Origin of the sequence: Trichocoleus sp. FACHB-40 (assembly GCF_014695915.1) — a bacterium.
Classification (GTDB): domain Bacteria; phylum Cyanobacteriota; class Cyanobacteriia; order Cyanobacteriales; family FACHB-T130; genus Funiculus; species Funiculus sociatus.
The window spans coordinates 1-57,671 of the sequence record NZ_JACJPF010000046.1 but is presented as its reverse complement, the minus strand read 5'-3'; the positions used below and the strand labels follow the sequence as shown (position 1 = coordinate 57,671).

General features: G+C 44.7%; 48 protein-coding genes and 2 pseudogenes (1 of these 50 running past the window's edge). 21 read left to right on the top strand and 29 right to left on the bottom strand.

Annotated features, from left to right (window positions below; all coding sequences use genetic code 11):
• The 7 genes from htpG to rpsF all read right to left on the bottom strand — a co-directional run.
• Positions 1-1,172, bottom strand: the 5' portion of a protein-coding gene (gene htpG / locus H6F63_RS09065) for a molecular chaperone HtpG (protein WP_190636707.1). 805 nt of this gene lie to the left of the window's left edge; only the first 1,172 of its 1,977 coding nucleotides appear in the window; the start codon lies at positions 1,170-1,172; the stop codon falls past the left edge of the window.
• Between the two features lie 147 nt (positions 1,173-1,319).
• Positions 1,320-1,961, bottom strand: a complete 642-nt coding sequence (locus tag H6F63_RS09060; protein ID WP_190636705.1) for a methyltransferase domain-containing protein — start codon at positions 1,959-1,961, stop codon at positions 1,320-1,322.
• 27 nt (positions 1,962-1,988) lie between these two features.
• Positions 1,989-3,155, bottom strand: coding sequence for a glycosyltransferase family 4 protein (locus H6F63_RS09055; protein ID WP_190636703.1), 1,167 nt, complete (start codon positions 3,153-3,155; stop codon positions 1,989-1,991).
• 11 nt (positions 3,156-3,166) lie between these two features.
• Complete coding sequence (locus tag H6F63_RS09050) at positions 3,167-4,342, bottom strand: glycosyltransferase (RefSeq protein ID WP_190636701.1); 1,176 nt, start codon at positions 4,340-4,342, stop codon at positions 3,167-3,169.
• 189 nt (positions 4,343-4,531) lie between these two features.
• A complete protein-coding gene (locus H6F63_RS09045; RefSeq protein WP_190636699.1) occupies positions 4,532-5,572 on the bottom strand; it encodes a glycosyltransferase in 1,041 nt (346 codons plus the stop codon).
• 171 nt (positions 5,573-5,743) lie between these two features.
• Positions 5,744-8,437, bottom strand: coding sequence for an ATP-dependent chaperone ClpB (clpB, locus tag H6F63_RS09040; protein WP_190636697.1), 2,694 nt, complete (start codon positions 8,435-8,437; stop codon positions 5,744-5,746).
• Between the two features lie 198 nt (positions 8,438-8,635).
• Positions 8,636-8,968, bottom strand: a complete 333-nt coding sequence (gene rpsF / locus H6F63_RS09035) for a 30S ribosomal protein S6 (RefSeq protein WP_190636694.1) — start codon at positions 8,966-8,968, stop codon at positions 8,636-8,638.
• A gap of 250 nt (positions 8,969-9,218) precedes the next feature.
• Here rpsF and H6F63_RS09030 point away from each other — a divergent pair, with 250 nt between their 5' ends.
• Positions 9,219-10,010, top strand: coding sequence for a fumarylacetoacetate hydrolase family protein (locus H6F63_RS09030; RefSeq protein ID WP_190636692.1), 792 nt, complete (start codon positions 9,219-9,221; stop codon positions 10,008-10,010).
• A gap of 25 nt (positions 10,011-10,035) precedes the next feature.
• Here the strand turns inward: H6F63_RS09030 and H6F63_RS09025 are convergent, their stop codons facing one another.
• Together H6F63_RS09025 and H6F63_RS09020 are read right to left on the bottom strand one after the other, a co-directional pair.
• Complete coding sequence (locus tag H6F63_RS09025) at positions 10,036-10,512, bottom strand: Tic20 family protein (RefSeq protein WP_190636690.1); 477 nt, start codon at positions 10,510-10,512, stop codon at positions 10,036-10,038.
• Positions 10,513-10,648: 136 nt separating this feature from the next.
• Positions 10,649-10,846: a hypothetical protein gene (locus H6F63_RS09020; RefSeq protein WP_190424194.1), complete on the bottom strand. Its 198-nt coding sequence runs from the start codon at positions 10,844-10,846 to the stop codon at positions 10,649-10,651.
• Positions 10,847-11,170: 324 nt separating this feature from the next.
• Here H6F63_RS09020 and glyA point away from each other — a divergent pair, with 324 nt between their 5' ends.
• From glyA to aroQ, 5 genes are all read left to right on the top strand, one after another.
• Positions 11,171-12,454, top strand: coding sequence for a serine hydroxymethyltransferase (glyA, locus tag H6F63_RS09015; protein ID WP_190636687.1), 1,284 nt, complete (start codon positions 11,171-11,173; stop codon positions 12,452-12,454).
• Between the two features lie 211 nt (positions 12,455-12,665).
• Positions 12,666-13,724 carry an MraY family glycosyltransferase gene (locus H6F63_RS09010; protein ID WP_190636685.1) on the top strand — a complete coding sequence of 353 codons (1,059 nt, stop codon included), beginning with the start codon at positions 12,666-12,668 and terminating at the stop codon, positions 13,722-13,724.
• 6 nt (positions 13,725-13,730) lie between these two features.
• Positions 13,731-14,981: a competence/damage-inducible protein A gene (locus H6F63_RS09005; protein ID WP_190636683.1), complete on the top strand. Its 1,251-nt coding sequence runs from the start codon at positions 13,731-13,733 to the stop codon at positions 14,979-14,981.
• 187 nt (positions 14,982-15,168) lie between these two features.
• Positions 15,169-15,309, top strand: coding sequence for a hypothetical protein (locus H6F63_RS09000; protein WP_190636681.1), 141 nt, complete (start codon positions 15,169-15,171; stop codon positions 15,307-15,309).
• Positions 15,310-15,317: 8 nt separating this feature from the next.
• Complete coding sequence (gene aroQ / locus H6F63_RS08995; protein ID WP_347269406.1) at positions 15,318-15,779, top strand: type II 3-dehydroquinate dehydratase; 462 nt, start codon at positions 15,318-15,320, stop codon at positions 15,777-15,779.
• Positions 15,780-15,887: 108 nt separating this feature from the next.
• Here the strand turns inward: aroQ and H6F63_RS08990 are convergent, their stop codons facing one another.
• Entirely contained in the window at positions 15,888-17,246 is a 1,359-nt protein-coding gene (locus tag H6F63_RS08990) for a mechanosensitive ion channel family protein (RefSeq protein ID WP_190636679.1), read from the bottom strand.
• A 271-nt stretch (positions 17,247-17,517) separates the two neighbouring features.
• Between H6F63_RS08990 and H6F63_RS08985 the strand changes: the two genes are divergently transcribed.
• From H6F63_RS08985 to H6F63_RS08970, 4 genes are all read left to right on the top strand, one after another.
• Positions 17,518-17,784 carry a hypothetical protein gene (locus tag H6F63_RS08985; RefSeq protein WP_190636677.1) on the top strand — a complete coding sequence of 89 codons (267 nt, stop codon included), beginning with the start codon at positions 17,518-17,520 and terminating at the stop codon, positions 17,782-17,784.
• Between the two features lie 122 nt (positions 17,785-17,906).
• On the top strand, positions 17,907-18,200 hold the full coding sequence (locus tag H6F63_RS08980; protein ID WP_190636675.1) for a hypothetical protein: 294 nt from the start codon (positions 17,907-17,909) through the stop codon (positions 18,198-18,200).
• Between the two features lie 214 nt (positions 18,201-18,414).
• Positions 18,415-19,308: an ADP-ribosylglycohydrolase family protein gene (locus H6F63_RS08975; RefSeq protein ID WP_190636673.1), complete on the top strand. Its 894-nt coding sequence runs from the start codon at positions 18,415-18,417 to the stop codon at positions 19,306-19,308.
• A gap of 237 nt (positions 19,309-19,545) precedes the next feature.
• A complete protein-coding gene (locus tag H6F63_RS08970; RefSeq protein WP_190636671.1) occupies positions 19,546-22,002 on the top strand; it encodes an HD family phosphohydrolase in 2,457 nt (818 codons plus the stop codon).
• Positions 22,003-22,054: 52 nt separating this feature from the next.
• Here the strand turns inward: H6F63_RS08970 and H6F63_RS08965 are convergent, their stop codons facing one another.
• Positions 22,055-22,978, bottom strand: coding sequence for an alpha/beta hydrolase (locus H6F63_RS08965; protein WP_190636669.1), 924 nt, complete (start codon positions 22,976-22,978; stop codon positions 22,055-22,057).
• A 213-nt stretch (positions 22,979-23,191) separates the two neighbouring features.
• Between H6F63_RS08965 and H6F63_RS08960 the strand changes: the two genes are divergently transcribed.
• Positions 23,192-23,983 carry an Rpn family recombination-promoting nuclease/putative transposase gene (locus H6F63_RS08960; protein WP_190636667.1) on the top strand — a complete coding sequence of 264 codons (792 nt, stop codon included), beginning with the start codon at positions 23,192-23,194 and terminating at the stop codon, positions 23,981-23,983.
• 27 nt (positions 23,984-24,010) lie between these two features.
• Here H6F63_RS08960 and H6F63_RS08955 read toward each other — a convergent pair whose 3' ends face one another.
• Entirely contained in the window at positions 24,011-24,532 is a 522-nt protein-coding gene (locus H6F63_RS08955) for an HAD-IIIA family hydrolase (protein WP_199297892.1), read from the bottom strand.
• Between the two features lie 50 nt (positions 24,533-24,582).
• Here H6F63_RS08955 and H6F63_RS08950 point away from each other — a divergent pair, with 50 nt between their 5' ends.
• The gene (locus H6F63_RS08950; protein WP_190636665.1) at positions 24,583-26,082 is read left to right on the top strand and encodes a CIA30 family protein; all 1,500 of its coding nucleotides are present in this window, start codon (positions 24,583-24,585) and stop codon (positions 26,080-26,082) included.
• 424 nt (positions 26,083-26,506) lie between these two features.
• On the opposite strand, the gene H6F63_RS08945 is transcribed toward H6F63_RS08950, so the two are convergent.
• From H6F63_RS08945 to H6F63_RS08920, 6 genes are all read right to left on the bottom strand, one after another.
• Entirely contained in the window at positions 26,507-27,370 is an 864-nt protein-coding gene (locus H6F63_RS08945) for a carbohydrate ABC transporter permease (RefSeq protein ID WP_190636662.1), read from the bottom strand.
• Between the two features lie 228 nt (positions 27,371-27,598).
• Complete coding sequence (locus H6F63_RS08940) at positions 27,599-28,171, bottom strand: 5-formyltetrahydrofolate cyclo-ligase (protein ID WP_190636660.1); 573 nt, start codon at positions 28,169-28,171, stop codon at positions 27,599-27,601.
• Between the two features lie 165 nt (positions 28,172-28,336).
• Positions 28,337-29,281: a GDP-L-fucose synthase gene (locus H6F63_RS08935; RefSeq protein ID WP_190636658.1), complete on the bottom strand. Its 945-nt coding sequence runs from the start codon at positions 29,279-29,281 to the stop codon at positions 28,337-28,339.
• 102 nt (positions 29,282-29,383) lie between these two features.
• Positions 29,384-30,463: a GDP-mannose 4,6-dehydratase gene (gene gmd, locus H6F63_RS08930; RefSeq protein ID WP_190424162.1), complete on the bottom strand. Its 1,080-nt coding sequence runs from the start codon at positions 30,461-30,463 to the stop codon at positions 29,384-29,386.
• Between the two features lie 635 nt (positions 30,464-31,098).
• Entirely contained in the window at positions 31,099-31,848 is a 750-nt protein-coding gene (locus tag H6F63_RS08925; protein ID WP_190455148.1) for a sugar transferase, read from the bottom strand.
• Positions 31,849-31,998: 150 nt separating this feature from the next.
• A complete protein-coding gene (locus H6F63_RS08920) occupies positions 31,999-33,147 on the bottom strand; it encodes a glycosyltransferase (RefSeq protein WP_190424158.1) in 1,149 nt (382 codons plus the stop codon).
• 384 nt (positions 33,148-33,531) lie between these two features.
• On the opposite strand from H6F63_RS08920, the gene H6F63_RS08915 reads away from it, so the two are divergent.
• Together H6F63_RS08915 and H6F63_RS08910 are read left to right on the top strand one after the other, a co-directional pair.
• Positions 33,532-33,816 carry a hypothetical protein gene (locus H6F63_RS08915; RefSeq protein ID WP_190636655.1) on the top strand — a complete coding sequence of 95 codons (285 nt, stop codon included), beginning with the start codon at positions 33,532-33,534 and terminating at the stop codon, positions 33,814-33,816.
• Positions 33,816-34,640, top strand: coding sequence for a SirB1 family protein (locus tag H6F63_RS08910; RefSeq protein WP_190636653.1), 825 nt, complete (start codon positions 33,816-33,818; stop codon positions 34,638-34,640). The genes H6F63_RS08915 and H6F63_RS08910 overlap by 1 nt, the downstream gene beginning before the upstream one ends.
• A gap of 22 nt (positions 34,641-34,662) precedes the next feature.
• Here H6F63_RS08910 and H6F63_RS08905 read toward each other — a convergent pair whose 3' ends face one another.
• On the bottom strand, positions 34,663-35,112 hold the full coding sequence (locus H6F63_RS08905) for an SRPBCC family protein (protein ID WP_190636651.1): 450 nt from the start codon (positions 35,110-35,112) through the stop codon (positions 34,663-34,665).
• 282 nt (positions 35,113-35,394) lie between these two features.
• On the opposite strand from H6F63_RS08905, the gene H6F63_RS08900 reads away from it, so the two are divergent.
• Entirely contained in the window at positions 35,395-37,161 is a 1,767-nt protein-coding gene (locus H6F63_RS08900; protein ID WP_190636649.1) for a mechanosensitive ion channel, read from the top strand.
• 106 nt (positions 37,162-37,267) lie between these two features.
• Entirely contained in the window at positions 37,268-37,558 is a 291-nt protein-coding gene (locus H6F63_RS08895) for a hypothetical protein (protein ID WP_190636647.1), read from the top strand.
• Positions 37,559-37,942: 384 nt separating this feature from the next.
• Here the strand turns inward: H6F63_RS08895 and H6F63_RS08890 are convergent, their stop codons facing one another.
• Together H6F63_RS08890 and H6F63_RS08885 are read right to left on the bottom strand one after the other, a co-directional pair.
• On the bottom strand, positions 37,943-38,680 hold the full coding sequence (locus H6F63_RS08890; protein ID WP_190636645.1) for a tetratricopeptide repeat protein: 738 nt from the start codon (positions 38,678-38,680) through the stop codon (positions 37,943-37,945).
• Between the two features lie 46 nt (positions 38,681-38,726).
• Positions 38,727-40,226 carry a multicopper oxidase domain-containing protein gene (locus H6F63_RS08885; RefSeq protein ID WP_190636882.1) on the bottom strand — a complete coding sequence of 500 codons (1,500 nt, stop codon included), beginning with the start codon at positions 40,224-40,226 and terminating at the stop codon, positions 38,727-38,729.
• Between the two features lie 308 nt (positions 40,227-40,534).
• On the opposite strand from H6F63_RS08885, the gene H6F63_RS08880 reads away from it, so the two are divergent.
• Positions 40,535-42,922, top strand: a complete 2,388-nt coding sequence (locus H6F63_RS08880) for an NACHT domain-containing NTPase (protein WP_190636643.1) — start codon at positions 40,535-40,537, stop codon at positions 42,920-42,922.
• Between the two features lie 448 nt (positions 42,923-43,370).
• On the top strand, positions 43,371-45,434 hold the full coding sequence (locus H6F63_RS08875; protein WP_242019616.1) for a cytochrome c peroxidase: 2,064 nt from the start codon (positions 43,371-43,373) through the stop codon (positions 45,432-45,434).
• A 622-nt stretch (positions 45,435-46,056) separates the two neighbouring features.
• On the opposite strand, the gene H6F63_RS08870 is transcribed toward H6F63_RS08875, so the two are convergent.
• Entirely contained in the window at positions 46,057-46,773 is a 717-nt protein-coding gene (locus tag H6F63_RS08870) for an SAM-dependent methyltransferase (RefSeq protein WP_190636639.1), read from the bottom strand.
• 395 nt (positions 46,774-47,168) lie between these two features.
• Here H6F63_RS08870 and H6F63_RS08865 point away from each other — a divergent pair, with 395 nt between their 5' ends.
• The 3 genes from H6F63_RS08865 (at position 47,169) to H6F63_RS08855 (ending at position 49,472) form a co-directional block, all read left to right on the top strand.
• Complete coding sequence (locus H6F63_RS08865; RefSeq protein WP_190636637.1) at positions 47,169-47,792, top strand: class I SAM-dependent methyltransferase; 624 nt, start codon at positions 47,169-47,171, stop codon at positions 47,790-47,792.
• 168 nt (positions 47,793-47,960) lie between these two features.
• Positions 47,961-48,974, top strand: a complete 1,014-nt coding sequence (locus H6F63_RS08860; protein ID WP_190636635.1) for an SDR family oxidoreductase — start codon at positions 47,961-47,963, stop codon at positions 48,972-48,974.
• Positions 48,975-49,175: 201 nt separating this feature from the next.
• Positions 49,176-49,472 carry a hypothetical protein gene (locus tag H6F63_RS08855; RefSeq protein ID WP_190636633.1) on the top strand — a complete coding sequence of 99 codons (297 nt, stop codon included), beginning with the start codon at positions 49,176-49,178 and terminating at the stop codon, positions 49,470-49,472.
• A gap of 47 nt (positions 49,473-49,519) precedes the next feature.
• Here the strand turns inward: H6F63_RS08855 and H6F63_RS08850 are convergent, their stop codons facing one another.
• The 7 genes and pseudogenes from H6F63_RS08850 to H6F63_RS08820 all read right to left on the bottom strand — a co-directional run.
• Positions 49,520-50,284, bottom strand: a complete 765-nt coding sequence (locus H6F63_RS08850) for a superoxide dismutase (protein WP_190636630.1) — start codon at positions 50,282-50,284, stop codon at positions 49,520-49,522.
• A 112-nt stretch (positions 50,285-50,396) separates the two neighbouring features.
• The gene (locus tag H6F63_RS08845; RefSeq protein ID WP_199297891.1) at positions 50,397-52,721 is read right to left on the bottom strand and encodes a TonB-dependent receptor; all 2,325 of its coding nucleotides are present in this window, start codon (positions 52,719-52,721) and stop codon (positions 50,397-50,399) included.
• A gap of 181 nt (positions 52,722-52,902) precedes the next feature.
• Positions 52,903-53,235, bottom strand: a complete 333-nt coding sequence (gene petJ, locus H6F63_RS08840) for a cytochrome c6 PetJ (protein ID WP_190636628.1) — start codon at positions 53,233-53,235, stop codon at positions 52,903-52,905.
• Positions 53,236-53,372: 137 nt separating this feature from the next.
• Positions 53,373-55,121 (bottom strand): ABC transporter ATP-binding protein, encoded by a 1,749-nt coding sequence (locus H6F63_RS08835; protein WP_190636878.1) that lies wholly within the window; start codon positions 55,119-55,121, stop codon positions 53,373-53,375.
• Between the two features lie 136 nt (positions 55,122-55,257).
• Positions 55,258-56,304 carry a YdcF family protein gene (locus H6F63_RS08830; RefSeq protein ID WP_190443879.1) on the bottom strand — a complete coding sequence of 349 codons (1,047 nt, stop codon included), beginning with the start codon at positions 56,302-56,304 and terminating at the stop codon, positions 55,258-55,260.
• A 268-nt stretch (positions 56,305-56,572) separates the two neighbouring features.
• Positions 56,573-57,490, bottom strand: a pseudogene (locus H6F63_RS08825) (polyphosphate:AMP phosphotransferase); the annotation flags it as partial.
• A gap of 26 nt (positions 57,491-57,516) precedes the next feature.
• Positions 57,517-57,671 (bottom strand): annotated as a pseudogene (locus H6F63_RS08820) (IS630 family transposase); the annotation flags it as partial.

Sequence of the window (57,671 nt, the reverse complement as noted above, 5' to 3'; positions counted from 1 at the left end):
GTTGCTTGTGTAAGGTTGGCGGTGGTGCGATAGATGATGATGTCTTCGACTTGCTTTTTGAATTTGTCGTCGTTGAGGGAGCCAAATTTGACGAAGGTGCCAACATCTTGCCAGCAACGGATGTATTCTTCGCGCTGTTCACGGTAGAGTTCTTTTAAGCGATCGCCTACTTTCTTGGCGATGTAATCTGCTATTCTCCGGACGGTGCGATCGTTGGTAAGGGCGCTGCGGGAGACGTTGAGGGGGATGTCAGTGCTATCAATGACACCTTGCAGGGGTAGGAGGAATTTGGGGATAACTTCTTCGCAGCGATCGCTCACAAAAACCTGGTTACAGAATAGTTTAATCTGCCCTTTGGTGACATCGACATCCGGCTTCAACTTCGGAAAGTAGAGAATTCCATTGAGAATGAAGGGATAGTCGGTATTTAGATGCACCCACAGCAGCGGCTCTTCTTGGAACGGGTAGAGGTAGCGGTAGAATTCTAGATAATCTTCTTTGGTCAGGTTTTGCGGCGATTCCTTCCACGGTGCCTTTTGACGATTGATTACCTCCCCATCCAGTTTGATAGATACTGGCATGAAATCGCAGTAGGTTTTCACCAACTGACGAATCCGCATCGGTTCCAGATATTCCTGTTCTTCATCCTGAAGCGTGAGGGTAATGGTCGTACCGCGTTCAGTGCGTGGCGACTCTTCTAAAACAAAGGCTGGCGAACCGTCGCAAGACCAGTGTACCGCTTGCGCTCCTGGCTGATATGAGAGGGTATCAATCTCGACTTTTTGCGCCACCATGAAGGAGGAGTAAAACCCTAGCCCGAAGTGACCAATAATTTGCTGTTCGGCGCTGGCTTTATATTTTTGGATAAATTCTTCAGCGCTGGAGAAAGCAACTTGGTTGATGTACTTCTTCACCTCATCGGCTGTCATCCCGATACCGTTATCAGTGATAGATAGGGTCTTTTTGTCTTTGTCAATAGCGATGTTAATTTCTGGTTCGCCTATTTCGCCTGTGACTTCCCCAGCGAAGGAAACCATTTTAAGTTTCTGGATAGCATCGACGGCGTTGGATACCAGTTCCCGCAAGAAGATTTCGTGGTCTGTGTAGAGGGACTTCTTGATAATCGGGAAAATATTCTCGGTATGTATCGTGATTGTGCCTTGTTCCAGCATATATATTTTGTGGTAGTTGTGTAAAAACTTTCTAAAGATTGATTGTGAGCGATCGCAGATGCTTGTGAGAAAGGGATTTTCCGCCCTTGAGGAATTCGGATTTCCCTACTTGCTGGTCTATATTCGCTCAATTAAGCTTGCTGAAGGCTAGCTTTTAGCCTTTTTTTCCAGTACGAAAAAGTAGTGATATGGATTCAATGGATCGATAAATTCTCTTTTAATTGTAAGACCCGCTCTTTCAATCGAGTTTACCAGACGCTGTTTTGGGTAGCCTTTCAATCCCATCTCCCAGTAGTGTTCATCCTCGGTTAAGGGCTTTTGGCTCCAGAAGCGGGGAACGTGGAGAAAAAGATGTCTCGGCCTTTGTTTTAAAGAATATTTAAACTGAATTGACAAAAATAAACTGCGATAGGGAACCGATATTACTAGAAACTTTTTAGTAGCGGTTGCCAGCTTTTCCAGGGCTTTTTCTGACTTATCGTAAGGGATATGTTCTAGCACTTGAAAAAGCGCGATCGCATCAAATTTATCTTCTGGCAGTGTAAAATCACTTGCTAAATCCAGAACTATGTCCGGATTTAGTTCTGGATCAAAATCAGCGGTCGTGACGTTATATCCAAACTTCCTTAACAAATCCGTGAAAAGTGAGTTAAATATTCCAATTTCTAGAATATTATTTACTTGCTTTCCTAATCCTTTGATGATACGCACCTGATTATTGTAGCTGATGAGTCGGTCTTTTGATATGTATTCATCGCTCGGAATTTTAGACGTGTTGATGCTTGTCATAAAATGGCCCAACCAAATAAATTACTATTATCGTAAGCCAGTCATTAGTTGCTTCACCGTTTTAGTAGCAACATTCCAATTTAGCCGAGATTGATACTCTTCAAATGAGGATATAGCCATTTTTTTATATTCACTATAATTTTCCATAATAGACACAATATAGTTACAGTAATCGGATATATTAGCTTCTAACGCAAAAGTTTTTCCATTGAAATCCTCTTTAATAATGGTTGGTATACCGCCAGTATTTGTTGCTAAACAAGGAACACCAAAAGAATTTGCTTCAACTAAAACGTGAGGAGAACAGTCAGCTAGAGTTGGTAAAATCAGAAAATGTGATTCAGCAATGAGCTTATTTAATTGATTCAATCCTTCCTTAGTTGATTTATCAATAAATCCTCGAACTTCAACAAAATTTGGTAGAGGCTCATCAATAATTGGTTTACACCCAACTACCGTAAGTTGAGTATTCAAGCCGATGCGATTTAATTCTCTAGCAACCTTAAAGGCAACATCTCCCCCTTTCCTGTGCCACTCAAGGCCCATAAATAACAATTTACAAGGCTTTGTAGCTTTAGAAGCTATAATACTTTGAATATCATCAATTGTGCGATCGCATTCTATATTTGCTCCCCAAGGAACCACTTTTACTTTGGCTGGCTCAATATTATAAATTTTAATAGCTGCTTGAGCGGCCCAGTCCGATAAAAAAATTACTAACTTGCATCGGTTTAACGCAGCTAGTTCCATTGCATAAATATTATTTCTAGTTTCGCCGCACAAGTTGTTTAAATAAGGATAAAAATCAATTAATCCAGCCAAGGTTGAATCTGTCCACAAAACAATTGGCTGCTTACACTCAAGATAAGCAAGGGGTGCTGCATTTTCAGGACAAAGCACTATATCGGAATTTAACGCAGACAGTTTTTTAGAAATTTGACGAGCATAATTTTTAAGCACTAATGGTTCTGCCCATCGGTAGTAATTTTGATGGAATAAGTTGTGGTAAAAACTCCACTTAGCTCTAGTAAAGAATGAAAAATTTTTCTGCAAAGGTCCAAGATAGTCAAGTTCAATAGACTGACTAGCTAAAGATTGGGCTATATAATAACCTGCTCCACAAAATCCTACTTGATTTTTAGACCAAGTAGAACTATTATAAACATCGTAAGTGGTAACATATGCTACTTTCATAAATTACCTCCTTATATTAAATTCATAAATAAAGTTTTAGCTGTTTGAGTAGCAACTGCCCAATTTAGACGAGTTTGATATTCATTAAATGAAGATAATGCGAGTTCTTTATAATTGTAGTAGTTAGAGAACACACTATAGATATAGCTACAAGCTTCTGTAATAATTGCATTTATTGAATAAACTTTTCCATTTAAATTATCTTTAATAATTGTCGGTATACCGCCGCTATTTGTAGATATACAAGGAACGCCAAAAGAATTTGCTTCACAAAAAACATTGCCATAAGCTTCTGCTCTTGAAGGCACTATTATGAAGTGAGATTCAGCTATCAATTTATTTATTTTCTTTAATCCTTCTTCTGTAGATTTATTAATAAAACCAGGATTAACAACAAAATCAGGGCATGAATCGTTCTGGAAAGGCTGGCACCCAACTATTGTTAATTCAACATTTAGCCCTGTCTTTTGTAACTTGCTTGCTACTTCCAGGGCTATGTCGCCACCTTTCCTATACCAATCTACACCTAAAAAGAGTAACTTACATTGGTTTGACGGTCTGGCATCCACAATCTCTTTGATGTCTTCCAAGGTTCTGTTACACTCAACGTTAGCACCGGAAGGAATAACTTTTACTTTAGAAGGGTCAACTTGATAAAAATCAATTACCTTTTGTGCAGCCCAGTCAGACGAAAATATAGCATAACTGCATTTATCATAGGTAAGTTTATCCATTGCAGTTAATTGCTCAGTCGTCTCGTTACAGAGGTTGCTAAACTCAGGGTAAAAGTTGATTAATCCAGCATAAGAAGCGTCTGTCCATACAATCACTGGTTGCTTGCATTCCAAGTAAGAAGCTAAATTAATATCCGGGCATAAAACAATGTGGGGATTTATATCTAATACTTTTTGATGAATTTGGGAAGCGTAGCTTTTGTTAACAAATTTTTCTGCCCAAGGTTGATAAACCTGCTTAGTAAAATGCTTATGCCAGCGATTTTTTGTTTTGGATATATATTTATATATAGGTGAGTAATTTTCTTTTAAAGGCCCGATATATTCCAATGATTCGCACTGCCTAGCAAGGGCAATGGCTTTGTAGTAATTAGTCCCACAATGACCGATCATTTTTCGGTGCCAAGTATGCCTATTTAAAATATCGTAGTGGGTAGCGAAGGCTATTTTCATAACGAATTACACAGGCACCAAAAAAGAATAATTTACTAAAATGAAATAGTTTTGGCTAGTTATAGCGATTCTATCTAGTTTTTAGAGACGTATGAAACGTCTCTACATTTTTAACGAACCGCAGAGGGCGCAGAGGAAGAGAAAAGAGAGAGTTTCATAAATGAATTAGGATTAATATATTGCTTTCTACTACTGACAAACTGCACGGTAGAGCTGTACTGTTTTTTCGCTTAATACAGACCAGTCTAGCATCTCTAAGGGAGCCTGCTCTGGGCGTGGAGTATGCACCGCCCAATCTAGTCCTTCGCGGAGGATATCTGAGGTTAGCTCATCTGAGTAGGTTTTAACCCACGCTTCTCCTACTAATGCCTGTAGTTCACCCAGCGCACCCTTGTGCGGTACTAATATTGGGCAATCGAAGGAAAGAGCAAGTATTGCGCTGCCGGAGTTTAAAATTTCTTGAAATGGCAAGACTACTAAATCTGCTGATTTGAGATAAAACTGCACGTTTTCTGGCGGCACATATTGCATGGATAATCTGACGCGAAAATCACCATCTGCTGCCTCAAATACTTCTGTTTTAAGTTCTGGTAAATCGGGAGTACCTGCTACCACTAAAACTAAATCAACATCATCTAACTCACAAAATGTGCGGATTAAGTGGGGAACATTTTTATAGGGGGATATATGTCCTAGAAAAACTATGGTTCTAGCTTTTTCTGGTATATCTAAGGTTTTTCTAGCACTGATTTTATCAACTTGATTTGGATATTCTCCACGATAATGTCCGTGGGGTACGACCGAGTTTAAGCGTTGTTTAAGGGAAGGGAAAGTTTCTTCAGCTAGAGTTTTTCCTGCCTCGCACATACTAATATATGCGTCTACACGAGATACGAATTCTGACTGAAACCAATCCGCTATCTGGGGATGCAAAACGATGTGGGGGATTTTGTCGTGAAAAGTCCAGATGATGCGCGTCCCTTTGTGCCGCACTCTGTCTATAAGAGCAAGCATCGCTTTTGCTCTTATAAAAGCTAACGTTGGGTTGGGATGGCGTACTATCGTTTCGGCTGCCCAGTGTAGATGAAAAATATCGTAGTGTTGGCGTAACAATTTGAGGGGCGAAAATTCTTCAACTGTCACCCCTTGTTGGCCCATCTGGGAATACAACAACCAGTTATAAGGGTTTTTGTATCTGGTTTTGAACGCAGGCCAAGCAATGACTTTCATGTTTGATGTTACTTTCGCCTAAGTTTTTGGATGTTGTATTTACATCAAAATAGCACGAGATAATTTTATACGTAGATGCACTGTAGGTTTAGAAATAAATCGGAGGCGGTCGCCTTCGGAATACGTTCCCAGGCTGAGACTGGGAACGCGATGGATGTAAGCAGTGGAAGTTTATGGAATGACTTTTGTAGGAGAGACTGGAAGACTCGTCTCTACAATAGATTCGGAAATCTTGAGCGGTTGTTTTTTCCTGAAGGTGAGGGCATCATCTACGCAATCAACTACGATGGTGTCACCGCTGACAAAAGTGTTTTCTAGAAGGGCGGTTGCTAGAGTATTCTGCAATTCTCTCTGAATCGCCCGTTTCAGGGGACGCGCACCATAAACTGGATCGTAACCAGCCTCCGCTATATGGTCTTGGGCTGCTGACGACAGTTGTATAGTAATTTTCTGATCCGCCAGCATGCGCTCAATCTGCTTAATTTGAATTCCCACAATTTGTCGCAGTTCTTTGCGGTTGAGCGTGTGGAAGAGAATTATGTCGTCCACCCGGTTAAGGAATTCCGGACGGAAATGCGATCGCAGCGCATCTGTCACCTTCTTCCGCATCAACTCATATTGTGCATCATTCCCAGCTACATCCAGAATATGCTCGCTGCCAATGTTGCTGGTCATCACAATTACCGTATTCCGAAAGTCTACCGTCCGACCTTGGGAATCCGTTATCCTACCATCATCCAGCACCTGTAGCAAAATGTTGAAAACATCCCGGTGCGCCTTTTCCACCTCATCCAGCAACACCACCGAGTAGGGACGACGACGAATTGCCTCTGAAAGTTGCCCCCCCTCCTCGTAGCCTACATACCCTGGAGGCGCACCTACAAGGCGCGAGACGGCGTGTTTCTCCATGTACTCGGACATATCAATCCGCACCAGGGCATCATCGCTGTCAAACAGAAACTGAGCTAAGGCACGCGCTAACTCAGTTTTGCCCACACCAGTTGGCCCCATGAACAGGAACGAACCAATCGGACGACCGGGATCTTTCATCCCCGCACGGGCGCGACGAATTGCCGCCGCCACAGCCGAAACCGCTTCTGATTGACCGATAACGCGCTCGTGCAAGTGCGATTCCAAATGTAGCAACTTTTGACGTTCCGACTCTAAAAGTCGGTTCACGGGGATGCCAGTCCACTTAGCGACGATTTCTGCGATGTCTCCCTCGCGTACTTCTTCGCGCAATAAAGCCGAACCGCGAGATTGCATTTCCAAGAGCTGGGCTTCTTTGGCTTCCTTGTCGCGTCCTAACACCTCCAACCGCCCATACTTAAGCTGGGCCGCCTTGTTCAAGTCATAGGCGCGTTCCGCCTGCTCTATCTGCACCCGCAGGTGATCCTCCTCCTCCTTGACAGCATTAATTTCTTCCAACAGTTGCTTTTCAGATTGCCACTGAGAGCTTAGTTGACGTTGTTTTTCACTCAAAGACTCAATTTCTTGCTCAATCCGCTCCAAACGCTCTTGGGAAGAACGGAAAGCACCGACAACAGTTAAACCCAGCCGTTGACCTTCCCCTTGCAAAGATAGCTTTTCCATCTCTAGCTGCATCAGTCGGCGGTCAATCGCTTCTAATTCTACTGGCTTGGAGGTAATCTCCATTTTCAGCTTAGCTGCTGCCTCGTCCACCAAGTCTATCGCCTTATCTGGCAAAAACCGTTCTGTGATGTAGCGATCGCTCAAAGTAGCAGCAGCCACTAAAGCGGAATCCGTAATCTTCACGCCGTGATGAACTTCGTAGCGTTCTTTCAATCCCCGCAAAATCGAAATCGTATCTTCTACTGAAGGCTGATTTACATAAACCTGCTGAAATCGACGTTCTAGCGCCGCATCTTTCTCGATATGCTTACGATACTCATCCAGCGTACTCGCCCCTATACAGCGCAATTCCCCCCGCGCCAACATTGGTTTGAGTAAATTACTCGCATCCATCGCGCCTTGAGTGGCACCAGCGCCGACGACGGTATGTAACTCGTCAATGAACAGGACAATTTGACCGTCAGAAGAGGTAACTTCGCGCAATACCGCCCGCAGCCTGTCTTCAAATTCTCCCCGATATTTGGCACCCGCAATCAGACTACCCATATCCAAGGCGATCAACTGGCGCTTTTTCAGAGATTCCGGAACATCCCCGTTAACAATCCGCTGCGCCAGACCTTCTGCGATCGCTGTCTTCCCTACGCCCGGTTCCCCAATCAACACCGGATTATTCTTACTCCGCCGAGATAGCACCTGCACCACCCGACGAATTTCCTCGTCTCTCCCAATTACAGGGTCGAGCTGACCAGATTTTGCCTTTTCTGTCAAGTCTTGTCCGTATTTTGCCAACGCCTCATAGCGTGCCTCTGGATTTTGGTCTTGTACTTTCTGAGCGCCCCGGACATCCTTGATTACCGCTTCTAGTTTCTGTCTGTCAACGTTGAAGCTTTTAAGCAAGCGCCGCCCGACGCGGTCATCTTCCGCAAAACCAAGCAATATATGCTCTATGGCAATAAATTCATCTTGTAAGGCACTTTTTGCTGCGTCAGCCTTGTCTAGCATGACATCTAAGGCTCTGCCCAGGTACAACTGGTCAATTACGGTGACTTTTGGCTGGCGCTGGCTGAAGGCTTCCAGTTGCGCTTTTAATGCTGTGGTGTCTACCGCTGCTCGACTCAAAACCCGACTCGCCAACCCGTCTTGTTCTATCAGGGCAATGGTTAAATGCTCTACCTCTAGCTGCTGATTTTTGAAGCGACGCGCCACATCTTGGGATTTGACGATGCCTTCCCAGGCTTTTTCAGTAAACTTGGTAGAGTCAGTAGGCTGCATTTTATAAAATATATCTCAGTCAAATAGCGTGTCCCACACGCTAGTATAACAATCTGTTATTGGTCATTGGCCATTAGTTATTAACTAAAGTGCGCCAGAGAATTTTATGGCGCTACACAAACAAAGCCGTAGCCAGCTTATAGACCGCTTTGGCGGTCTTTGTTTGTGTAGCGCCGACGAGTAAAGTCGGGGTTTAGCTTACGCCTCTTGCTCAACAGGTTCAGCTTCCGGCTTCGCCTCGCGGACTTCCTGCTTGACGGTCAGGTAACGGATCACGTCCTCGGAAAGACGCATTGCCCGTTCTAGAAGCGCAATCTGGCTGCCATTGCACTTATAGTTCATCTGGACGTATACACCTTCCCGCTGCTTGCCAATTTCCTGAGCCAAACGCCGCCTGCCGCGATGCTGAGTTTCAATCTCCTCAGCTCCATTTTCGGTGAGGATGTTCTGGTATTTGGCGATCGCTAGGTTGGTTGGTTCCTCTCCTAAGTCGGGACGGAGGATGTACATAGTTTCGTAAACGATCTGCATTTTGGTAATCTCCTTATGGACAATGAGGCTTCTTGGGGGGCTAGGAACTAGGGAGGAGGTGACTAGGTAGTGATTCCTCGCCTAGTGGTTTTCTACCCTCATAACTCTTCCCTAACGCCTAACAACATGAAGAAGCAAGGACTTAAAATCTTACTACCAGTTCACAAATTCTACAAATTAACCAGGCTAAATTTGCATCTGTGACATTTGAAGCACACTCTTAAAGCATAATCAAACATTACTCAACCATATGGCGCAGCGCTACGTCCGAGTTCGCACTGAAAAAGGACAGACTTACTACGGTTTACTGCAACTGAGCCGAAGTGTTCAGGTGCTTGATGCGCCTCCCTGGTTGCATGGGCAACCTACAGATTTGCAGTTAGAACCAGACACTTACCAAATTTTGGCTCCTTGTGCGCCGTCTAAAATTATTGCCGTGGGCAAGAATTATGCTAACCATGCGGCGGAAATGGGAACCCAAGTGCCAAAAGAGCCGCTGCTATTTCTCAAACCGCCGACTTCTGTCACCGCAGTGGGTACAGAAATTCATTATCCGCCGCAATCGCAGCAGGTGGACTATGAGGGCGAGTTAGCTTTAGTGATTGGCGATCGCGCTTGCGATTGTACGCCAGAAGAGGCCCAAGAAAAAATCTGGGGCTACACTATTGCCAATGATGTTACTGCCCGCGATCTGCAAAAATCAGATGGTCAGTGGACGCGGGCAAAAGGGTTTAATACCTTTTGCCCACTCGGCCCGTGGATTGTCCGCGAATTAAGTCCTGCTGCTCGGTTGCAAACTTTTCTTAATGACAATAAACAGCCAGTGCAGTCTGCCTTAATTAATCAGATGGTGTTTTCGCCAGATTTTCTGGTGTCTTACATCTCTGGGGTGATGACACTGCTGCCTGGGGACGTGGTGCTTACCGGAACACCGCAGGGAGTGGGACCGATGCAAGTGGGCGATCGCGTCCGCATCGAAATTGAGGGTATCGGTCAGATGGAAAATACCGTTGTGGTACGCCCTGCACCGACAGCACCCTAAACAAAGAAATGCCTGCGGTTTATAACTAGCGCAATTGGGTGTAAGCTGCCTCGGAAATGGCGGGTATTTCTCCGTAACGTCCCAGTATTGACTGGACAACTGAATAGCCGCAGGCTACCAGCGTTCCTAAAAAGACTACATTGAACAGCGTTTGTGTGATTAAGTTTGCGCCGCCTAGCGCTGGAACTAAAATCTGCAAAAGCATACTGCACAGAAACAGCAGGATATCTAAAAGTATTGCCTGCATGGTGTTGAAACGAATAAAATGGTTAATGTTTTCGTTTCTAACTACTCCTAAGAACAAGGCAAAGAAAATTATTAAGCTGGCAAAAGGTATATTGTAAATTGCTAAAAAAGGTGACAGCGGCGTGTAAATAAGGCCAAATACAGGAAACTGTCTAACCAGAAACAGACTAAAAGGATACGCCGAAAGTAAAGGCAGTATATAAGGAAGGCAAGAAAAAATCCGGTCTTTGGTTGTTGTTGAACCACGCCAAGCCATCGTGCGTTCTCCTGTTGTAATGTTATTAATCGCTAGTTCTTACTAAGTTCAGGATAACGCACAGCAGCAGGTCAACCATGTTGGGGCTGCTTGAGGCGGATCTTTCCCCCAGATGGTTCCGGGGTAGCGATCGCGCTCATTTAATATTGGCAATCCGGAAGCCCATGAGACACTCGTATTGCTCCGGTTGATTTTCCGTCAGCTTGTGAATCGATTGACCACAGCCGAGTTGTCCTTTGCGCCAGCGGGGTTGACCGCTAGAGTCTGCTAGTAAACAGTTCTGACAAACTTGCTTGGGAGAGAGAATTTGTTCATCCGTAAGAATGACTAACATTTGACACCTCCCTTAAGAGGCTTATCCGCTTTCCTCAATTTTAAGCCAGGTTTTCGGGAATATATGGTAAATTAACATACACCTTAATGTCTTTAACCCTTATAGTCTTGAAGTTTTAATATGTCTGTTGTCAGGCAAGGTATTTTTAGGAGAGACGGAACTCCGTAGAATCACTGATAGAGTGTTAACAGAAAGGTCAGGACGGACGCGACTCCAACAGCATTAAAATAAAAGACTCAGGAAAATACAGGCGCAAGCCAGAAAAGAAAGCATCCGAACTAAAGTAGGAAGCGATCGCTAACAGTATCTCTAGGGGTTTACTCCGTGACAAAAACTAACTTAGACTTTCTCGCCCAAACCGATCCCGTCGTTGCCGAGTTTATTGGGCAGGAACTCCAGCGTCAACGCGACCACCTGGAACTGATTGCCAGTGAAAACTTTGCCTCAGCAGCGGTTCTGGCAGCACAAGGTTCCGTCCTGACGAATAAGTACGCCGAAGGCTTGCCTGGAAAGCGTTATTACGGCGGCTGCGAATTTGTAGATAAAATTGAGCAACTGGCAATTGACCGCATTAAACAACTATTTGGGGCGGCTCATGCCAACGTACAACCCCATTCCGGGGCGCAGGCGAATTTTGCCGTTTTCCTGTCGCTGTTGCAGCCTGGAGACACGATTATGGGAATGGATTTGTCCCACGGGGGACACTTAACCCACGGTTCGCCAGTGAATGTATCGGGAAAGTGGTTCAAAGTTTGTCACTACGGTGTCAGTAAGGAAACAGAGCAGCTAGACTATGACCAAATTCGGGATTTGGCGCTGCAACATCGTCCTAAGCTACTAATTTGCGGTTACTCAGCTTATCCGCGAGTGATAGAGTTTGAGAAATTCCGCGCGATCGCAGACGAAATTGGGGCATACCTGTTAGCCGATATTGCCCACATTGCCGGGTTAGTCGCCACCGGGCATCACCCCAACCCCCTCCCCCACTGTCACGTCGTCACCACGACCACTCACAAGACCCTGCGCGGTCCCAGAGGTGGTTTAATTATGACCAATGACCCGGAATTGGGTAAGCAGCTAGATAAAGCCGTCTTCCCCGGCACACAAGGCGGGCCTTTGGAACACGTTATTGCTGCTAAGGCAGTTGCTTTCGGGGAAGCACTGACACCAGCCTTTAAAACGTATTCAGGGCAAGTGATTGAAAATGCCCGTGCCTTAGCCGCCCAGTTGCAAAAACGCGGCTTTAAGATTGTTTCTGGCGGCACTGACAATCACCTGATGCTAGTAGATTTGCGTTCCATCGGTATGACTGGGAAGCAAGCCGATCATCTGGTGAGTGGCGTAAATATTACCGCCAACAAAAATACCGTTCCCTTCGATCCAGAGTCGCCTTTTGTAACGAGTGGCTTGCGGCTAGGAACGCCCGCAATGACAACTCGCGGTATGGGAACAGCGGAATTTACCGAAATTGGCGATATTATTGCCGAACGGTTGCTGAATCCAGAAGACGAAGCAGTAGCGGCTGCTTGTCGCCGTCGAGTTGGGGCATTATGCGAAGTCTTCCCCCTATACCCCCATCTAACAATTCCCGTTCCAGCCCTAGCTTAGTTACCAGCCATTTGTCAGCGGTCAGTAGCAACGGACAACTGACCGCTGACAACCGACAAATGACGACTAACTACTGACGTTTACCGTCCCAAATGTAGTAGACTCTGCCTGACGCCTTTTTTAAAGGATGAAAGATCAATAGCGATTAGTTAACAGCTAACAGCTTTTTTGAATTATCCTTTGTGATGTCTCGCACCCTACTAAATTTCAGATGCCTCCCCAGCTATACCATCTGGTTGCCTTTCTCGTCTCTGCCTTTGTTGTCCTCTGGACGACACCCGTTGTCAACAAAATTGGCTTGCAAAAGGGATTGGTTGATTTACCCGGTGAACGCAAAGTCCACAAGCACCCGATAGTGCGAGTGGGAGGTATCTCTATCTTTGCAGGTACCATAATCGCCCTGCTGATTGTTTGGGGAACCGGGGGATTTGGCACTCTCAGCGCAGATAAATCCTCCGAGATTTGGGGAGTCACGGTTGGTGGTCTAGGCTTTTTCCTGATTGGGTTAGCCGATGACTTGTTCAGTCTCTCGCCCTTCACGCGGCTGTTTATGCAAATAATCATTGCTAGCTGGGCGTGGCACTTCGGTGTCCAAATTGACTTTCTCACAGTTCCCTTCGCTGGGCTTGTAACTTTGCCAGACACCATCAGCTGGCCGATCACAGTCATTTGGCTGGTAGGTATGACCAATGCTATCAACTGGATCGATGGTTTAGACGGTCTAGCTGCTGGCGTTTCTGGTATCGGTGCCGTGGTGATGCTAATTGTAAGTTTGTTTATGAACCAACCAGCAGCAGCCCTAATTGCGGCAGCGCTTGCTGGCGGCGCACTAGGATTTCTGCGATATAATTTCAACCCCGCCCAGATTTTTATGGGAGATGGGGGAGCCTATTTTATGGGCTTTACTTTGGCTGGTGTCGGGGTGATTGGCTTGGTGAAAAGCACCGCTGTCACCGCTGTGCTATTGCCCTACTTAATTTTAGCTGTGCCGATTGTGGATATGTCAGCCGTGATTGTGCAACGGCTGTTACGCGGCAGTTCCCCTTTCATTGGCGATAAATTCCATCTACATCATCGGTTACTGCAAGCTGGTCTGCCACAACGCTTGATAGTTTTGTTTATCTACGCTTTAACTCTGTGGGTGGGAAGTCTGGCGCTGGCTCTGGCTAAGGTACCCAGCGGACTAGCTTATGCTTTTGGCGCAACTTTGCTGCTGGGTTATACCAGTTGGCAAGTTTGGCGATCCTCCCGTGTCAGAGGCGAAGAGTAAAAAGTTATGAGTGCTGAAATTATTTGTGTTGGTACCGAACTGCTACTAGGCGATATCCTCAACAGCAATGCTTATTTTTTGGCGCAGCAATTAGCATCTCTGGGAATCCCCCACTATTATCAAACGGTGGTGGGAGATAATCCAGAACGTCTCAAGCAGGTCATAGAAATTGCCCTGCAAAGATCGCAAATCTTAATTTTTACTGGTGGGCTTGGCCCGACTCCGGATGACCTGACAACGGAAGCGATCGCTGATTTTTTTGGCGTTCCCTTGCTGGAAAACCCGGAAATTATCGAAGATATTGCTCGGAAATATGCCCAGCGGGGGCGGCAAATGACACCCAGCAACCGCAAACAAGCCCTGATGCCAAACGGTGCCTCAATTTTACCCAATCCAGGCGGTACAGCCCCTGGCATTATCTGGCAACCGCGCCCAGGATTGACGATTCTCACTTTCCCTGGTGTCCCCAGCGAAATGCAGCGGATGTGGCAAGAAACCGCTGTACCCTATCTCAAAAGTCAAGGCTGGGGCAAAGAAATTATCAAAAGCCGGATGTTAAGATTTTGGGGAATTGCTGAGTCGGCTTTGGCTGAAAAAGTTGCCCCTTTTCTCAATTTGCCCAATCCCACGGTTGCTCCTTATGCTGAGTTTGGAGAGGTACGCTTGAGGATTTCCGCGAGGGCGGAATCGGACTCCCAAGCGCTGGGATTAATTGAGCCTGTGGCGCAGCAATTGCACCAGATTGCAGGGCTGGATTATTATGGCAGCGACACTGACACTCTTGCCTCTGTGGTGGGGCAGTTGTTGCAAGCAGAGGGTGAGACGCTTTCAGTTGCGGAATCTTGCACTGGAGGAGGCTTGGGGCAGATGATCACGTCTATCGCCGGAAGTTCTAGTTACTTTCTGGGCGGTGTCATTTCTTACGACAACTCGGTGAAAATTTCCGTTTTGGGTGTCAATCCAGAAGATTTATCCCAATTCGGTGCGGTAAGCGATGTAGTTGCAACAGCGATGGCGGTTGGGGTGCGATCGCGTCTCTCCACTACCTGGGGGCTTAGTATAACTGGTATTGCAGGACCCGGTGGAGGTACGGATGCTAAGCCAGTTGGCCTTGTCTACATTGGATTAGCAGGGCCAAATCACATTGGGTCAAGTTTTAAGTACCAGTTGGGTCAAACTCGAGAACGTGACTCAATTCGCTACGCCAGCGCTTGTAATGCCCTTGACTTGCTGCGGCGAAAATTGCTGACCCGCTGAGCCTCTATCAGTCAAAAGACTGATAGAGGATACTAAAACACTCTTCTATGGTGGGAGAGAGATGCTATTTCCTAATGTGCTAGGGTTAAAATAATAAATCTTATTAGTACAATAGGATTTAAGAACTGTCAATTTTGCCCAGTTGTAAACTATTTATCCTGGTTGTATTGCAGGAGCCGTCAGTACAATGGACTACATAGAAACCGTGTTGGAAAAGCTTAAAGAATGGGCGCGGAAGCTCATCGAAACGCTGCTAGGGCCGGAGGCTGAGCCGGAACCGGAACCAATTCCAATACCCGTAAACGAGCGATCGCGCCAAAGACGTTAGTGTAATACGTGACTCATAAAACTTTGGGCGCTGTAAGTGTTTTGGTACTGCACGGGCCAAACCTGAACCTGCTGGGGCTGCGAGAACCAGGGATTTATGGATCTTTAACGTTGGATGAAATTAACCACCTGTTAGAGCAAGAAGGGCAAACGCTACAGGCGAAACTTTCTATCATCCAGTCGAATCACGAAGGTGTCTTAGTTGATGCCATCCAGAACGCTCTGGGGCAGCACCAAGGCATTTTGATTAACGCAGGGGCGTATACTCATACAAGCGTAGCCATACGAGATGCGATCGCAGCTGTGAACCTTCCCACAGTTGAAGTGCATCTGAGTAACATTTATCGCCGTGAAGCTTTCCGGCATCATTCCTATATTGCACCAGTGGCAATTGGGCAAATCAGCGGCTTTGGTTCACAAAGTTATCTGCTTGGACTACAGGCGTTGATTCACTATCTGAAAGAAAATTAAAAATTAAAAGTCTAAAACTTTATTATTTTTTGATTTTCCATTGTATAAGGACACGGCACAGCCTTGTCCTTATTTTTGCAGGCAAGATATCTGAGCTACAGATGAGATTTATCGCATCGGGTTGCCATTAGGAAATAACCGCTGAGAATCGCGATCGCCAGCAGCGTCATTTTGGGGATTGCGAACCAGCACCGTATAAATTTCCGTTGGAATCTCAATTCCAGCCTTGTGCAACGCCTCCTTAATTGCCTGATTGGCGCTAGAAGTAGTCTTGAGAAACTCTAACCGTCGGGAATTTACCCAAAAGCGTATTTCCATACCCACACTGCCAGCAGCTAGTTCTCGAACCAAGACTTCTGGCGGCGGGTTCGACTGCACCCCTTCAACTTGGACAACAGCATCGGTTATGACTTGCGTAGCCGTATTGATATCTGCCTTATAAGTAATGCCCACCGTTACCGAACTGCGCCGATAGGAGTAAGCAGTGTTATTAGTAATACTCGCTTGAAAAACCTCTTGATTAGGAATATAAACCTTTCGCCCGTCATAGGTATTAAGGGTTGTAGCCCTCAGTTGAATTTGGGTGATGGTTCCCTCGAATTCCTTAATCACGACCTGATCGCCTAAGCGAAAAGGTCTGCCTGCAAGTAAAATCATTCCAGAAATGTAATTACTAAAAATTTCTTTAAGACCAAAACCGATAGCAACGCTAGTTAGTCCCACCGCTCCTAGTAAGGCTCCAAAGTTGAGTCCTAAGACACCCAGAGCAACTACTGAGCCAAATACCCAAACACCACCGTATCCCACTCGTCCCAAGAGAATTTCAGCACTGCGATCGCCTTCTGTCTTTTGCGCCCATTTCAAAGTGACGTAACGCATTCCCTTGGCAAATCCCCAAGTGATGCCTATCACCAGCAGCGCCCCTAAAATTGACGGCAACTTGCTTATCGTGTCGCGCAGCAAATCCCGCACAGTAATATATAGGCGCTGTCCGACATCAATGGCTAGAGACGGTTTCTCAAAAGCCCCATTCAATTGCCTCGCCCACCTCTCGGCAAGCACTTCTACAGGCAAACCGAAGTCGCGGGCATCCTGTTGAGTCACTGTCATCAAAACGCGGTTATTCACCTGTAAGGTGGCGATTTTCTTGGGATCATCGGGTTTGACGGTGACTTGCTCCAAAGCTTCCGGTTGTGCCAGCACGCTAGCAATACGCCGACTGATAATTTGCGATCGCTCCTTAGCGCTGAGTCCCGCCAAACTTCCGACTTGAAAAACTGGGTATCCTCTGACTATGACATCAGCAAAATAAAGTTCTTCCCCGTAAACCTTTACAGGCGTAGGTTTTGGCGTAGGCATCTGTTGGGTTCCAGCTGGAGTTGCTGTAAACAAAACGCCAGTGATGACGATTAAAATCTGGAAGTGATGTATTTTATTGCGAGTGGAACGATGAAAAAGGTTTTTCATGTCAATTCCAAAAGAGAACCCACATTACAATAAATTAAGTTGTTGGCATCTGACTTCTGACGCGAGACAGGTTTTATAGCGATCGCATCTAAAAATTGAGTAATTGATTGATAGCTAAGTGTAGCTCATGCAGTAAATCCACACCTTTTGATAGATGGAAAAACTCTGCTTTTGGCTAATTTACCATTATTTTTAATAAAGTGTAATAAGTTACAGGCATTAAGCAATTATGGCAGTTTAATTTAACTAGAAACATTTCAAGATGAAAAATATGCTTACTGCCAATAAAGGATTTATTCCAGAAGATTTATTTAAAGCTCCAGAATATGAATTAGCTAAAAATCATAATAAAGAATTACCTGATGTTGAAAAAATCGCTACCAGAGCCAGATATTTAGATTCCTTGGCACCGATTAGCGCTATTCAAGTTTTTGAAGAAATACCTGGCATCAAAAAATCTACTATTTTACTTAATAAGAAACTTTCTTTGAGGTTTGGAATGTTATTCCAGATCGGGTATTACTTCCTGAAGATTTAGAGTTTCTCAAACAAGACGCTAATCGCGTTGAGTCAATAGCTAAAAACCTGCTTTGGTTAGGTGAATCTTGGATAAGTTCACAAATCTTTGAGAAAAAGCTAAAAGTTGGAACTTGGGAAGATGTGCAAAAAGTAGTTAATAAATACGAATATAAGTATGAGTTTATAGATATTGTTGAGGTTCCGTATAAAGTTAGTTTAGAACCCCATAAAAATAAATTTGGGGAAGTTAATGAATATTGGGGCGTGTATCCTACTTGCTGGAATATATCTTTAAATAGAACTCGCGGCTTTAATGGATGTTACATCATAAATGACTACAATTCATCTTACAGCTTTAATATAGAAGTTTGGGCGGGAATCCCGTTTCTTAGGAACCTAAAAACTGGAGAAGTAGTAACGCTAGAAAATTTATAGAGAAAATGCGATCGCCTTCTCTCTACTTAGATGAATCCAGACTAAGAATCATCAGATCCTCACCCATCCGACTTTCTGGGATAGCGAGAACTGGGCGCTAGATACCTTATTTGCGGGAAAGGCTGGGAAAAGATAAATCCAGCCGCCGCGTTCCATGAGTAAGCGGCAAGCTTTAGGCTTTTATGGATCGGCTGTGTAGTCTACCATAGAAATCATGCGCTACTCACTTTTAAGTCGATTTCGCGGCACCTTATTGGGGGCTGCAATTGGGGAAAATTACGCCTATAAAGGCAAAAAACAGTCGCAGCATTCTTCTGGCTGGGACAAAATCGCGGTTTTGGGTGCAGAAAGCTTAATTAAACAATCTAGATTAGATTTAGAAGATTGGTATCGCCTCAAAAGGGAATTATTGGAACCAGAGGGGATGAATCCCGTCTCTACAGAAGCAATTATTTCGACGTTAACTGTGGTGTTATTTTCCCACGAGTATAAAGCGAAACTGCGGCAAAACTTGCAACAAGTTGCCAGCGTTTTTTCAGACGAGCCAGAATTGCAGGATGCGGTGTTGGCGGTGGGATATGCGATCGCCCAATCTCTCAGAGAAAAGTTGAATCCCGCCACATTAATTCCCAAAACCCTCGCCTTTCTAGAAAATTCCCAGACACCTCTGGTGGAACAACTGGGTGCAGTTCAAATATTATTAGAGCAGGGCGCTGGCTTAGAGATGGCTGTAACCCAACTGTGTCGGGATGCTCAGCCAAATAGTACCCCAATTGCCTTAGCCTTTTACTGCTTCCTTAGCACCTTAGAAGATTTTCGACTCAGTGTCGCCCGTGCGGCTCGTAGCGGCTACCAAACCCAGATTACCTGCGGTTTAGTCGGTGCCATGTCTGGAGCGTATAACACTACAGCGGGCATTCCTGTGGGATGGCGGCTACCTTGTAAACAGCATTGGGGAATGACGTCAATAGCCCAATTGCTGCAACTATCCGACCGCCTCTTTGGCGTTTGGTCTGGTGTTTATGATCCTTCTACAGATGTAGAGACACAAAATTTTGCGTCTCTAAGTAGCGCTGTGGCAGCTCCGCGCGTAATTCAGCCACGTTAACTTTTTTTAGTCCCAAGAATAGATGCCAAGATTATAGTTGGTAAAAGGAAATCAAATCTGATAAGATTATTTCCCCACAGGGGGCTAGGCATTCCCATCGGAGTTCTGTAAGGTAGGAAGAAGCCAACAATCGGGTGCCGCCTAGAGGTAAAGATTGCTGTTAGATGCCTTGAACCCAAGCAAAGTTAGCTCCCTCTCACCACGCCTGTCGCCTGAAACGGCAGTCATAACCATACTATGAAGACGCTTCAGTCATTGACACATCAGCTTGATCAATGGCGGCGAACGAACCAGCCTATTCGCAATCTTTTTCCATCCCGCTCATCTCGTCGAGCAACAGATGGATCGGCGCGAGGCTTGCGGCTAGGTATTGATTCTACACTTCGTAGGCGAGGAAACCGTCCCAAGTTCGTTTGGATGCTGGCAGTGGTGTCTCTCACGGGGACCATGGGACAACGCTTTTACAATGCTCCGAAGCTGGATGTCGGTAAGACAGCTCCTCAAACCATCCGCGCTCCCTATGATGCCAGCATTGAGGATTTCAAAACTACGGAAGAAAAACGCAAAGCTGCTCGCACAGGTGCTGTACCAATCTTGATGGTAAATCAAGATGTCACTCAACAAGTGTACGAGGATCTGGAGCGATCGCTTCGCACCGCCGACGACCTTCGACAAATTGCCGGGTTTTTTCCTTTAGTGCCAGCTAATGTATTGTCATATCCCACGCAGATTGCCCTCCGTAAATGTCCGGAATGGGAGTGGCGGGCTGTGCTGGCAGCAGTTAACACCGATATGGATGTTAACCAATCTCAGTTGGGGTCATTGCCTGATGCCGATAAGCAATTAAATGCTTCTACAGCACCAGCTGCGGTTGAACTCCGAGCCTACTATAAGACGGCTAGCCCGGAACAGTTTTCCATCCTGATTAATACAATTACCCAAGCACGCGATCGCTACGACAGGGCTTTAGCTGCGCTCTCAGAAACAGACAAAGCCAGAAGTCGCTACGATGTTTCCCTGCTTGACTTATCGAATGATGTCTGGCAAAAAACCCAAACAGGAATCCTGCAAGCTGCCGAACGCATTCTTACCCAAGGCATTCCTCCAGGCTTACCTGACAGTATCTTACAGGAGGCGCTGAAAGTCCATCTGCCTTCGTTGGTTCCTATCGAAGCTGAGCCTGTAGCCAACCAGTTGTTGCTTTGGGCGCTGCGACCTAACTTAACCGAAGATCAAGAACAAACGAAATTATTCGCAGAACAAGCAGCACAAGCTGTAAAGCCGCAAATGGTGATGGTGCACAAAGGCGAGGCGATTGTCCGAGCTGGTGAGGTAATTTCTCAAGCAGATTTTGTGCTGTTAGATTATTTCAAATTGAGTCGCCGGGGCATCAGTTTGCCTGGTGTGCTGGGGTTTGGGATTCTCATCTCTGGTGCTGTTGGTACTTTCTGGCTGGTGGAACGCCGATTTCACCGGAAAATGCGGCAACGAGATCACCTGCTGGTGTTGCTGCTAACTTTGAGTACGCCAGTGCTGGTGAGTTTGGGTGTTCGCTACACGAACTTGGCAGCTGTTGGGTTACTGGTGGGCAGCTTTTACGGTTCGGCCTTGGGCATCACGGTTGTGGGGCTGCTGAGTGCCGTGTTACCAATTAGCCTGAAAATCGGCTGGGATTATTTGCTGGCTGGTATTGGGGGTGGGATAGTAGTAAGCCTGTTGGCTGGGAGAATGCGATCGCGCGAAGAATTGGCTTTTGTAGGTGTTGGCGTAGGATTAACTCAAAGCACTGTCTACCTAGTGGTAAATCTTATCTTCAGTGCAGCTGCTGGTTCAATTTGGTACACCGTCCTCCAAGAAGCTGCTTTATGTGGTCTTTCCGGTTTAGCTTGGAGTATTGTAGCCCTTGGTCTTAGTCCCTATCTTGAACACGTCTTTGACCTGGTTACACCGATTCGTCTGGCAGAACTTGCTAACCCCAACCGTCCCCTGCTGAAACGATTAGCTGCTGAAGCTCCCGGAACCTTTCAACATACCCTGTTCGTGGCTACGCTGGCAGAAGCGGCAGCCCGGAAACTCGGTTGTAACGTGGAACTCGTCAGAGCGGGTACACTCTACCACGATATCGGCAAAATGCACGACTCATTAGGATTTATTGAGAATCAGATGGGTGGGCCAAATAAGCACGATGAGATTAACGACCCCTGGAAAAGTGCAGCAATTATCAAAAAGCACGTTACCGAAGGTGAGGTGATGGCGCGGCGGTGTCGTTTACCAAAAGCGATTCGGGCGTTTATCCCGGAGCATCAGGGAACAATGCTGATTGCCTATTTTTATCACCAAGCGCAGCAAATCGCCGAAAAAGACCCCAGTAAAGTTGTGCGGGAGGAGGATTTCCGCTATGACGGCCCAATTCCCCAGTCGCGGGAAACTGGGGTGATGATGTTGGCGGATTCCTGCGAAGCGGCGTTGCGAAGTCTCAAAGAAGCCACACCGGAACAAGCGCTAGCGATGATTAACAAAATCCTCCGCGCCCGTTGGCAAGATAACCAGTTAGTAGATTCTGGGCTAACGCGAGAAGATTTAACCTGCATTGCCCAAGTCTTCGTGCAAGTCTGGCAACAGTACAATCACCAACGCATTGCTTATCCTAAATTAGTAGTTAATTCAGAGAAAAGTTGTCAGGCATCAGTTTGAAATAGCTAATAGCTAAGACTATTGGCTCATTCCTAGAAAAGCTTATTTACTATTAGCCATTAGTTGCTGACAGATAATGTTGTAATAATCCAATTACTAACTCTGGCTGCTCTAAATGCGGTAGAACTCCTGTTCCCGGAACTGGTTGAAACACGGAAATTGCTTGTTTATTTAGCCCAGCTAAACGCCGCCCCAGTCGAAGCTTAGTAAATTGCGCTTCCTCTCCCCAAAGAACGTAAGTGGGAACTGTCAGTTGTTGAATATATAGCGACAGGTCAAAATAAAGGTCGCCCCGCAAAAATGCTAATGCCGCATATTCTGCATTCGGCTGTTGCGCTGATGCCAAAAAAGCCTCTACCATATCTTGAGAAACTCGCTCTGGCTTGGCAAAGAGAAACCGTTCCAAAAAGTTCCTCACCGACACTTCATTCGTCGCCCCAAGCGTATAAATCAACTTATCTAATATGGGAGTACCAATTACCTGAAGCGGTAGTCTGCGCCCCGCATCTTGCCCAAAGTCGGCAAACCCAGACGGACAAACCAAAAACAGTGTCTTAAATAAATCCGGGCGTTGAATAGCAAGGCGAATAGTAATAGCAGCCGTCAGAGAAGAAGCTACCACCTGTAGCGGCGCAAAGCCTTGCTCTCCCGTCGAGATAGAAATCTTTTCCAGAAATTCAGTTAGCGTCTTGAGATAGTCTGCAACTTGGTAATCTCGAACTGGATGAGCCGACTGACCCCAGCCTATCAAATCCGGAGCTAACACGCGGTAAGTGGTAGCAAAAGCTGGGTACACCTTCGACCACTCATAAGCAGACGATCCTCCGCCAAAGCCATGCAGGAAGATTAACGGCGGCAAATCTGCACCTTGTCGGGGTAATGACCAAGGTTGGTCTAGTGCGCTGTAGTAAACCATTGACCCCAGCGAGGTTTCGATAACTTTTTGTTCAAAGCCGAGAGGTTGAAACTGAAGCATGGTTTGGAACGAATGATCTTACTGACATTTTGCCTCAGTAAGATAGCGATCGCTACCCCCGGAGTGCCAATTACACTTTTCTGTAACTACTATCAAGTGCCGCGATGCAATTTTAAAATTAATATGGTGCTGAACCAAAAATGAAAAGAATTATATTTTATACTTAACTGGTAAAATTAAATAATTCCTAGCGATTATTTAATAATTTAACTTGTGCGAACTGATAAAATATTTTATAGCCTATTTCAGGAATTTCCCAGCATCTTTTTTGAACTGATTGGTGTAACAAGTGCGGATGTCGATGCCTATCAATTCACCTCAGTTGAACTCAAAGAAACAGCTTTTAGGATTGATGGGGTGTTCGTCTCGAATCTAGAATATCCTGTTCAACCAGTTTACTTTGTAGAAGTCCAGTTTCAACAAGATTCAACTTTCTACAGACGCTTCTTTGCAGAAATATTCCTTTACCTGCGTCAAAATGAATCTGTTAACTTTTGGCGTGCCGTCGTTATCTATCCTACTCGAAGTATAGAGACAGGCGACGAAGAACCGTATCGGTTGTTACTAGAGAGTACGCAAGTGCAGCGCCTGTATTTGAATGAGTTGGGGGACGCAGCAGAAAACTCTCTGGAAATTGCAGTTGTGCAGTTAATTGTGGAAAGCGAAGCTACAGCGATTAACCGAGGCAGAGAGTTGATTTTGCAAGCGCGTGAGGAACTTGCGGATGAAGCAACCAGGCGAAAAATTTTAGAATTAATAGAGACTATTTTGTTGTACAAATTTACCCGGCTAAGCCGCAAGGAGTTGGCGCAGATGTTGGAAATAGACGACGAATTCAGGCAGACAAGGATGTATCAATCCATCAAGCAGGAAGGCAAAATAGAGGGTAAGCTAGAATCCGTGCCAGGGTTGTTGGCATTGGGGTTGACTGTAGAACAAATAGCAGGCGTATTAGGTTTGACTGTGGAGCAAGTACAGCAAGCATCCGATGATCAGTCTAGCTGATAGCGATCGCATCCATAGCTAGCCGGTTCAAACATCAGCATCGCCATAGGTTTGTCGCCAGCTTTCGGCTTGCTGAAATTTTACGCCTGCTTTTGCAGCTGCTTCTCTGTCGTCACGGCGATCGCCTACCATTAAAACTGAGACAGGTGAATATTTTTGGATAACCAAATTTAGCATTCCTGGGTTGGGCTTGCGAAAATTTCCAGACTCTGAATGCTTGCAGTAATTATGCCACTTTCTACCATCAAAATCTGGACAAAAATAAATTTCTTCGATTTCTGGCAATAACTCCAGCGTGTACTGCTGTTCTTTGATGCAACTTTGGAGAGATTTTTTGCCACTGGCGACACCAGCTTGATTTGTCACGCCAACAATTTTCCAACCAGTAGCGGCGAAATATGCGATCGCATTCTCAACACCTTCGATAATCTGTTGATCGCGCGGACGCTGGATAAACTTATTACCTGAGAGCGGTTGCCTCACAGTACCATCCATGTCCAATATTAATAGGTTTATATCTGCGGTTATTTCTCGATCTTCCTGCTCCATGCCTCAATCTTATCTGTTATCAAAAAGATATATGTGCATTTGAGAATAAAATGTCAAATCAAAACAATCGCTCTAAATGGGATTTTGGCAGATTTTTGCAAACCCTTGCCTATTTCGAGGTTATCCCTTTCCTCAGTTGTCTACAGCGGTTATTCCAAGGTCGTGCCAAGGATAATAAGGACAGACCTACTGGAGAAAAGCGCGTGGGAGTGATACTGGTAGCAGGGGCGACAGGCGGAGTCGGTAAGCGAGTAGTGCGACGATTGGTTGAGCGGGGTTATAGAGTGCGATCACTTGTCAGAGATACCCATAGAGCAAAGGAAATACTTGGCGACAACGTGGAACTGTTCGAGGGAGACATCACCATCCCAGAAACTCTCACTTCCGCAATGATGCAAAACGTAACAGCCATTGTCTGTTGCACGGGTGTCAAAGTGCAGCCAGTCGAAGGCGACACGCCAGATCGAGCTAAGTATTATCAAGGTATTAAATTTTATATGCCTGAAGTCGTGGACAAGCCCGAAATTGTAGACTATCAAGGCATTAAAAACCTAGTACAAGCCGCCTCTGAGCAATTTTCCTCCAATAATAAAGGAGGAGCTGACGAAAAACGGATATTTGATTTTACCAACCCATCGGATGACATCAAAAATACTTGGGGTGCAGTGGATGATGTTGTTATGGGTGGCGTGAGTCAGAGTGGTATCCAACTGGTTGAAAACACTGTACTATTTGCTGGAAACGTGTCAACCGAAAACTCCGGCGGCTTTGCTTCAATTCGCACGAAAAACTTCGAGTCACCGATTGATTTAGCTGGTTACGAAGGTATAGAGTTGCGCGTCAGAGGCGACGGAAAACGATATAAATTCTTTCTTCGTACAGAAGCTAAATGGGATGGAGTTGCCTACAGCCATTCCTTCGATACCGTAGCAAATACTTGGATTAATGTTCGCGTACCTTTTGCCGACTTAATTCCTGTATTCCGTGCCAAAACTTTGACAGATGGAGAGCCAATCAATCCCAGTAAAATTTGCTCGTTTCAATTCATGTTGAGCAAGTTTGAATACGATGGTGGGCTAAATCCCAAATTTTCTCCCGGTGGCTTTGCCTTACAAGTAGAATCCATCAAAGCTTACGGTGGTGAAACTTTACCTCAATTTATCATGATCAGTTCAGCAGGTGTAACTCGTCCTGGCCGCCCTGGAATTAATTTAGAAGAAGAACCGCCAGCGGTGAGAATGAACGAGCAACTCGGAGGAATTTTAACTTGGAAATTGCGTGGAGAAGATAGCGTTAGAGAAAGTGGAATCCCTTACACAATTATCAGACCTTGTGCGCTGACTGAAGAACCAGGAGGTAAGCAATTAATTTTCGAGCAAGGCGACAACATCCGGGGTAAAGTGAGCCGGGAAGATATTGCCGAGTTGTGCATACAAGCCTTAGAACAACCCAAAGCGTGTAACGTAACTTTTGAGGTGAAAGAGGGAGAAAATAGCGCTGACTCCCTAAACTGGCAAAATCTTTTTTCCCGCTTGCAACCTGACAGGTAGGAGAGTATGACAAAATCCTCACAGGACTATTTCCTTCTATAGTTTCCTGTCTTTACCCTGCGTTTTCAGCGCCTGCGATGGCTCGTTTTTCTTGTAATCTAAGCCTACCCACCCACAAAATCTCAACCCTCAAAAAGAAAACCCCAGGCTTATCGCCTGGGGCAAACATCAGGGTGCATCTACTAATCTTTGTTTCCATTAGCAAAGTAGTCTCCTCCGGAAAACTCTAGATTTATTTTTTGCCGATGGTTCACCGGATGCAGCAAATGGTTGCGCCTGCGGCTGAATATAGCGGTAGTCTTATCCTCTGCGTTTAAAGGGCTAGAATCAACCGCAGAGGATTAGGAGAGACTGGAGTTATCCGTTTCTGTCTTGGAGTTGAGTCCATATAAATCCAAAAATACTCCTTGCTTCTAAAAAGGCGTTAACCTTTAACGCCACTGCCAGTATCTGTTGCCACAATGTAACGCTGCAAGAATAGAAAAACTAGCAGTACTGGCGCAATTGAAATAACACTCCCAGCGGCAATTAATCGCCAATCTAGAGAAAATGTCCCGGCAAGATTAGCAACACCCAAAGGAAGAGTGTAATATTCTGGCCTATCAAGGACAATCAAAGGCCAAAGAAAGTCACTCCAAGAACCAATAAAAACAAAAAGAGCCAAGCAAACCAATGCTGGACGAATTGCTGGAAGCATTACGTGCCACCACAAGCCTAACTCAGAACAGCCATCCATCCGGGCAGCTTCTTCGAGTTCTTTGGGGACTCCTTGAAAAGCTTGGCGCAGTAGAAAAATTCCAAAGGCAGATGCAACGCTTGGCAAAATAACACCCAAATAAGTGTTTCTTAAACCGAGTTGCACCGTCAAAATATACAGGGGAATCATCACTATCTGGAACGGAATCATGATAGTAGAGACAACTCCGGCAAAAATCATGTCGCGTCCCCGAAAATTTAGCCGCGCTAACGGGTAAGCGGCGAGGGAGCAAAACAGCAAATTTAAGCCTACTGTTAGGACTGCAATTAGGGTACTGTTAAACAAATACTGCCCAAAGGGATTTGTTTGCCAAACTTGCACAAAGTTCTGGAATGTCGGTTGGCTTGGCACCAGCTGGGGCGGAAATTGAAAGATGTTTTCTGATGGGGATTTTAGGGATGTGCTGATAAGCCAAATCAGAGGGAAAAGCATAATCAGCGCGATCGCACCCAATATCCCATACATCCACACAGTTTTTATTTGTGAGTTCTTCGCTTGGTTATTTGGTTTTTTAGCCTGGTAATTATTCATCTACAATTACACTTTATATTTCCAATTAATGGTCATCCCTAAATTATCAACTATTGCGCCTTTACTGCCAAAAATTTGCTAATGATTTTCCTACAAATACTTGTAATTAACATTATCATGTCATATTATGTGAATGTATTGGTCTAACCAAATGCTTGCTAAAGGTAGGTGGTTAGAGCGCAGAGGACAATGTCCTCTGCGCGGAAATCAGAAATTTGGAGATTTGATTCATCGCATCATCCTCAAACCCGTTTCTGTACAAACGCCATGCAAGGGTTTATCCCATTCATCAATAGGTAATTCGGGCGAAAGAGCAAATTCAAACGCAATCCCTATAGTCGGTTTGTCCGCCCACGGAAATGAACTTAGCAAGCGATCGTAATAACCACCACCGTAACCTAAGCGATATCCGCGAACATCACAAGCCACAGAAGGTAGAAGAATTAAATCAACTTCATCTGGTTGCAAGATGGGAGCATCTGGGTGCGGTTCAAGAATACCATAAGCTCCCTGGCTCGTCGATTCTCCAGATGTGCAGATATGCCACATCAGGGAATCGCCAATACATCGGGGAAATCCCCATCTGCGATTATCTACAAATAAAGGGCTGAGGTCTGGTTCCTGTCGAAAGCTGAAGTAAGCGAGGACAGTTTTAGCCTGAGTAAATAGAGGCGAGGATTGCAGGTAAGTGCAGATGCGATCACTATTTTCTCTCCATTTTCTCACAGGCATAAATTGCCGTGTTTTGAGAAGCGATCGCCGTAATTCTACTTTATCTCGTTGATTATCAACTTTGTTCACAAGTTCTATGGATAGGCTGGTTGTGAGATTATACTAGCTTCCATCTTAGTGTCTCCCTATACCAGGAGCCTTGCTGGGCGCTTGGTAAGAAGATTTTGGATACTGACAACAAAAAAACCCGCTTTGTTTAACAAAACGGGTTTTTCACACTCAGATTTTTTCGACTTACTCTGCGTGTTGTCGATACCACTCAATGGTATTTTTTAGACCTTGCTTGAAGTCAACTTTGGCGGTGAAGCCAAATTCTCGGCAAGCCCGTTCGGTATCTAAACAGCGGCGTGGTTGACCATTCGGCTTATCTGTTTCCCAAACAATTTCGCCCTCATAGCCCATAAGTTCGCAAATCAGTTCTACCAACTCTTTGATGGAAATCTCATAACCTGTTCCCAGGTTCACGGGTTCTGTACCATCGTAGTCCTGCGTACCCATGACGATACCCAAAGCAGCATCAGTTGAGTACAGAAACTCGCGGGTAGGACTACCATCGCCCCATACAGGTAGATGCTTATCTCCCCTAATTTGGGCTTCGTGTACCTTGCGAATCAAAGCTGGGATAACATGGGAACTCTTGGGGTCAAAGTTGTCTTCTGGGCCATACAAGTTTACGGGCAACAGGTAAATACCATTAAAGCCGTACTGCTGTCGGTAAGATTGGAGTTGAACTAATAAAGCTTTCTTAGCAACGCCGTAGGGGGCGTTGGTTTCTTCCGGGTAGCCATTCCAAAGGTCATCTTCTTTGAATGGCACTGGCGTAAACTTGGGATAAGCGCAGATGGTGCCAACACAGGTAAACTTTTGGACACCAGCTTGATAGGCGGCATGAATCAGCTGAGCGCCCATCATCAAGTTGTCATAGAATAATTCAGCAGGTTTTACCAGATTCAAGCCAATGCCGCCGACGTGGGCTGCGAGGTGAATCACGACATCCTGGTGTTCGACAGCGCGTTGGCAAGCTTCGAGTGATCGCAAATCATAATCGCGCGATCGCGGTATTGTAATCTTCTCTAGGTCTGCCCCTGCTAACCTCAGCTGTTCCACCACCTGACGCCCCAAAAAACCAGCCCCACCCGTAACTAGAATCCGTTTATTGCTCAAATCTAAAGTAGCCATATTTTCTGACCATCCTTCCCTAAATTTTTGGATATCTGCTAAAAATTATGAGTTATGAATAAACTCATAACTCATAATTCATAACTCCTAACTTTTAACTTTCTAGTCGTGCATACTACCGGCAGCCTGGCGAATCGTAGCCATATCCAGAGGGGAGTGGGAACCGTTACCGTTAGGTGAAGTTAAGCCTAAAGCTTGCATATCCCCTTCCACCATCAAATGAACTAATTCTTCAAAAGTAACAGAAGGTTTCCAGCCTAGTTTCTCTAGAGCCTTAGTCGGATCGCCGATGAGTAACTCCACTTCTGCTGGACGCAGGTAGCGTTCGTCAAACTCTACATAGTCATGCCAATCCAAATTGACGTAATTAAAAGCAACATCTAGGAATTGGCGAATTGAGTAAGTTTCTCCGGTTGCTACTACGTAATCATCCGGCTCCTCTTGCTGGAGCATCAGCCACATTGCTTTTACGTAGTCTTTAGCATAGCCCCAGTCCCGCTTGGAATCGAGATTACCTAAGTAGATTTTTTTCTGTTTTCCGGCAATGATGCGAGCGATCGCTCTGGTAATCTTTCGCGTTACAAACGTTTCGCCCCGGCGCGGACTCTCGTGGTTAAATAATATCCCGTTACAGGCAAATAAGCCGTAAGATTCCCGATAATTTACCGTTTGCCAGTGAGCATAAACCTTGGCACAAGCATAAGGACTGCGGGGGTAAAAGGGTGTCGTTTCCTTCTGAGGCACCTCCTGCACCTTACCAAACATCTCAGAAGAACCCGCCTGATAGAAACGTACCTCAATCCCGGTACGCTGTTGGTAGTCTCTAATTGCTTCCAACAAGCGCAGCGTCCCCATTCCCACCGCATCGACAGTATATTCCGGCGAGTCAAAGCTGACCCTTACGTGAGATTGAGCGCCCAAATTGTAAATTTCTACTGGCTTGACTTCCTCTAAAATCCGGCGCAGGGTGGTGCCATCAGTTAAGTCGCCATAGTGCAGAAACAACCGCACGCCCTCTTTGTGAGGGTCTTCGTACATATGGTCTATGCGGTCTGTGTTAAACGTAGAAGTCCGGCGGATGATACCGTGAACCTCATAACCTTGCTCAAGCAATAACTCACTTAAGTAGGAACCGTCTTGTCCAGTAATACCTGTGATTAGTGCGATCTTGCGTTGCGTCATACTTAATCTTCCCTATAGCCTCTGACCAAATAATTGTCTTGACAACAGCTCTAAATTCTCTTTTGATTTTCTCTCGCCATCTACGAGAGCTAACAGCACCCAATTTTGTGAAAAATCCCTCTATCAGTAGAGGAAATCCCTAAGTCACTACTTAAGTTAACTCAAAATTTCTCGGAGAACATCAGGAATATACGTAGAGTATGCCCAGAATCAAAATAAAACTTACGTATTTCGACGGTAGACTGAGAATTTTCCAGGTCTAGGGTGGAGAAGAGATCAGCACAGAGGAGAAAACTTTAGTTATAAGAATGCAACTTGGTATATAAATGCCCACACTAAAATCTACAGCCCTTCTGCGGCAGGGAGAAAAGCTGTAGCGGTCAAAAGCAAGCACCACCAGCAAATTAATAAATTGCTGATCATCAGTTAATGCCATGTGCAACTAGGATAAGCCCCCCTTTCTTGCCCGAAGATTTGGGGAAAGCGATCGCTTTCCCTACACCCTGTCTTTCGGACGCTTTTTAAGCTCTTTTGGGGAAGCAACACATGAGTTGGTCTGTTCTTTCGATTTCCCCTAGCCCCCCATAAATTGGGGGGGTATGAGCTGTAAAGTTGCACATCGGGTCAGCTATTTTTCAGTAGGCACCATTGTCTTTGGGGGATATGACAATGCCAATCGTTTTTATCACCACGCACAGATCGAGCCAGAAATTCCTGGCATTGACGTAATAGACATCTATCTGCACTCGGCGGGGATAGGGGATATCGTTGCGTCCAGAAACTTGCCACAATCCGGTAATTCCAGGGCGAATCATCAACACTTTATCAATTTGATTCCCGTATTTTGACAGTTCCTCTGGAACTAGAGGTCTTGGCCCGACAACGCTCATGTCCCCTGTGAGGACGTTCCAGAACTGGGGAAACTCATCCAGGCTAGTCACCCTTAGGAATTTACCAATCCAGGTGATCCGAGGGTCATCTTTGAGCTTGAAATTGTCCTCAAATTCCTCACGCAGATCCGGTGATGTTGCAATCATTTGCTCCAACAGCTCGTCTGCATTCACCACCATCGTTCTGAATTTGATACACCTAAAAGGCTTATAGTCTTTCCCCACGCGTTCCTGAATATAAAAAATCGGCCCTTGCGAGCTGAGGGCAATCAGCAAGGCCAACAGCAGGTAAACCGGAGAAAACAAAATCAAAACCGATAGCGAAAACACAACATCAAAACATCGTTTAACGGAATCTCGGTCTAGACGTTGTAGAGAGAGGTCGCGGTGTTTGCTCAAACCTCTTTGTCTACCTATCGGCGTCAGTGGGTGAAACCCTCGTTTCACCAGCGCCAATAACGTCTTGCCGGAGATAAGTTGGCTCTCGGCAGTCATCTTACTCCTTCACATCACACCACACAGTCCCGATCATAAAGCCACAAGACACCGGAAGACAGCGAATTGTGTTCTAAGAAGTGGAATTTAAGTCACCAGCCACCAATTATTAGTCATTAGTCCTTAGCAATAGAGTAACTAACTTAAAGACTAATAACTGCGAACTAAGGATGATTGAAATTCCTGTAAACAGCGCTCCACAAAGGCTAGGTATAACGCCTGAAAGGCCGGAACAGCAAACTGGGCAGCGTTTAACCGAGCCTTCTGAGGATTAAAGGACTTCTGGGAGGCCTCGAAAGTTTCTACTGCTTCTATCAAAGCTGCTTCTGTTTGGGAGGGAAAAAATAAGCCAGTTCCCTTTGTCGGGTGTTGCCGAATATCCAAGACAGTTTCTAGCGCCCCGCCAGCACCGTAGGCAATTATTGGAGTGCCGCAGGCTTGAGCTTCTACCAACGCTATGCCAAAATCTTCACAGGCTGCATACACAAACGCTTTTGCTTGCGCCATATACCTCTCAACAACGTCATCTGGCTGCGGCCCTAACACTTTTACATTTGGTTGCGCTAGCTGGCGCATCTTGTCAAGTTCGGGTCCAGTACCAATCACTACTAGCGGGTGCCCTAGTTGGTTAAACGATCGGATGATTAAAGATACTTGCTTGTAGCTCACCAGCCGGGAAACGGTAAGGTAAAAATCTTCTTTTTGCGGCTGAAAGGAAAATCGCTCGATATTGACTGGTGGATAAATTACTTCCGCAGGTCGGCGGTAGCAGCGCCAGATGCGACGAGCTGTGTGTTTGGAGTTGGCAATAAAGTAGTCAACTCGGTTGGCTGAAACTACGTCCCACTGACGGAGCTGGTGGAGCAGATACCGCGTCAGGATGCCAGGAACGCCGCCTCCCAGTCGGCTACTATTCAGGTAGTCAAAGGTCAAATCCCATGCGTAGCGCATGGGCGTGTGGCAGTAGCAGATGTGCATCTGTTGCGGGCTGGTGAGGACTCCTTTGGCGACGGCGTGGGATGAGGATAAGATTACGTCATAATTGCGTAAGTCGAGTTGTTCAATGGCTAGGGGCAGCAAAGGAAGATATTTTTGTACGCCACTACTAGCCTGTGGAAGGTGTTGCAGGAAGGTTGTACCTATGGGGCGCTTGAATAAATAACTTTCCGGATTGGTAGATTCAAAGTCTATTAGGGCGTAGAGGTCGGCATCTAGTGAAGAGAGGATTTCTCTGACAACGAGTTCCGATCCTCCGGTGGCTTTAGGGGTCAACCACTCATGGACGACGGCATATTTCATAAGTTTTTACTTTTGAATTTTGAATTTTGAATCTTAACTCAAAACTCATAACTCAAATTCACGGCTAGGGCCATAAAAGATATTGACTTTATACTCATTTTGTGAAGCGAACAAGCGATCGCTACCTGAGTTAAAGCATCGCTCTTGATTTCGGCAGTATAAACCGATGCAATTACATAAGTGCCAATGTTAATACCTGGAATGGCGAAGAAAGACCAGAGGTGAGTCCACTCTTGCCACTACCAATCAGGGAAATGGGGTCAGGTAGTGCTGGAAGCTGAAGCGATTGCCAAAATTCCCCCAGCAACACCTCTATAGTAGTTAAAGCTTAAAGCTCGCGTTTTCCCGGAGGATATTGGTATTGCGGTTGGTCAACAGGTCTAGATGCGAGTTTCTGCCTATCCTTATCCAGATTACGGTACGCTCAAAGGGAAAGTGAGTGCGATCACTCCCGATGCCACGGCTCCTCAAAGCAACGAAACTACTATATCTGGGGCCGTTTTGCCTTTTTACGAAGTGACCATTCAGCCTCTAAAAACAGAATTAAACAAAGGCGCTCGCCAATATACCCTCCAACCAGGGATGGAGATGACAGCAGATATTATTTCTAGAGAAGAAACTGTACTTACATTTATCCTGAGAAAAGCAAGGTTAATCACAGATTTATAATGAATTTTTCATCAGCACGTCAATCTTTTTACCAGGAAATCAATCAGCCAGATGAGCAAATCAATCTGGCAAAAGCCGCTTTAGACATTGCACAGGAAGAGTATGTAGACCTCGATCTAGAGGAATATCTTAATGCTCTGGATACTATGGCAGCTGAGGTACTAGAACGCCTACCTGCCGAACGGTATCCGATGCGAACGATCCAAACTATCAACCGATATCTTTACGATGACTTAGGTTTTATTGGTAATACAGATGATTACTACGATCCGCGCAACAGCTTTTTAAATGATGTCATCGATCGACGCACCGGCATCCCACTTACTCTAGCGCTAGTTTATCTGGAGATTGCACGGCGGATAGATTTTCCGATGGTGGGTGTGGGAATGCCGGGACATTTCTTAATTCGCCCAGAATTTGAGGATGTAGGAATTTTCGTGGATGCTTTTAATCGCGGAGAGATTCTATTTGAGCAGGATTGCAAAGAGCGACTTGCCCAAATTTATCAGCAACCAGTGGAGCTACAAGGGAATTTTATCGCACCAGTGAGTTCTCGGCGCTTTTTGACGCGGATGCTGACGAATCTGAAAATGATTTACATGAACCGCCAGGATTTGCCAAAAGCGCTTTCTACAGTCGAGCGAATTTTGCTTTTGTTTCCAGATGCACCAGTGGAATTGCGCGATCGCGGTCTTTTATACTATCAATTGGGGCGTTGGGCAGAGGCATCCCAGGATTTGAACATTTATTTGGCAATCCTTCCAAATGCTGAGGATGCGCCTTTGATTCGCCAGCTGCTGAAACATTTGGGCGGTGATGGGTAATAGCTAATAGCTATTAGCTAATTTAATTTTTAATTCCCTCTGCAACTCGTTTAAGGCGTTGCAGTTGAGCTTGCATATCTTTTTGAGTCCAGGTAGTAGCAAAGGTATTAAAGCCAAAGCGTACTAAGGGGTTGGGAATTTCAAACTCGAAGCGATTTAGCAAGACGGTTTTCTGGGAGACGGGTTGACATTCCCAGCGATCGCGTCCTTTAAAATATCCTTCAAATCCCCAGACTATCAGCCCCGGTTTCCGCTCCACAATTGTACAATTTAAGCCTAACCGCAACACCGGAATTTGAATAATAAAGCGACATTTACTTCCTAAATCCGTTCGCCACTCACCCACTGGTTCGCAACGCAAAACTGGATTCAACCATTGGTGCATCAGGGTGTTGTCAGTAATGCACTGTTCAACCACAGTTGCACTAGCATTAATTTCGATAGATTGCTCGAATACTTGGGGATGTGTCATATTATACAGCTTACTCTTTGATGAGTATAGCGATCGCGCTTTAGTATACAGCAATCGAAAAAAAGCGGAAAATTTGCCTATTTTTAAGCATTAATTATCTATAAAGATAGATTCATAACATCTGGTGGTAACTTATATCTATCTCATCCTGTGTTAAATGGTTCTTTACGAACCAAGCAGCAATCAGAGAATTTACCAGTGTATCGGGTAATTCTCAGCTATTCCTGCTAAACGTAGTAAATTATCGTACATTTGCCTGATCCGAGGTTAACCAAAGACACCATGAATGGAACTTGGCAAGGAATTACACAAACTCTTTGGCTCGATCTGCCAGTCAAGTTAAATGGATTGTTGGCACAGGTTACACCAGTACCTGTGGATGAACCAGCACCAGCCAGAGGGTTTTCGTTTGATAGTATTTTCGCCAATCTTGGACTGAATCTGGGCAGTTCGCTAGTGGATCTGCTCAAGGCGATCCTGACGCTAGTGGTTGGCTTGATCGTGGCTTCACTGGTGGCGGCGGCGGTAAGAGGACTTTTGAACCGCACCAACATCGACAATCGCATCGCCAGTTGGATAACTGGTCGTCAAGGGGCTGACGCACCACCAGTGGAGAAATGGGTCTCTAGTCTGGTGTTTTGGCTAATTATGCTCTTTGCCATAGTTGCCTTCTTACAGACTTTGAGGCTGACAGCGGTTGCAGGCCCCCTCAACACTTTGTTAGAACAAGTAACCCAGTTCCTGCCCAAGTTGGTAAGTGCAGCGATTCTGGTGGGGGTAGCTTGGTTGCTGGCAACTCTGGTAAAGCTAGTAGTGACGCGAGGGCTGCGGGCGCTGCGAATAGATGAACGTTTGGGCGAGCAAGTGGGGGGAACGAGCAGGGGAAATCTGGGTGATCCCGCAGTGGAGACTCCCAGAACAAATCCGTATGCTCTCAGCGACACCCTGGCCAACGCTTTGTACTGGTTCATCTTCTTGCTGTTTCTGCCGCTGGTTCTGGATGCCCTACAGCTACAGCAGGCACTCGGCCCAGTTAACAATCTGCTAAATCAGATTCTGGGGGCAATACCAAATATCCTGACGGCTGTAATTATTGGTGCAGCGGGATGGTTGTTGGCTCAGGTGGTGCGGCGGATTGTGACAAATTTGTTGGCAGCAACTGGAACAGACAGGTTGGGTGCTAGGTTTGGGATTTCGCGGGCTACTGGTGGGCAGTCGCTTTCCTGGCTAATTGGGACAGTTGTCTTCGTTTTAATTTTAATTCCGACAGCGATCGCAGCCCTAAATGCTTTGGGAATTGCGGCGATTTCAGTTCCAGCGATCGCGATGTTGACGCAGATTCTCAACGCGATCCCGTTAATTTTTACCGCTGGGTTGATTTTAGCGATCGCTTACGTAATTGGACACTTTGTCTCCGAGTTAGTTACCAATATCCTCACCAGTATTGGTTTCAACAACATTTTCTACTGGCTGGGAATACAACCGAGACCCGCAACCCGTAGATCAACCGGGGTTCTGCCTCCCGCAGTTGAGGGACAAACGCCTCCAACTGGACAAGCAACTGTACTTCAGCAACCAACAACGACTACTACCACCCGCACACCGTCGGAAATCGTCGGTATTGTGGCGCTGGTTGGTATCATGCTGTTTGCTACTCTTGCTGCTGTCCAGGTCTTGAATATTCCGGCGCTGACAGCACTGGTGGGTGGCATTATCGTAATTTTGGGGCGCATTCTGGCTGGATTGGTGGTATTTGCCATTGGTTTGTATTTGGCAAATCTAGCCTTTAACCTAATTAACAGTTCCGGCAATCCCCAAGCACGGATACTGGCACAGGCTGCTCGGATTGCGATTATCGCTCTTGTTTCAGCGATGGCGCTGCAACAGATGGGAATTGCTAGCGATATTGTCAATTTAGCTTTTGGTTTGTTGCTAGGAGCTATTGCAGTAGCGATCGCGCTTGCCTTTGGTTTAGGCGGTCGCGAGATTGCTGCTGGGCAAGTTCGAGAATGGTTGGGCACGTTTAAAGATAAACAACCGCCCAGGTAGATTCTAACTACACTTAGAGACGCGATATATCGCGTCTCTATAATGCACTATTCAAAATAATAGATTGACTTATAATATAAATAATACATTTTTCTAAAACAACTTTATGTTAAAAACATTTGTTATGACAACATCTCTAGCTTTTAGCTTAATTTTATTGACAAACAAAGCCACCTTTAGTAATCCACAACCTCAAAGAACTCCATCCTCAAACCTAATTAAGCATGATGTTAATGAGCCAGTGTGCTACCTAAGAACTTCCGATGGTAGAACTCTGGATCTTAGTAGCTTATGTGGGACAAGACCTGAAAATATAGCTATTCGTAAATATCCCACCCCGTACAACACTACAGCTATCAAAAAATTTGACGATGACCTTTATGGCAAAGGAAATTAAAAGGAAAAACAATAGCAGAGCTGGCAACTCGCTAGTTATATCCAACTGGGAGTATCCCGTTTTTGCCAATATAAGACCACAGGCTAGAAGCTTGGAGCCTACCAACGCAAACGCTAATATAAAGCGTTTGCGTTGGTAGGCTTTGTTTGTTTAGCCGCGACTTTAGTCGTCGGACATTTTTACTCAAACAAACCCATTCAAATGGGTTTGAGCTTTGAGCCGGAACTTTAGTTCACGGCAAGTGCGTAAGTTCTGTCCCTATCAAATTCCGTTGATTACTCATAATAAAAGAACCCTACCGCGCAAGCCAACCGGGAAGCCATAGCTGTAAGGATTGGTGGGGTGAGGTTCCGGGAAATAGCGGGTAATTAACCGGATTTGATATTACTGATTAGTTGCTGTCTGTTGGCTATCAACATTTGCTGGGTTAGCAGAGAGTTGGGCTGCTGTTTGATAGTCTTGATTTGCACCGCTGCTATCTCCTAGCTTGGCACGGACATCACCCCGATAAGTGTAGGCGCTGCCATAATTGGGATTCCACCGAATCGCTTGAGTAAAGTCCTCAACCGCTCCTTGATGGTCGCCAAGTTTGTAGCGGATTTCCCCCCGATTAAAGTAGCCAATCCATTCTTCAGGATAAATTTCAATTGCTTGAGTAAAGTCCTCAATGGCTCCCTGAAGATCGCCTAGATGAGCGCGAACTGCTCCGCGGCTATTATAGAGGTGAGTAAAGGTGGGATTTAACCGAATTGCCTGGTTAAAGTCCTCAATCGCTGCCTGATGGTCGTGTATTTGATTGCGACTATGAGCGCGATTGATATATGCCGTTTCATGAGTAGGATCTAACCGAATCGCCTCCGTAAAGTCCGCGATCGCGCCTTGATAGTCCTTTGCTTGAACCTTCTCCAGACCCCGATTATAAAATTTCTCAGCAGCGATCTCGGTTGCCGATTTTTCCGGCAGCGGCAATCTAGTTTTTGGTGATGACGAATGGTCGTGCGATCCCTCTGGTGATGACGAATGGTCGTGCGATCCCCCAGGCATTGCATAACTAGGAGGAACTAACCCTCCCAATGCAGTAGCTATAACTATGGTAGCGATCGCTTTTTCAAACAAGTGCATTGCTTCTATTTTGAGTTCTTTGATTGGTTTATTCAGGTATTGAATGCTACAGCGCCGGTGCTGGGAGATTCTTCGGTGGTGCTGTAGTAATGGGGTCTGGGCCACCTTGACCTACTTGAAACTGACCCATCATGTCGTGGTCTTCGTGAACCGAATTATGGCAGTGAGTCATATACTTACCCGTGTGGGGGCCAAATTTCCCAATTACACGAACTGACTCGTTTTCGCCAACATAAAAGACATCCTTCCAGCCTTTCTCATAGGCGAAAGGCGGCTTACCGTTACGGTCAAGGATTTGGGCATCAATAAGATGAAGGTGTATCGGATGAAACCAGCCCCCACTATTGTTGTATAGACGCCAAATTTCGACATCGCCTATTTGTGGATTAGCATCGACTCGGTTTCTATTCCAAGTCTTGCCATTTATCACCCACAACCCATTAGTACGCTCATACCTAAATTCGCGGGTTCGTACAGCCGAAGATGCGGACATGGGCTGTACATACCGCAGCGTGCTGGGAATAGAGCTATCATCGTTCTCTCGACGCACCACATCAAAACGCATGATTTGGTCGGTTCCGTCGTAGTCGTCGTTATTGGGAAGTCCGAGATTTTGCAGAACTACTTTGGTTCCTACGGGGTACTCGGAAAAGTCGATAATAACTTCGTAGCGTTCTGCATTGCCAAGCCGCATATTTTTAACCCTAGCAGGCGCACTCATCAGCCCAGCATCAGTACCAATTACAACCAAATCATCGCCCGTGCTAAGTGCGAGTTTGTAAGAACGTGAAATCGACCCATTTAAAATTCGGAAGCGATACTTGCGGTTTGCCACCTCCATACGCGGCCAAGGCACACCATTGACTACGATAATGTCGCCCATTTGACTGTCCTCGCCTTGGTCGTCAAATATCAACCTGCCATCACTCCCAAACTGCTTATCCTGAATGATTAGCGGCACATCGTAGTCGCCCTTAGGTAGAGGCAAACCAAGTTCATAGTCATCTTGAACTATATACAGTCCCGCCAATCCCATGTATACGTTCCGAGCAGTTTCGTGAACTGCATGGTCGTGATACCAAAGTGTAGCGGCGCGGTTATTAGGATAGATATAGTCCTTATATTGTCCCGGATAAGTCAAATCCTCAGCATACCCATCGTACTGCGGTAGGGATGCCATCCCGTGTAAATGTACTGAGGTTTCCGTACCGACATCATTGATAAAGCGAACAACAGATTGCCTATCTTTGCGTTGTTTGATCGTCGGGCCAGGACTTATACCGTTATAACCCCAGACCTGGGTTGATTTCCCAGGTAAAATTCCTGCCTGTCCCTTTCGCATCGTGATTTGGTAGTAATCTGTAGTCGAGTCACTGCGTACAGGATTAAGAACCGGAGGAACGCGGAAGGGAAGCGAAAAAGGCGTTACCCTCGGACTACCGGCATCTCCCGCGAAGCTACGACCTTGGAGTCCTATGGGCAGTAAGAGGGAGCCTCCTGCTAGCGCTCCCAGTTTTAACATCTCTCGTCTACTGATTCTTTTCATCATGTTCTTTTGGTAGTGTTCTCCTGACTGAAGCAAACGTGGTAAATATACTGACTATGAAGGTGAGTAAAACTACCTATATCAGCTAAGTTATGCCAGCATTTGCTTGGCAAACCTAGTAATCTCACGGAAACGCAAATCTCTTATTCGTGGAACTTACTAAGTAATTTCACAGTCTTATTCCAGCTTTGCAGTGGGATGTTAAAGAACAGGTATAAGTAGAGGTACGAGAGGCTGTATAAGTTGTGTAAACTTATGTAAAAGTTATATAAACTCATGTAAGTGGCGTATAAATACGGGTTTATGGGATGACGGGAAGAGTAGGGCGATCGCTTCAGGCATCGACCCAAGGTCTTGAAAAAGCAAAAAAAGCTTTAATTCGCGATTCCTTATCGCAGAATGCTTTAGCAAAAGAGTTACTAATAACTCGTCAGACAGTTAGCAAATTTTTTAAAGGTGAGCGAGTTGATCGGCAGTATTTTGTGCAGATTTGCGAAAAGCTAGGGCTAGAGTGGGAAGACATAGTGGCTAAGCCAAGCGTCGCGCTTGAACCTCAGACAGATAAGCTTGAGCAAAATGCTTCTCCTATTGACCTTATAGTGCAGGATTTGCGCCAAAAGGGAAGCGCCAACATTCAACAAAAATGCGGGACGATGCGAGTGTTAGATATGTCCCAACCGATTAATTTGAATAACATTTACACTAGCGTCAACGTCTTAGAAAAAATCTCTGGGCGCAGACGGCTAGAAATTGCTAATCTAATAAAGATTTGTGTCCCAGAAGACTTTGATCGTCCAGGCTTTGGCAAAGTTTGCGAAGAACGAGTTTCAGGTATAAAAGCTGTCGAAAAATATTCAAAACTGCTGCTTCTGGGCAAACCCGGAGCCGGAAAAACCACATTTTTGAAGCACCTAGCAATTCAGTGCAACTTAGGGATAATTCAAGCTGATAAAATCCCAATCTTTATCAACCTAAAAAACTTTGCCGAAGCGAAAAATAAACCTAGTTTATTGGAAAGCATAACTCAACAAGTTTCCGGTTTTTTAATTAATGACGAGGAACTAATTGAAAAATTATTAATTCAAGGTAGATTTTTTATTTTACTCGATGGACTGGATGAAGTTAGAGAAAAGGACAGTAATAGAATTTTTAAAGAAATTTTTTATTTGTCCGGACATTTCTATGCAAATAGTTTTGTTGTCACCTGTAGGGTGGCGGCGAAAGAATATACATTTGAACAGTTTACAGAAGTAGAAATTGCTGATTTTGACGACAAACAAATTTTTACATTCGCCAAACATTGGTTTCAGCATACATCTCTATCAAAAGCTGAATTATTTATCGAAAATATCAAAGCAAACCAGGCAATTAAAGAACTAGCTACAAATCCCTTGCTTTTAACAATGTTATGCTTGGTTTTTGAAGAATTAGACAAATTCCCCTCAAATTACTTAGAGCTGTACAAAGAAGGAGTAGATGTTCTGCTGAAACACTGGGATGCTAAGCGAAATATTGAACGAGATAAAGTATACAAAAATTTATCATTACAGTCCAAGGAAGATTTACTATGTAAAATCGCCCTAATTACTTTTAAGCGTGGAGAATACTTTTTTAAACCAAAAGAGATAAAGCAACACATAACGGATTACATTCGGAATTTACCCGGAGCCAATACTGATCCTGAAGCATTACAACTCGACAGCGAAGCAGTTTTGAAATCTATGGAAGTGCAACACGGGCTACTGGTAGAACGTGCTAAAGGAATTTACTCTTTTTCTCACCTAACATTTCACGAATATTTTACTGCTAGAGCGATCGCTGATAATTTGGAAAAACTAAATTTAGAAAATACTTGGAAGTTTTTAGGGGAAAAAATCACTTATAAAAGTTGGCGGGAAGTTTTTTTGCTAACAGTCGGGATGTTGTCAAGTGCAGACAAGCTATTGCTGTTCATGAAACAAAATATTGATGCACTCATCGCTCAAGATCAGGACTTGCAAAAATTCCTAGCTTGGGTAAACAAAAAGTCTTGTGCAGTCTCTTCAAACTTCAAACCAGTAATTGTTCGAGCATTTTATCTTGACCTTGACCTTGCTCGCGCTCATGGCGTTATTTGTGGTAGCCTTGACCTTGCTCGTGGCTTCGACAAGACCCTTACGCGCGCCCTTAGTCCTGACCTTACCCTTGACCTAGCTCTTGACCGCGTTCTTGCTCTTAACTTTACGCTTGACCTAGCTCTTGATCCTGCCCGCGTCCATGCTGATGTGTTTAAGCGTGCAATTAATCATGCTAGTGCTATTGATTTTGGACGTGAAGGAAGCAAAGATTCTGATAAAGTAGTTTCGCTAACATCATTAAGTGAATCGCTAGAGCAACTAAACAAGCAATTACCTCACTTTGATAAAGATAGAGAAAAATTTAGAGCTTGGTGGAAAGCTAACGGTGGGGCTTGGATTGAAAAATTAAGAGCTGTGATAGTTGATTATGGCGACATAGGACATCATTGGCAGTTTAGTAATCAGCAAAAAGAAATGCTGAAGAAATACTATGAGGCTAATCAGTTGCTAGTGCATTGCCTAAACCGTGATTGTTATGTAACTCAGAGAGTGCGGCAGGAAATTGAAGAGACAATGTTGCTGCCGATTGTAGAAATTGAGCAATATAAAACTTCTTTTTTGGAGCAGCGACTTCATTGAAGATTAGTATAAACATGATAATAGGGCATTCCTTGGGTAAGTAAACAATTCTTTTATGGGTAATAGAGCTTGCTCAAAATAGCATATATAAAAACGAATTTAAAAATTATAATATTTTTTTAAGATTAAAGATTAAATTTATACAGATACATGGGATTTTTAGCCGTAAGTCTTAATAAGGCTCAAGTAGCGCGATAAAAAAATGTCATTGGGTTGTATTTAATGACAATATACTGAGAATTTGGCAAAAAGGTATATATATTATATAGGTAAAGAAAATCCCATCTTGAAAACAGAGAGAAGCATTACTGCGCTGGGGTTATTATCTGAATTATGACAGTTGAGGAAAATGAAAAGGAGAATAAAAAACCTAGCGTTTTTTGGGATCGCGTTTATAGCCGGACTTAACCGACTCGGATCGAGGTTGTCAAAGAGAATTAAAAAAAGCATGGTAATGGTAGCGATCGCTGCCGTTATCGTCCTAGCTGGACATAACGTAGCGGCGCAGGTATCGCCACCTGAACAGTCCCTAGCTTCGCTCAAAAGTGTACCGATCCCAGAGCCGGACAATCTGGGACAATTTGTTAAGGATAAAACAGCTGCGATCGCACTCGGAAAAACTCTTTTTTGGGATATGCAGGTAGGAAGCGATGGACTCCAGTCCTGTGCTAGCTGCCACTTCCATGCGGGAGCTGACAACAGAGCAAAAAATCAGCTTCACCCAGGGCCCTCGACAAATTTCACTTCCGGAACAGGGCCTAATTACACGCTGAAGCCGGAAGATTACCCATTCCACAAGCTGCAAAACCCAAATGATCGTTCCTCGACCATTCTAGCCGACAATAACGATATTACTGGTTCTCAGGGTGTCGATCTTACCAAATTCAACGACATCATTCCCGGTAGTGCGGTAGACAATGTAACCGTGCAGCCAGATCCAGTTTTCAATGTCAACGGCATCAATGTCCGTCAGGTAACAGGTCGCAACACACCCAGTACAATTAATGCGGTGTTCAACTTCCGCAACTTCTGGGATGGAAGGGCGCAGAATGACTTTAACGGCGTCAATCCCTTCGGGTCGAGAGACAAAAATGCCTTTCTTTATAAAGTAGCCACAAAACAGTCTTCGCTACAGCAAGTGAAAGTCAGCCTTAAGAATTCCTCTCTAGCATCGCAGGCGGTAGGCCCGCCACTCAGCGATGTTGAGGAATCTGGTACTGGTCGTGTTTTCCCCGATGTCGGTCAGAAGTTTAATAGAGTCAAGACCAAGAAGCTTCCTAGAGAAACTGGTAAAAAGCTAAAGTTCTTACCTCCCCTGGCAAAGCAACTTGTGCATCCTGAAGACAGCGTTCTCGGTAAATATAGCAACTGGCCGAAACCAGGTTTGAAGCAGAAGACCTACAAAACTATGGTTAAAGAAGCCTTTAAGCCAGAGTGGTGGGACTCTCAGCAGATTATCAAAGTTGGTACTGACGGTAGCCGGATGTTCAAACAACCGCAGGGAGCTTTAGCTACCGACGAGTTCACGTTGATGGATTACAACTTCTCGCTGTTTATGGGACTTTCCATTCAGCTGTATGAGTCAACTCTAGTTTCCGATAATACGCCTTTCGACCAATACATGGAAGGAAATAGCAATGCTTTAACTTCCCAGCAGAAACTAGGGAAACAGCTGTTTGAGGGTAAAGCTAAGTGCGTTAATTGTCACGGTGGAGCCGAATTCACCAACGCTTCTGTAAGAAACGTGCGAAACGAACGACTCGAACGTATGGTGATGGGCGATAACGGTGTTGCTGTTTATGACAACGGCTTTTACAACATTGGTGTTAGACCTACCCAGGAAGATTTAGGCGTGGGCGGTAAAGATCCGTTTGGCAATCCGCTTTCAGAATCGCGACTGGCGCAGAATGGAAAGTTCAACGATCCCAATCTGAGTCCGCCTATTAGTGCGACTGAAAGAGTGGCTGTCGATGGAGCTTTTAAAACACCAGGACTGCGGAATGTGGCACTTACTGCTCCTTACCTCCATAATGGTGGGCAACTGACTCTGCGGCAGGTAGTGGATTTTTACAATCGGGGTGGAGATTTCCACGAAACTAATATCCAAAACTTAGACCCAGACATCGAAAACTTGGGGCTGAGCGAATCGGAAAAAGATGCGCTAGTGGCTTTCATGAACGGTCTAACTGATGCGAGAGTTCGCAATCAGAGCGCACCTTTTGACCATCCACAGTTGTTTATTCCTAACGGTCATCCGGGGGATCAAAACTCTGTTACTAATGACGGTTCTGGGAAAGCAACGACTGCTTTGTTGGAACTCCCAGCTGTTGGGCGTAATGGTGGTAGTCCTCTAGCAAGTTTTCTGGAAAATTCTGCTCCCGCTGCTGCCCAAAGTCCGACTCCCGTTCAACCAACTTCTAATCCGCTTGAGGGGAGTATAACTCAGCAGAACTGTCCTCCGGACTCTACTCTGCAATTTGTAGCTGGAGGGTATGTTTGCATGAGTAATTAAACTATCTGTGAGGATTCCTGTTAAAGGTGCAGGGGTTAAGGCAGTAGATGCCCAGTTTCTCAACGAAACTGGGTTTTGTGTTTAATAATGTGATAAGTAGGTAGGCGGGAAAAACTATCGCTATTTAACGAAACATTAAATAAGGTGATTAAAGTAAAATTTAACACCTTGTGTACGGTAGTTTTCTCTTTATCCTCTAGTTTCTACTTCATAAATTACGGCGTAGGCAAATTATAACTCATGTCAAACATTTGCCTTCCTAATTCATCTTTTTTAATGTGCTGAACTCTAATTAAATAGATGTATTCTCTGTATTTACTTACTTTAATATAGTTTTATTGTTAGCGCAGACTTACTTAATAACCCGCTTAACCCAATCAGTTATAAATAATTCATAGTTTTTAGTTCTAGCTTAGTGATATTCCTCAACCCAACAAATCGTAAATTTTATATTTTTAACTCTAAGTGAACCCGATTGCAACATATTGCAACATAAACTTACTGGTTACAAAATATAGCAGTTCCTTTATTAACTGTAAAATTTTCTGCTGCCGAGACGTTATATAAACGTCTCGGAGCAACCGCAGACTCGCCAGAACCTCTCTCTACAAGAATTGCTAGTTCACAAGGCTGTTAATAACTGAAGTAACTCAGTAGATAAATCTACCGCATTCTTCTGCTGCTTTGTAAATAGAACTCCAGCCAAAAGATAGATATTTGACGAGTAAAAAGCTAGATTACTTTTTTGCATCTCAGCAATCCAATTTTTTACCTTTGGTTCAGAACTGTAATAGCCAAACTTTAGGGGAGAAACAATGAAATTAGAAACTGAGTAATCTATTGATCTGGCATAATTAATCAAACCTATTGGATTTGAATAACTAGAAGCCATGACTAATACATTTGTGTAACCAAGCTCTAAAAGCTTTTTAGTTACAGTTATTCCATCAATCCCTCCATGTAACAGAGGTTGATAAATGTTGTTATCTAATGCAGGTAAGTAGGGCGGATTGGATATTAAAAATTCCGCTTTTGGTTGGGAAGCATCAAACAAGCATTTATTGTGTATTTTGTAGTGTTGGCTAACTTTATATTTATCAATTTTTGCTTGCGCCGCTTCACTAGCCAACCTATTTAGTTCAAATCCGTGTATGACTCCCTCAAAGTTTGTTCTCAGCAATGCTTGAATAACTGGGCTTCCGTCTCCTGAACCAAATTCAACAATTGACTCTGACCCAAGACAATTATTTAAAACTAATGTTTCTATCGAGTGTGCATAAAAGTTAGATTCTTCTGGGCAGAAGAAGATATCTTTCAACGGCTTGGATGAGAGGAGCATTTAAGTATTTATTAAGTAAACAACTATTACAAAATCTAAGATGTTAAGAGTTCTACTGCCATCTATCGTTCGGATTATACCCAAAGGTATTACCATTACTTATACTTTTAATGTAAATTCGTTATTAGGCTATAAATTAAAATTGAGCTAATATAAACTTTAAAGTGTATTTTAAATAAAAAATTATTCTAATAAAATTTGCCGATTCTTGGATAATATTCCAGCAGTTTAGTATTTTAGCAAATCAGCAAAATTTATTTTTTTAATATAAATTAAATACTTTTTGTTTAGGTTTCAGTGGGTATTCTGATGAAAATCTTCTATACCTACTGCCTAAATTACGCCCAGAAATGCAATAATACCAGCATAATTACCCTAACTAAAAAGGTGTTTTCATGGGCAATAAGGACAGAAATCAAGAAATTGCGGAAGTTTATCGTAGCCTTTTCATTCAACACGGAGCCTCAGCGCATGGGGTTCGTTGGGATGACGAATTCCAGCAGATGTTAAGGCTGAAAATATTGCTGGGAATTGCGGATATATCAAATACAAAAATTCTTGACTTTGGCTGCGGCTATGGTCAGATGCTCAATTATCTAAAGCAGCAGAACATCAATGTGGACTACACGGGAATAGACCTAGTTGATGAATATCTGGAATTTGGTCGGCAAAACTATCCTGAAGCGAGATTTTGCCAGCAGCAAGACATCGAAAACGAAACTTTTGATTACATTTTTTTGAGCGGTTTGTTTACAGCCGACAGAGGCGACGATTGCCGAAAATTTTGGCAAGATACAATTCGCTGGTGCTTTTCAAGAGCCAGCAAGGGAATTGCCTTTAATATGTGGTCTAAATATGCCGAGTTCCATATGGAAAAACGTTATTACGAAGATCCGGGTGAAGTCTTCCGGTTTGTCAAGCAAATGGATATTCGCTGCAACCTGACGATTCGCAACGACTACATTACCCCGCAAGATCGTTTCTCGCCCCACGATTTTACAGTGTATTTACAAAAGTGAGTAATTGCCTAGTGCTATTGGTATAGATTCCTACCTGTCAACCTTAAGACTGATGTAGCTGGGTTTGTGCTGAATTAATTTACTTAATAAAAGTACACATTTCAGAAAAATGTAATTCACCTGTAGAGGTGAAAGGTTTTTCATGAGCAAACTTAAGGAGTAGCAGCAATGCAATTGAAGCGAATAAGTGAGCAAGTTGTCGCCGTAGTTGGGGCGAGCAGCGGTATCGGGCGGGAAACAGCTTTGCAATTTGCTAAACGGGGCGCAAAACTGGTAGTCTCGGCTCGCAGTGAGTCTGGGCTAAAGTCTTTGGTGGAAGAGATTAAGAGCTTTGGTGGTGACGCAACATTTGTAATTGCCGATGTCAGCGATTTTGAGCAGGTAAAAGCGATCGCAGACTATACCGTCTCACATTATGGGCGACTCGATACTTGGGTGCATTGTCCCGCCACCGCCGTCTTTGCCACCTTCGACAACACAACACCGGAAGAGTTTAAGCGTGTCATCGATGTTAGCCTGATGGGGCAAGTATACGGCGCAATGGCTGCACTACCTCACCTGAAACGCGAGGGAAGAGGAGCGCTGATCCACATTTCCTCAGTGGAGGGCAGGCGAGCTTTACCATACCAGAGTTCCTACTCCTCTGCAAAGCACGGTGTTGAGGGCTTTCTGGAAGCGTTGCGCGTTGAGCTGGAACATGAAAAATACCCTATCAGCGTCACAAGTATCAAGCCATCAGTCATCAACACGCCTTTCTACAACAACGGTCGTACCAAGTTAGGCGTGAAGCCAACGGGCATACCGCCCTACTACGATGCTAGTATTGTCGCCGATGCCATCCTCTACACTGCCGAAAACCCAACTCGTGACTTCATCGTGGGCGATGTCGGCAAGATATTAGATGTGCTTCAGCGTCTCTCGCCCGGATTAGTGGATCAAATTTTGCTGCTCGTCGGCTTCCAGTTTCAGAAAACCAACGAGCCAAAGTCTGAAGACGCGCCTGATAATCTCTACGAACCTATCCCAGCTCACGACAAAGTGGAGGGAGATTTTGGCAACCTAGAGATACCAACCTTCACAGACTGGCTGGATAAAAATCCGCCGCTCAAGTGGGGCGCTTTGGCAGCAGCGGCTTTAGGAGTCGCAGCAGTATTAGGGTGGCATCCAGGGAATGATGTTTAAAGAAAGTCGCCGTAGCAGTCACTAAATTTCTCCCCAGACACATAGCAATTTAATACCCGCGAAAGAGTAAACCTCGATACTAACTGGGCTACTGTCATAAAAAGAAACATCACAATTTGACGAAAAAACAGTTTGTAGCCGCAACATATTCTTTGCCTACAGACTGCCCTCAAATTTAAAAAAAAGTAGGAGCAAAAATCCATGAGCGACGGACAAAATCCAGTGCTACCAGAAGAGCCAAAAGAAGCTGAACCTGGAAGAGGTGCGCCGGGAGATAATCATGTTGGCGTTCAAATGGCACAAAACCCATTTGTTAATGCCCCGGATGCCATAATTCCTTCTAATAATGACGTCGAACTCAATAAACATCAAATTGAGGCTTTCCACGAGCAAGAAGAAGGTACCGGCTTAGATACTACTGGTGGCTATGTTATTGATGAGGCAGGTAAAATTGACAACTTTGCAATTGAACCTCCGATGTATATAGAAGAAAAGTAGAATTATCTAACAATAGGGTGCGTTAAACGCTTAACGCACCCTAGGGATTAAGCCGAAGCTCTCTCAAAGCGTTTATTCACTTCATTCCAATTAACTACATTCCACCAAGCATTTAAATAATCAGCCCGCTTGTTTTGATATTTCAAATAATAAGCGTGTTCCCAAACATCATTACCCATAATGGGATACATTCCTTCCATCAAAGGACTATCCTGATTCGCCGTACTTACAACTTGCAATTTACCATCTTTGCCCCTCACTAACCAAGCCCAACCACTGCCAAAGCGTTTACTACCCGCTTCGTTGAATTGCTTTTTGAAAGCATCAAAACTGCCAAAGGTTTGATTAATCGCATCGGCAATTTTTCCGGTTGGCGCTCCACCCGCATTCGGTGCCATGATTTCCCAGAACATTGTATGATTCACATGACCGCCGCTGTTGTTGCGAACTGTTGTACGAATATCCTCTGGTATGCTGTTAAGATTGCTAATTAATTCTTCAGCGCTTTTGCCTTGAAGCTGCGGATATTTATTCACCGCTTCATTCAGGTTTTTCACATAGGCGGCATGGTGTTTATCGTGGTGAAATTGCATCGTCGCTGCATCAATGTGGGGTTCCAGAGCTTTGTAGTCATAAGGTAAAGGCGGCAGGGTAAAAGTATCTTTTGTTTGAGCCGTTGGAGACGCTGGAGCCTGCGTTGCATTACTTTCTTGGGTGCTTTGAGCTGAGCAAGCAGATGGGAAGGCTCCTATGGCAACTGCGCCCGTGGTGGCACCTAACAGAAATAGGAACTTACGACGATTTAGAGCCATAATTGTGTAAAAATTGAGAGTTTTTTAGGTCTTTGATTCAAATTTACAACAATTTGCTGTCTGAAGTACCTCTATTTCAAGATTTTATATCATAAGTAAATTTTTCCCAAGCTTAAAACGTAGACTGTACACCGATGCGGAAAGTTAAACCAGGTTGATAAATTCGATTTGATTTTTCGTAACTCACATCTGCTAAATTTTCTAGATAAACTATTAAACCCAAGTTTCTAGTAACTGGAATTCTACCGCTTAAATCTAAATTCAGGTAAGGTGGCGAGAAATCTCTTGGATCCTCACCAGCATTATTAAAGAAGGCTCTACGTGCGCCACTGTAGTAACTCGCATATAGATTAATCTGCCACCCGCCAGAGTTATAACCTACACCTAATTGACCTACAGAGTAGGGAATCAAGCCTAATTGTAAGCCTTTTTCTACCCCTGTCTCTATGCGTGCATCTGTATAAGTGTAATTAACAAAGGTTGACCACTCACGATTTATTTGCCATTTAATTGCTGCTTCTAAACCATTGGTGTTTACCAAACCAATATTAGCCCATCTACCGGCTATGATTCCCAATCTGTCATTTAAACTACTACCGAAATACGTAAACTGTCCTGTCAAATTTCTAGAGAAATTAATATCTACTCCAGCCGTCCAAGATGAGCCTGTTTCCGGATTCAAATCCGGATTAGGCAACCAGTTATGAACTGTGTCGAAAATATACAATTGATCTAATCCAGGATTGCGCTGTACAGATGCCCAACTACCGCGTACAGCAATGGCTGGAGTTATATTCCAACGTACCCCCGCAGTGGGGTTTGAATAACTACCAAATTCACTATCAAAATTTTGCCGTATTCCTAAATCTGTTTGTAATGTATCGGTGATATTCCAAGTATTTAAAGCAAATATGGCTGTATGCAATCTATCTCTATTTTCAGTTTCATTCAAAGCGCTTCGACTAGGGACTGTACTGAAAGAATCACCAGTTAAATAGCTATTTTTTACATCTAATCCCCAAATTAGTTTGTTACTAGGAGATGTTTGCCACTGATGTTCTATTCTCCCTGTCACTGCTTGGGAATCTAAGGTGCCAGTACGATAAAATATGTTTTGGGTTGGGCCATAGGTGTTGAAGTAATCTCGGTTGTAGCCTAAGGTAGTCCTGAGTACAGAATCTTTGTTTCCTCCTAATAAACTTCTCCAAGATAAACCTACATTTAAGACATCATGATCGAGCCTGTCTCTTTGTAAGGGGAAACCAAAATAAAGTAGACCGCGACGACTGCTAATTGCATAAGCGTCTAAGCTGAGAGTGTTTCTAGAATCCAAATCTAGTGCGATACCACCAAAGTAATTGCTAGTATTTTGATCTCCATTAAATAAAAGACCTTCTGCGTCACGATTTGCTGCACCTTCAGGAACAGGATAACGGTTATCTGCCTCGTATTTTTCATATCCAAGGTTGAATCTTAAATTCGCAGCAGAACCGCCATAGCTGACGCGATAGTTAGATTGATTGTAAGAGCCATATTGGACTGTAGCATTGAGTCTAGGAACTTCTTGACCTTGTTTGGTGACGATATTGACAACTCCTCCAAAAGCTTCTGAACCGTACAAGGTGGTACTGGTGCCGCTGGATAATTCTACTCTTTCAATTGCCTCTACCGGAATGCTGTTTAGGTCAGTAGTGCCATGATAAGTATTAATATTATTGCCAATTGGTCTACCATTCAGTAGAAAGACAGACTGATTAATGGAGTGTCCCCGGTAGTAAGTTCCTGTGTGAATATCTGCGCCATAACCAGCATCGTTGACGGCGAATCCAGGTAGTCCTTTCAATATTTCCGCTGCACTATTTGAGCCTTGGTTTTGAATTTCTTCGGCGTCAATTTCGTATATTGGTGTAGACTGAGGAAGATTATTTTCTTCTGTATCGTTGATTATTACCCGTTCTGGTAACTCATTTTTGTCAGTTTGAATTGGAGGCTGATTTGCTGTTTCAGTAGTTTCTTCGTTTGAAGCGGTGGTCTCTGGGGTAGCGGTAAAGCTGAAAACAAAATTGCCCTTATTCTGCTTTATTTCTCCTTTAGGTACGCCAGTATTTCCAGTTACGACTACTCGGATACTGTTAGCATCAAGAGGAGTAACGGATACTAATGTAACTTGGTCAGTAGGCTTGGAAATGCTAAAGCGAGCGCTATCTCGTAAACGCAATTTTGCATTAATAATATCAGCTACAAAAGTTTCCCCATAGCTGGAGGTTAGCACTTGGGAAACCGTGCCACTTTTGGTTTCTAAAATAACCTCAATGCCGCTAGATATTGGCTGAATTTTAACCCCAGTTACTTGCGTAACCTCAGCATGAATCGGTGCTACCGATAATACTATAGCTCCGGCTATCGACAATCCATTAAATAATAGCTGTTTTTTCACAATGTATCCTCACACAAAAAGACCATAAATAATTTGGGGCAGCTTTAAAAGTTAGGAGTTAGTAACTCCTGATTTTTAACTTTAATAGCAATGCTAAGTAAGACAGGCAGGAGAGCTTTTCGCAGGAATCTCGCCTGCGCTACAAAAGAAATATTTCACAGTTCCTGCAAGGACTGTTATATTACATCCAGCCTTTTTCCGATTTCTCTAGAACGTAAGCGGCTACGTCTTCTATCTGTTTGTCGTTTAAGCGACCTTCAAAAGCAGGCATGGCATTTTTGCCATTCTGTACCTGAGTGACAATAGCCTCAATTGAATTCATGTTGTACTTCTGTAAAGCCTCTTTCGGTAGAGTTTTGGCAGCAATAACAACATTGCGCCCTCCCTGATGACAGGCGGCACAATTGGCACTAAAAATTTTGGCTCCGCTAGCCGCGTCTGCTGCGAAAGCAGGACTAGCGAAGGCAAGGAGAATAAATGCCGCTATAACTATGACTGAAAATAACTTTCTCAAGCTGCTCCTCCTCACTCGGCGCGTGCCAAAGCACTGATAATGCCCATATTTTTGAGGAGAGCGGCTTGCTATGTCAAAAGACAGGTTGTCATACTTCGAGATGAACCTAAAATTATTCTGCGGGCAAATTGCTGCCCTTAGCTGAGAACTTCCTTTAGCTCGTGCTGGCTCCAAAGTGAGCGGTAAAGTCCAGCTTCTTGCAAAAGTTGGGTATGAGTACCAGACTGAACAATTTCACCTTTTTCCATTACAAAAATTCGGTTAGCAGTGGCAGCAGCAGATAATTGATGGGAGATAAAAATAACAGTTTTGCGCTGGATACCTTCGGAAAGATTTCTCAAAATGGCGGTAGCTGTTTGATTATCTACGCTAGAAAGTGCGTCATCCAAAATTAGAATTGGCGCATCTATTAACAAAGCACGAGCAAGCGCAGTCCGCTGTCTTTGTCCCCCAGAAAGGGTGATGCCGCGCTCTCCGACAATCGTTTCATATTGTTGGGGGAAGTTAATAATTTCTTGATCGATTTGTGCTTGCTTGGCAGCATATTCAATTTCTGACTGTTCAGCTAGGGGATTGCCGTAGCGAATGTTGTTTTTGATAGTGGCGCTGAAGAGAAAGCTGTCTTGGGGGACATAAGCGATCGCGCCCCGCAAATCTTTTAATTTCAACTTGGTGATATCATAGCGATCCAGAAACAAAGTATCCCTATTGATATCCAACAGGCGGGGTATGGCATTTGCCAGCGTCGATTTTCCAGAACCAATGGAACCGACAATCGCCACAGTTTCCCCTGGTTCAATTTTAAAGTTGATATTATTCAGGGCTGGTGTTGCGGCTCCCGGATAGGTAAAAGTGAGGTGACTAGCCTTAAGTTGACCTCTGACTTCTTCCTGTGGCAATGCGATCGCATCGGGAGCATCTTTAACTTTCGCTTCTGCCATTAAAATTGACTCAATGCGGTCGATACTAACTTCACCCCGTTGGTAAGCAGTAATCGTGAATCCTAGTAAAGCTGTGGGGAAAACTAATCGCTCAGCATAGAGAATTAGTACCAGAAAGTCCCCAATCGTAATCGCACCAGCAACAATTGACCTAGATCCCAGCCACAGCAAGAGCAATATGCTGATAAAAGCTAGACCTTGAATGAAGGGAAACAAGGTATTTCGCGTTTTCGCCAGTTGCAGATTTGCTTGCAAAAGACGGTCGTTTAGCCTTCCGAAAGCGCGACGCTCGTTTTCTTCTTGGGCATAAATTTTAATCAGGGCGATACCACTCATATCTTCCTGAATCAATTCGCTGATGCTGGATAATTCCTCTTGCAAAACCAGCTGTTCGTTACGCAGGCGATCGCTAAACATCTGCACAATAATCAGCATAAACGGGTAAACTGCGATCGCTACCAGCGTCAACCGCAAATCTATCGACATCATCACTGGCAAAGTTAGCGCATAAGCAAAAATCGTATTTGCTAGACTCAAAACTGCAAACCCCAACAACCGCCGGATATTCTCCACATCACTTGTCGCCCTGCTAATCAAATCTCCAGCAGTGTTAATGGAAAAATAAGATGGTTCCAGAGTCAGCAGATGCTGAAAAATCTTTTGCTTCAGGTCAAATTCTACTTGTCGCCCCAGTCCAAACAGCAGGATACGCGACACCATTCGCACCACCCACATCACCGAAGCCAGCAGCAAAATTAGCACCACAAAGTGCTTGATTTGATCGAAATCAAACGCTAGGCGAAGTTCGTCAATACTATCCCGAATCAGCAAAGGGATATAAACGCCCAGTCCATTGACAACGAACAGGGCGATGATGCCTAGAGTAGCCGTCCGCCAGTGCGGACGCATATAAGCGCCTAATTTTTGCAGCCGTGAGTGAGCCATGTTAGTCGTTAGTCCGTTGTCCGTTGTCCGTAAAGAATGGCTAATTGCAATCTTGTTTACTGCCATTAGCCATTAGCCATTAGCCATTAGCGCGTGACTAATGACTACTTTAAAGTAATTGCTGATACAGCTGCTTCTATAACAAGAGTGGTGTCAACCAGCCGCGCAAGAAGTAATAGATTGAACTGAGAAATTCTTCCACAATGCGAGTTGTGATCGTCAGCGCTTCCACACTGGGAAGAAAATCTGAGACTTGCAAGCGTCGCACGGGTGTCGCCCCACCTTGAAACGTATAAAAATCTGTAGGTCTGGGAATAATTGTGATACCCAGATTAGAAAACGTCAGATTAGCGCGACGGATATTTAACGCGGAGGACACAAGGATAACGCGGCGCGACCTGATACCCCGCTGTCTTAAAATTTCCTCAACCCTTTCAGCACTGGTGCGGAGGTCAACACCTCTGGGTTCTACAACAATTCGGTCTGACGGCACATCCAGCCGACGCAGCACCGTGGCAATATCGTTACCCTCATTAATAGTATTTGTATCTCCTTCCAGGTCAGGTCTTGGCCCAGCGCTCACAACTATCAGAGGGTCATTTCCTCGGTTTCGCTGTTCCCGGTAAAGTTGAGCAGCATAGAGAATGCGATCGCCTGTATCAGTAAGCTGAATTTGTGTACGATACGGCAGGTTAGCTTGCGTAGTTCCCCGCCCTAGCACCACAATCGCCCCAGCAGTTTCAGCCCCCGCAGGTGTCACGTCAACCGGACAATTGACTTGACAAATTGCCGCCCGTCGTTGCTCTGATAAAATCGCCTCTTGTTCCGCTTGCTGCGCCAGCCAATATGCAAAAATTGGCAAACTGGAAATCAGCAAAATCAAGAACGCTGCCCTAAATTGCCTTACGGCGATGTTTGATACAGCATTCTTGTTTATCCCTCCCAGTCCCAGCAACAACAGGAAAATCGCCGCGCCTACTGGCTTAAGCGGAAACGAGAGAATATTCCATGCAGCTGAGACAACCCTGTAGTTGGGATTGTAAAACGACAGCAGGATGACGAGAAATATAATTACTCCGCCAAACCAAGCCAGATATTGCTTGGGAATCCATCTCGTCAGCAAATTGTAGACAATTATGCTAACCAACAGCCAGAGCAGAACCCGCGTTAGTAATAGAAACATAGGCGGTATTAGGTAACAGGTAATGGGTAATGGCTAAATGGTAATAGGTAATGGGGACTGGAGAATGGGGGAATAGGTAATGGGGACTGGGGACTAGGGACTGGGGAATGGGGACTGGGGACTAGGGACTGAGGAATGGGGATTAGGGACTAGGGGCTAAATAAGACTTTTTCCCATTTCCCAATTCCCAATTCCCAATCTCCAATTCCCAATTCCCAATCCCCAATCCCCAATCCCCAATCCCCAATCCCTAATCCCCAATCCCTTTCTATCTGCGTTTCAGCTGTGAGTTAATCGCCTCTGCCACCGACTGAATTACCTTCACACGGGCATAGTATTTATCATTCGCGGCAATAATTGTCCAGGGAGCGTTAGGGGTGCTGGTGCGCTGAATTGCTTGATTGACTGCCACTTCATACAAAGACCATTTTTCCCGATTGCGCCAATCTTCATTGGTGAGTTTATATTGCTTAAACGAGTCATTCTGGCGATCGCAAAACCGTTTGAGTTGTTCTTCTGGACTAAGATGCAGCCAGAACTTAACCAAAACGTAGCCAGCACTGGTAAGCTGAGCTTCAAACTCATTGATTTCCTGGTAGGCTCTGTGCCATTCCCGTTCTGTAGCAAAGCCTTCGACACGCTCCACTAGCACTCGTCCGTACCAGCTGCGGTCAAAAATGCCAATCGTCCCGGCTGTGGGCAACCAGCGCCAGAACCGCCATAGGTAGTGATGGGCTTTTTCCTCATCTGTGGGTGCGGCGAAGGGATGAACAATGTAACTGCGAGGGTCTAGGGCATCAGTTAAGCGTTTGATGGCTCCACCTTTACCCGCAGCGTCCCAGCCTTCAAACAGAACCAACACTGGCACTTGAGCTTTGTGAATCTTCATCTGGAGTTTACGCATCTCGACTTGTTCGTGGCGTAACTGCTGTTTGTACTCATCCTTTGAGAGGCAGAGATTCAGATCGACGCGGGCTAATAAGTTTGGTTCTGCTGGGTTAAGGTGTTCTTGCGGGGGTAATGCTGGGATTACTGGTGCCTGAATGTGCAGTCTGTCGAGTGCTTCTGTAAGGGTAGCTGCCATTTGGGTGAGGACTTTTACCCGGCTAAAGCGTTGACAGTTGCCTTCTACTAATGTCCAAGGTGCGGGGCCAGTGCTGGTTTGGACAAGCATTTCCTCGGCATAATTAATAAGCTGCGTAGCAGCTAAATTTAATAAACAGCATTACCTTTGTTTTTAATTTTTCGTTCCCATTTAATAATAAGTCCTCCTTCATTTAGTAATTTATTTAACAACTCTTCTAGTTGTTCTGCTGACTCAAATAGTCTATGAGCTATATATTCTTTAGCTGAATGCCAAACAAGTT

Coding starts and splice junctions, on each gene's coding strand:
- H6F63_RS08910 (WP_190636653.1), top strand. CDS start 33,816: ATGAATTTTTCATCAGCACGTCAATCTTTTTACCAGGAAATCAATCAG.
- H6F63_RS08880 (WP_190636643.1), top strand. CDS start 40,535: ATGACGGGAAGAGTAGGGCGATCGCTTCAGGCATCGACCCAAGGTCTT.
- H6F63_RS08835 (WP_190636878.1), bottom strand. CDS start 55,121: ATGGCTCACTCACGGCTGCAAAAATTAGGCGCTTATATGCGTCCGCAC.
- H6F63_RS08855 (WP_190636633.1), top strand. CDS start 49,176: ATGAGCGACGGACAAAATCCAGTGCTACCAGAAGAGCCAAAAGAAGCT.
- H6F63_RS09020 (WP_190424194.1), bottom strand. CDS start 10,846: ATGTTAGTCATTCTTACGGATGAACAAATTCTCTCTCCCAAGCAAGTT.
- H6F63_RS08905 (WP_190636651.1), bottom strand. CDS start 35,112: ATGACACATCCCCAAGTATTCGAGCAATCTATCGAAATTAATGCTAGT.
- H6F63_RS08990 (WP_190636679.1), bottom strand. CDS start 17,246: ATGAAAAACCTTTTTCATCGTTCCACTCGCAATAAAATACATCACTTC.
- H6F63_RS09055 (WP_190636703.1), bottom strand. CDS start 3,155: ATGAAAGTAGCATATGTTACCACTTACGATGTTTATAATAGTTCTACT.
- H6F63_RS08915 (WP_190636655.1), top strand. CDS start 33,532: ATGCGAGTTTCTGCCTATCCTTATCCAGATTACGGTACGCTCAAAGGG.
- H6F63_RS08935 (WP_190636658.1), bottom strand. CDS start 29,281: ATGGCTACTTTAGATTTGAGCAATAAACGGATTCTAGTTACGGGTGGG.
- H6F63_RS08860 (WP_190636635.1), top strand. CDS start 47,961: ATGCAATTGAAGCGAATAAGTGAGCAAGTTGTCGCCGTAGTTGGGGCG.
- H6F63_RS08950 (WP_190636665.1), top strand. CDS start 24,583: ATGTCAAATCAAAACAATCGCTCTAAATGGGATTTTGGCAGATTTTTG.
- H6F63_RS09030 (WP_190636692.1), top strand. CDS start 9,219: ATGGCGCAGCGCTACGTCCGAGTTCGCACTGAAAAAGGACAGACTTAC.
- H6F63_RS08925 (WP_190455148.1), bottom strand. CDS start 31,848: ATGACTGCCGAGAGCCAACTTATCTCCGGCAAGACGTTATTGGCGCTG.
- H6F63_RS08875 (WP_242019616.1), top strand. CDS start 43,371: ATGGTAATGGTAGCGATCGCTGCCGTTATCGTCCTAGCTGGACATAAC.
- H6F63_RS09045 (WP_190636699.1), bottom strand. CDS start 5,572: ATGAAAGTCATTGCTTGGCCTGCGTTCAAAACCAGATACAAAAACCCT.
- H6F63_RS08985 (WP_190636677.1), top strand. CDS start 17,518: ATGCTTACTGCCAATAAAGGATTTATTCCAGAAGATTTATTTAAAGCT.
- H6F63_RS09060 (WP_190636705.1), bottom strand. CDS start 1,961: ATGACAAGCATCAACACGTCTAAAATTCCGAGCGATGAATACATATCA.
- H6F63_RS08920 (WP_190424158.1), bottom strand. CDS start 33,147: ATGAAATATGCCGTCGTCCATGAGTGGTTGACCCCTAAAGCCACCGGA.
- H6F63_RS08965 (WP_190636669.1), bottom strand. CDS start 22,978: ATGCTTCAGTTTCAACCTCTCGGCTTTGAACAAAAAGTTATCGAAACC.
- gmd (WP_190424162.1), bottom strand. CDS start 30,463: ATGACGCAACGCAAGATCGCACTAATCACAGGTATTACTGGACAAGAC.
- rpsF (WP_190636694.1), bottom strand. CDS start 8,968: ATGCAGATCGTTTACGAAACTATGTACATCCTCCGTCCCGACTTAGGA.
- H6F63_RS08850 (WP_190636630.1), bottom strand. CDS start 50,284: ATGGCTCTAAATCGTCGTAAGTTCCTATTTCTGTTAGGTGCCACCACG.
- H6F63_RS08955 (WP_199297892.1), bottom strand. CDS start 24,532: ATGGAGCAGGAAGATCGAGAAATAACCGCAGATATAAACCTATTAATA.
- H6F63_RS09000 (WP_190636681.1), top strand. CDS start 15,169: ATGGACTACATAGAAACCGTGTTGGAAAAGCTTAAAGAATGGGCGCGG.
- clpB (WP_190636697.1), bottom strand. CDS start 8,437: ATGCAGCCTACTGACTCTACCAAGTTTACTGAAAAAGCCTGGGAAGGC.
- H6F63_RS09005 (WP_190636683.1), top strand. CDS start 13,731: ATGAGTGCTGAAATTATTTGTGTTGGTACCGAACTGCTACTAGGCGAT.
- H6F63_RS09010 (WP_190636685.1), top strand. CDS start 12,666: ATGCCTCCCCAGCTATACCATCTGGTTGCCTTTCTCGTCTCTGCCTTT.
- H6F63_RS09025 (WP_190636690.1), bottom strand. CDS start 10,512: ATGGCTTGGCGTGGTTCAACAACAACCAAAGACCGGATTTTTTCTTGC.
- H6F63_RS08865 (WP_190636637.1), top strand. CDS start 47,169: ATGGGCAATAAGGACAGAAATCAAGAAATTGCGGAAGTTTATCGTAGC.
- H6F63_RS08895 (WP_190636647.1), top strand. CDS start 37,268: ATGTTAAAAACATTTGTTATGACAACATCTCTAGCTTTTAGCTTAATT.
- H6F63_RS08900 (WP_190636649.1), top strand. CDS start 35,395: ATGAATGGAACTTGGCAAGGAATTACACAAACTCTTTGGCTCGATCTG.
- H6F63_RS08945 (WP_190636662.1), bottom strand. CDS start 27,370: ATGAATAATTACCAGGCTAAAAAACCAAATAACCAAGCGAAGAACTCA.
- H6F63_RS08975 (WP_190636673.1), top strand. CDS start 18,415: ATGCGCTACTCACTTTTAAGTCGATTTCGCGGCACCTTATTGGGGGCT.
- H6F63_RS09050 (WP_190636701.1), bottom strand. CDS start 4,342: ATGAAAATAGCCTTCGCTACCCACTACGATATTTTAAATAGGCATACT.
- H6F63_RS08970 (WP_190636671.1), top strand. CDS start 19,546: ATGAAGACGCTTCAGTCATTGACACATCAGCTTGATCAATGGCGGCGA.
- H6F63_RS08890 (WP_190636645.1), bottom strand. CDS start 38,680: ATGCACTTGTTTGAAAAAGCGATCGCTACCATAGTTATAGCTACTGCA.
- H6F63_RS08830 (WP_190443879.1), bottom strand. CDS start 56,304: ATGTTTCTATTACTAACGCGGGTTCTGCTCTGGCTGTTGGTTAGCATA.
- H6F63_RS08885 (WP_190636882.1), bottom strand. CDS start 40,226: ATGAAAAGAATCAGTAGACGAGAGATGTTAAAACTGGGAGCGCTAGCA.
- H6F63_RS08870 (WP_190636639.1), bottom strand. CDS start 46,773: ATGCTCCTCTCATCCAAGCCGTTGAAAGATATCTTCTTCTGCCCAGAA.